Annotated in this window: 48 protein-coding genes, 1 tRNA gene and 1 rRNA gene (1 of these 50 running past the window's edge); 32 read left to right on the top strand and 18 right to left on the bottom strand. The window is 32.5% G+C overall.

Features of this window, described 5'->3' with window-relative positions; all coding sequences use genetic code 11:
* The 7 genes from J3S90_RS06505 to hpt all read right to left on the bottom strand — a co-directional run.
* A protein-coding gene (locus tag J3S90_RS06505; protein WP_210645554.1) for a UDP-N-acetylmuramate--L-alanine ligase crosses the window boundary here: on the bottom strand, nt 1-798 show its 5' portion. 561 nt of this gene lie to the left of the window's left edge; the window shows 798 of its 1,359 coding nt (coding positions 1-798); the start codon lies at nt 796-798; its stop codon lies beyond the left edge, outside the window.
* 44 nt (nt 799-842) lie between these two features.
* Nucleotides 843-1,535 (bottom strand): tetratricopeptide repeat protein, encoded by a 693-nt coding sequence (locus J3S90_RS06500; protein ID WP_210645553.1) that lies wholly within the window; start codon nt 1,533-1,535, stop codon nt 843-845.
* 122 nt (nt 1,536-1,657) lie between these two features.
* Nucleotides 1,658-3,802 (bottom strand): S46 family peptidase, encoded by a 2,145-nt coding sequence (locus J3S90_RS06495; RefSeq protein ID WP_210645552.1) that lies wholly within the window; start codon nt 3,800-3,802, stop codon nt 1,658-1,660.
* Between the two features lie 173 nt (nt 3,803-3,975).
* The gene (obgE, locus tag J3S90_RS06490; protein WP_188049945.1) at nt 3,976-4,977 is read right to left on the bottom strand and encodes a GTPase ObgE; all 1,002 of its coding nucleotides are present in this window, start codon (nt 4,975-4,977) and stop codon (nt 3,976-3,978) included.
* 72 nt (nt 4,978-5,049) lie between these two features.
* Nucleotides 5,050-6,324 carry a hemolysin family protein gene (locus tag J3S90_RS06485; protein WP_188049944.1) on the bottom strand — a complete coding sequence of 425 codons (1,275 nt, stop codon included), beginning with the start codon at nt 6,322-6,324 and terminating at the stop codon, nt 5,050-5,052.
* 220 nt (nt 6,325-6,544) lie between these two features.
* A complete protein-coding gene (locus tag J3S90_RS06480; protein ID WP_188049943.1) occupies nt 6,545-7,117 on the bottom strand; it encodes an adenylate kinase in 573 nt (190 codons plus the stop codon).
* 15 nt (nt 7,118-7,132) lie between these two features.
* A complete protein-coding gene (gene hpt / locus J3S90_RS06475; RefSeq protein ID WP_188049942.1) occupies nt 7,133-7,663 on the bottom strand; it encodes a hypoxanthine phosphoribosyltransferase in 531 nt (176 codons plus the stop codon).
* A gap of 110 nt (nt 7,664-7,773) precedes the next feature.
* Between hpt and J3S90_RS06470 the strand changes: the two genes are divergently transcribed.
* Genes J3S90_RS06470 through purE form a run of 3 tightly spaced genes read left to right on the top strand, consistent with a single transcriptional unit; the run spans nt 7,774 to nt 10,059 of the window.
* Complete coding sequence (locus tag J3S90_RS06470) at nt 7,774-8,304, top strand: hypothetical protein (protein ID WP_210645551.1); 531 nt, start codon at nt 7,774-7,776, stop codon at nt 8,302-8,304.
* A 54-nt stretch (nt 8,305-8,358) separates the two neighbouring features.
* Nucleotides 8,359-9,516, top strand: a complete 1,158-nt coding sequence (locus tag J3S90_RS06465) for a 5-(carboxyamino)imidazole ribonucleotide synthase (RefSeq protein WP_210645550.1) — start codon at nt 8,359-8,361, stop codon at nt 9,514-9,516.
* A 60-nt stretch (nt 9,517-9,576) separates the two neighbouring features.
* On the top strand, nt 9,577-10,059 hold the full coding sequence (gene purE, locus J3S90_RS06460) for a 5-(carboxyamino)imidazole ribonucleotide mutase (RefSeq protein ID WP_210645549.1): 483 nt from the start codon (nt 9,577-9,579) through the stop codon (nt 10,057-10,059).
* Between the two features lie 109 nt (nt 10,060-10,168).
* On the opposite strand, the gene J3S90_RS06455 is transcribed toward purE, so the two are convergent.
* A complete protein-coding gene (locus J3S90_RS06455; protein ID WP_210645548.1) occupies nt 10,169-10,840 on the bottom strand; it encodes a hypothetical protein in 672 nt (223 codons plus the stop codon).
* A gap of 226 nt (nt 10,841-11,066) precedes the next feature.
* On the opposite strand from J3S90_RS06455, the gene J3S90_RS06450 reads away from it, so the two are divergent.
* From J3S90_RS06450 to J3S90_RS06420, 7 genes are all read left to right on the top strand, one after another.
* Entirely contained in the window at nt 11,067-13,094 is a 2,028-nt protein-coding gene (locus J3S90_RS06450; RefSeq protein ID WP_210645547.1) for a M3 family metallopeptidase, read from the top strand.
* 104 nt (nt 13,095-13,198) lie between these two features.
* The gene (locus J3S90_RS06445) at nt 13,199-13,702 is read left to right on the top strand and encodes a GbsR/MarR family transcriptional regulator (protein ID WP_188049933.1); all 504 of its coding nucleotides are present in this window, start codon (nt 13,199-13,201) and stop codon (nt 13,700-13,702) included.
* A gap of 58 nt (nt 13,703-13,760) precedes the next feature.
* A complete protein-coding gene (locus tag J3S90_RS06440) occupies nt 13,761-14,108 on the top strand; it encodes a hypothetical protein (RefSeq protein WP_210645546.1) in 348 nt (115 codons plus the stop codon).
* Nucleotides 14,105-14,848, top strand: a complete 744-nt coding sequence (locus J3S90_RS06435) for a YqjF family protein (RefSeq protein ID WP_210645545.1) — start codon at nt 14,105-14,107, stop codon at nt 14,846-14,848. Before J3S90_RS06440 ends, J3S90_RS06435 begins: the two co-directional genes overlap by 4 nt.
* Nucleotides 14,814-15,635, top strand: a complete 822-nt coding sequence (locus tag J3S90_RS06430; RefSeq protein WP_210645544.1) for a thiol-disulfide oxidoreductase DCC family protein — start codon at nt 14,814-14,816, stop codon at nt 15,633-15,635. Before J3S90_RS06435 ends, J3S90_RS06430 begins: the two co-directional genes overlap by 35 nt.
* Nucleotides 15,636-15,640: 5 nt before the next feature.
* Nucleotides 15,641-16,546 carry a TIGR01777 family oxidoreductase gene (locus tag J3S90_RS06425; protein ID WP_210645543.1) on the top strand — a complete coding sequence of 302 codons (906 nt, stop codon included), beginning with the start codon at nt 15,641-15,643 and terminating at the stop codon, nt 16,544-16,546.
* Nucleotides 16,547-16,999 (top strand): SRPBCC family protein, encoded by a 453-nt coding sequence (locus J3S90_RS06420; protein ID WP_210645542.1) that lies wholly within the window; start codon nt 16,547-16,549, stop codon nt 16,997-16,999. It abuts the gene before it with no gap.
* 59 nt (nt 17,000-17,058) lie between these two features.
* Here J3S90_RS06420 and J3S90_RS06415 read toward each other — a convergent pair whose 3' ends face one another.
* Nucleotides 17,059-17,871 carry a UbiA prenyltransferase family protein gene (locus J3S90_RS06415; RefSeq protein ID WP_210645541.1) on the bottom strand — a complete coding sequence of 271 codons (813 nt, stop codon included), beginning with the start codon at nt 17,869-17,871 and terminating at the stop codon, nt 17,059-17,061.
* A gap of 147 nt (nt 17,872-18,018) precedes the next feature.
* Between J3S90_RS06415 and gcvP the strand changes: the two genes are divergently transcribed.
* From gcvP to J3S90_RS06385, 6 genes are all read left to right on the top strand, one after another.
* Complete coding sequence (gene gcvP / locus J3S90_RS06410) at nt 18,019-20,868, top strand: aminomethyl-transferring glycine dehydrogenase (protein ID WP_210645540.1); 2,850 nt, start codon at nt 18,019-18,021, stop codon at nt 20,866-20,868.
* A gap of 319 nt (nt 20,869-21,187) precedes the next feature.
* Nucleotides 21,188-22,246 (top strand): 3-oxoacyl-ACP synthase III family protein, encoded by a 1,059-nt coding sequence (locus J3S90_RS06405; RefSeq protein WP_210645539.1) that lies wholly within the window; start codon nt 21,188-21,190, stop codon nt 22,244-22,246.
* A 303-nt stretch (nt 22,247-22,549) separates the two neighbouring features.
* The gene (locus tag J3S90_RS06400) at nt 22,550-23,083 is read left to right on the top strand and encodes a methyltransferase domain-containing protein (protein ID WP_210645538.1); all 534 of its coding nucleotides are present in this window, start codon (nt 22,550-22,552) and stop codon (nt 23,081-23,083) included.
* A 74-nt stretch (nt 23,084-23,157) separates the two neighbouring features.
* Nucleotides 23,158-24,006 carry a glycosyltransferase gene (locus tag J3S90_RS06395; RefSeq protein ID WP_210645537.1) on the top strand — a complete coding sequence of 283 codons (849 nt, stop codon included), beginning with the start codon at nt 23,158-23,160 and terminating at the stop codon, nt 24,004-24,006.
* Between the two features lie 68 nt (nt 24,007-24,074).
* On the top strand, nt 24,075-24,824 hold the full coding sequence (locus J3S90_RS06390; protein ID WP_188049922.1) for an MlaE family ABC transporter permease: 750 nt from the start codon (nt 24,075-24,077) through the stop codon (nt 24,822-24,824).
* Nucleotides 24,821-25,582 carry an ABC transporter ATP-binding protein gene (locus tag J3S90_RS06385; RefSeq protein ID WP_188049921.1) on the top strand — a complete coding sequence of 254 codons (762 nt, stop codon included), beginning with the start codon at nt 24,821-24,823 and terminating at the stop codon, nt 25,580-25,582. The genes J3S90_RS06390 and J3S90_RS06385 overlap by 4 nt, the downstream gene beginning before the upstream one ends.
* Before the next feature lie 16 nt (nt 25,583-25,598).
* Here the strand turns inward: J3S90_RS06385 and J3S90_RS06380 are convergent, their stop codons facing one another.
* From J3S90_RS06380 to J3S90_RS06370, 3 genes are all read right to left on the bottom strand, one after another.
* Nucleotides 25,599-26,051, bottom strand: a complete 453-nt coding sequence (locus J3S90_RS06380; protein WP_210645536.1) for a hypothetical protein — start codon at nt 26,049-26,051, stop codon at nt 25,599-25,601.
* A 101-nt stretch (nt 26,052-26,152) separates the two neighbouring features.
* Entirely contained in the window at nt 26,153-26,755 is a 603-nt protein-coding gene (locus J3S90_RS06375) for a SprT-like domain-containing protein (protein WP_210645535.1), read from the bottom strand.
* A gap of 13 nt (nt 26,756-26,768) precedes the next feature.
* Nucleotides 26,769-27,446 (bottom strand): SDR family NAD(P)-dependent oxidoreductase, encoded by a 678-nt coding sequence (locus J3S90_RS06370; RefSeq protein WP_210645534.1) that lies wholly within the window; start codon nt 27,444-27,446, stop codon nt 26,769-26,771.
* A 129-nt stretch (nt 27,447-27,575) separates the two neighbouring features.
* On the opposite strand from J3S90_RS06370, the gene J3S90_RS06365 reads away from it, so the two are divergent.
* Nucleotides 27,576-28,142 carry a GNAT family acetyltransferase gene (locus J3S90_RS06365; protein WP_210645533.1) on the top strand — a complete coding sequence of 189 codons (567 nt, stop codon included), beginning with the start codon at nt 27,576-27,578 and terminating at the stop codon, nt 28,140-28,142.
* 308 nt (nt 28,143-28,450) lie between these two features.
* On the opposite strand, the gene J3S90_RS06360 is transcribed toward J3S90_RS06365, so the two are convergent.
* The gene (locus J3S90_RS06360) at nt 28,451-29,590 is read right to left on the bottom strand and encodes an acyl-CoA dehydrogenase family protein (protein WP_188049916.1); all 1,140 of its coding nucleotides are present in this window, start codon (nt 29,588-29,590) and stop codon (nt 28,451-28,453) included.
* Between the two features lie 595 nt (nt 29,591-30,185).
* Here J3S90_RS06360 and J3S90_RS06355 point away from each other — a divergent pair.
* The 7 genes from J3S90_RS06355 (at nt 30,186) to J3S90_RS06325 (ending at nt 35,662) form a co-directional block, all read left to right on the top strand.
* Nucleotides 30,186-30,770 carry a chalcone isomerase family protein gene (locus J3S90_RS06355; RefSeq protein WP_188049915.1) on the top strand — a complete coding sequence of 195 codons (585 nt, stop codon included), beginning with the start codon at nt 30,186-30,188 and terminating at the stop codon, nt 30,768-30,770.
* 86 nt (nt 30,771-30,856) lie between these two features.
* The gene (locus tag J3S90_RS06350) at nt 30,857-32,083 is read left to right on the top strand and encodes a Glu/Leu/Phe/Val dehydrogenase (RefSeq protein ID WP_188049914.1); all 1,227 of its coding nucleotides are present in this window, start codon (nt 30,857-30,859) and stop codon (nt 32,081-32,083) included.
* Between the two features lie 206 nt (nt 32,084-32,289).
* Nucleotides 32,290-32,994 (top strand): MotA/TolQ/ExbB proton channel family protein, encoded by a 705-nt coding sequence (locus tag J3S90_RS06345; protein ID WP_188049913.1) that lies wholly within the window; start codon nt 32,290-32,292, stop codon nt 32,992-32,994.
* A 2-nt stretch (nt 32,995-32,996) separates the two neighbouring features.
* Nucleotides 32,997-33,389: an ExbD/TolR family protein gene (locus tag J3S90_RS06340; RefSeq protein ID WP_188049912.1), complete on the top strand. Its 393-nt coding sequence runs from the start codon at nt 32,997-32,999 to the stop codon at nt 33,387-33,389.
* Nucleotides 33,390-33,419: 30 nt separating this feature from the next.
* On the top strand, nt 33,420-34,217 hold the full coding sequence (locus J3S90_RS06335; RefSeq protein ID WP_210645532.1) for an energy transducer TonB family protein: 798 nt from the start codon (nt 33,420-33,422) through the stop codon (nt 34,215-34,217).
* A 59-nt stretch (nt 34,218-34,276) separates the two neighbouring features.
* Nucleotides 34,277-35,497, top strand: coding sequence for a bifunctional folylpolyglutamate synthase/dihydrofolate synthase (locus J3S90_RS06330; RefSeq protein WP_210645531.1), 1,221 nt, complete (start codon nt 34,277-34,279; stop codon nt 35,495-35,497).
* 90 nt (nt 35,498-35,587) lie between these two features.
* Nucleotides 35,588-35,662, top strand: a tRNA-Val gene (locus J3S90_RS06325).
* A 30-nt stretch (nt 35,663-35,692) separates the two neighbouring features.
* Here J3S90_RS06325 and J3S90_RS06320 read toward each other — a convergent pair.
* The 3 genes from J3S90_RS06320 to gldJ all read right to left on the bottom strand — a co-directional run bounded on the left by J3S90_RS06320 (nt 35,693) and on the right by gldJ (nt 40,352).
* On the bottom strand, nt 35,693-37,150 hold the full coding sequence (locus tag J3S90_RS06320) for an FAD-dependent oxidoreductase (RefSeq protein WP_210645530.1): 1,458 nt from the start codon (nt 37,148-37,150) through the stop codon (nt 35,693-35,695).
* A 167-nt stretch (nt 37,151-37,317) separates the two neighbouring features.
* The gene (locus J3S90_RS06315; protein WP_210645529.1) at nt 37,318-38,604 is read right to left on the bottom strand and encodes a UDP-N-acetylmuramoyl-tripeptide--D-alanyl-D-alanine ligase; all 1,287 of its coding nucleotides are present in this window, start codon (nt 38,602-38,604) and stop codon (nt 37,318-37,320) included.
* Nucleotides 38,605-38,666: 62 nt separating this feature from the next.
* On the bottom strand, nt 38,667-40,352 hold the full coding sequence (gene gldJ, locus J3S90_RS06310) for a gliding motility lipoprotein GldJ (protein WP_210645528.1): 1,686 nt from the start codon (nt 40,350-40,352) through the stop codon (nt 38,667-38,669).
* A 199-nt stretch (nt 40,353-40,551) separates the two neighbouring features.
* On the opposite strand from gldJ, the gene porU reads away from it, so the two are divergent.
* The 6 genes from porU to J3S90_RS06280 all read left to right on the top strand — a co-directional run bounded on the left by porU (nt 40,552) and on the right by J3S90_RS06280 (nt 50,869).
* Nucleotides 40,552-44,382: a type IX secretion system sortase PorU gene (porU, locus tag J3S90_RS06305; protein WP_210645527.1), complete on the top strand. Its 3,831-nt coding sequence runs from the start codon at nt 40,552-40,554 to the stop codon at nt 44,380-44,382.
* Between the two features lie 33 nt (nt 44,383-44,415).
* Nucleotides 44,416-45,597 (top strand): type IX secretion system outer membrane channel protein PorV, encoded by a 1,182-nt coding sequence (gene porV / locus J3S90_RS06300; protein WP_188049905.1) that lies wholly within the window; start codon nt 44,416-44,418, stop codon nt 45,595-45,597.
* Nucleotides 45,598-45,669: 72 nt separating this feature from the next.
* The gene (gene cdd / locus J3S90_RS06295; RefSeq protein ID WP_188049904.1) at nt 45,670-46,152 is read left to right on the top strand and encodes a cytidine deaminase; all 483 of its coding nucleotides are present in this window, start codon (nt 45,670-45,672) and stop codon (nt 46,150-46,152) included.
* Nucleotides 46,153-46,288: 136 nt separating this feature from the next.
* Nucleotides 46,289-47,287, top strand: a complete 999-nt coding sequence (gene pdhA / locus J3S90_RS06290) for a pyruvate dehydrogenase (acetyl-transferring) E1 component subunit alpha (RefSeq protein WP_188049903.1) — start codon at nt 46,289-46,291, stop codon at nt 47,285-47,287.
* A 5-nt stretch (nt 47,288-47,292) separates the two neighbouring features.
* Nucleotides 47,293-48,933, top strand: coding sequence for a pyruvate dehydrogenase complex dihydrolipoamide acetyltransferase (locus tag J3S90_RS06285; RefSeq protein ID WP_210645526.1), 1,641 nt, complete (start codon nt 47,293-47,295; stop codon nt 48,931-48,933).
* Between the two features lie 88 nt (nt 48,934-49,021).
* Nucleotides 49,022-50,869 carry a hydrolase/aminopeptidase gene (locus J3S90_RS06280; protein ID WP_210645525.1) on the top strand — a complete coding sequence of 616 codons (1,848 nt, stop codon included), beginning with the start codon at nt 49,022-49,024 and terminating at the stop codon, nt 50,867-50,869.
* 63 nt (nt 50,870-50,932) lie between these two features.
* On the opposite strand, the gene J3S90_RS06275 is transcribed toward J3S90_RS06280, so the two are convergent.
* A complete protein-coding gene (locus tag J3S90_RS06275) occupies nt 50,933-52,183 on the bottom strand; it encodes a glycosyltransferase (protein ID WP_210645524.1) in 1,251 nt (416 codons plus the stop codon).
* Nucleotides 52,184-52,662: 479 nt separating this feature from the next.
* Here J3S90_RS06275 and miaE point away from each other — a divergent pair, with 479 nt between their 5' ends.
* Both miaE and J3S90_RS06265 read left to right on the top strand, forming a co-directional pair.
* Complete coding sequence (gene miaE, locus J3S90_RS06270) at nt 52,663-53,244, top strand: tRNA-(ms[2]io[6]A)-hydroxylase (protein WP_188049899.1); 582 nt, start codon at nt 52,663-52,665, stop codon at nt 53,242-53,244.
* A gap of 58 nt (nt 53,245-53,302) precedes the next feature.
* Entirely contained in the window at nt 53,303-56,056 is a 2,754-nt protein-coding gene (locus J3S90_RS06265) for an AsmA family protein (protein WP_210645523.1), read from the top strand.
* 1,500 nt (nt 56,057-57,556) lie between these two features.
* On the opposite strand, the gene rrf is transcribed toward J3S90_RS06265, so the two are convergent.
* A 5S ribosomal RNA gene (gene rrf / locus J3S90_RS06260) occupies nt 57,557-57,666 on the bottom strand.
* Between the last annotated feature and the right edge of the window lie 5 nt (nt 57,667-57,671).

The raw sequence follows: 57,671 nt of genomic DNA, 5'->3' as shown, positions 1-57,671 counted from the left end.
TATTGGCATATCGCCTTCAGGTGTTTCTAATAAAGTGACACCTTCTTCAACTGAATAATTTGGAGTATGATACGCCATTTTCCTAATTGGATTTATTGCCGCTTCTGCCACACGCTTTACCTCAGGATCTTCTTCGTTGTATACTAAAATTCCACCATTAGTAATTTTGCTAATAAAAATTTCAAACTGCTCTACATAATTCTCATAGGTCGGGAAAACATTGATGTGATCCCAGGCAATTCCAGAAATCAAAGCTATGTTAGGTTGGTATAAATGAAATTTTGGTCTTCTATCAATTGGTGAAGACAAATATTCATCTCCTTCTAAAACTATAAAATCATTTTCTTCTGTAAGATGCACCATCGTATCAAAACCTTCTAATTGTGCACCTACCATATAATCAACAGCAATATCATGATAATGCATTACGTGTAAAATCATTGATGTAATTGTAGTTTTTCCATGAGAACCACCAATTACGACGCGTGTTTTATTTTTAGATTGTTCGTATAAGAACTCGGGATAGGAATAAATTTTTAATCCAAGTTCCTGAGCTTTTAGTAATTCAGGATTATCTGCTTTTGCATGCATTCCTAGAATTACAGCTTCTATATTGGCCGTTATTTTTTCAGGAAACCAACCTAATTCAGCTGGTAAAATTCCTTTTTTATCTAATCTGGATTTTGAAGGTTCAAAAATAGCATCGTCACTACCCGTAACTTGATATCCTTTATTATGAAGAGCTAATGCTAAATTGTGCATGGCACTTCCGCCAATAGCTATAAAATGTGTACGCATTCTAATTTTTTTGATTTAAATTTTATTATTAAGAGAAGTGATAACTATCTCGAATTTTTTTTATTATAGACTTCTAAAACAGATTTTGCCTTATCTGGTTGTTTCATTTTATTTTTATAGAGATTAGCTAATTTATAATAACTTACTTTAGAACCTGTAAGTTCAATCGCTTTTTTGTATTGTTTTTCTGCTAATTCATATCTTTTAAAAAATTCATCTATGTGTCCTCTTGACAAATAACCATCTACGGTTGACAGTTGCATTAATTCGTTTGAATATTTGATTGCTTTTGATTCACTTCCGCCAACAATTCCGGGTAACTGAATATACAATTCGATCAAAGCCCATCTTGACTCAATATGTTTGGGATTTAAACTGATTGCTTTCTCAAAAGACTCTTTGACTTCATCAATCATTCCTAAGGCTTTAAACTTATTAGAATCTTTAGCTTTCATTCCTAAAGCACCTCCATATTTATAATAATAATTGGCTTCTAATGGTTTTAACTCTTTTAATCTTTTATAGTATGCTATTGCTTTATCCCATGATTTGTTTTGACCTGCAATATCTCCTAAATATTCTATTGTTTTTAAATCTGCCGAATTAGATTTCAGGTACAACTCAAAAAGTGCTTGTGCTTGCTCAAATTTTTCCTCCTGAAAAAATTTTTCTGCTTTTTCAAAGTTAGATTGTGACCACATCAGAAAGGGTATCAATAAAAAAAATATATGTTTCATTGTTCAAAAATAACGAAATTAATAATTGAAATGTATTTTACACACAAAAGGTTTTATATTAAAAAAGCCTCTTAACTTGATTTAAACACAAGGTAAGAGGCTTTTATTATTTTAGACTAAATTTATTTTACTATTGTCATTTCATCGATAATATGCTTTGCTCCAGCATATTTATCTATTATCCAAAGTACATAACGAATATCAACACTAATAGTTCTTTGTAATTTTGCATCAAAGATTACATCACCAGCCATAGCTTCGATATTTCCATCAAAAGCAATACCTACTAATTCCCCTTTACCGTTTAATACCGGTGAACCTGAATTTCCTCCCGTAATATCATTATCAGTCAAAAAGTTTACTGGCATATATCCAGCTTTATCAGCATATTGTCCAAAATCTTTAGCCGCATTCAACTCTAATAATCGAGCTGGCAAATCAAATTCTTGGTCTCCTGCTTTATACTTTTTAACCATTCCAGTCATTGTAGTATAATTGTTCACAGTAGCATCATTGCGTTTGTCTGCAGGCAAAGCACGCACTTTTCCGTAAGTTAATCTCAAAGTAGAGTTAGCGTCCGGATATTTTATTGAATTCATTTTAGATTCACGTAAGCCTTCAACTAAATTACGGAATGCAATTGCGAAATCATCATCTGCTTTTAATTGCTCAGGAGTTTTAGCTCTCATTTTTAATGATAACTCATTTGAAACAACATATAATGGATCATTTGTGATATTTTCTGGTCTTGGATCTTTCATAAAAGCCAAAACACTTTCTTTAGTAGCAAAAATACTTTTGGCCACAGCGTTATTCACATAAGTAGTAAAATCACCTTTATTGTCTTGACTTAATTTGGCAATACCCTCAGGAAGTCCGTAAGCAGCACCTTTTGATGTATATAAATTCAATTGTGCTGCAAATACATCTTTTTCTAAAGGAGCATAAAAATTACCATAAACGTTTTCAATAAACTGATTTAATTTTGGAAGCATTTCAGTCTTCTTTGCGTCGTTTTCCTTATAATAAGAAATCAAAGCATTACCTAAATTAGCAGGAGCAGCTCCGTATGCAGCTGTTCTCATTAATTGACTTAAGTAATTATCATGGCTTGATTTTAAATTTGTTTGAGCGTAATAATTATTAATGGTAGCGATCACAGTACCATATTTCTCTTTATTTGCTTTTTTATTAGCCCAAGCATTAAATTTAGCTTCTTCTTTAGATTTGGTAACAGCTGTACCCGCTTTAGTCAAAGCATCAATCATTCCTTGACGATTTTTCCAGTAATTGGCTGTCGAAGCATATTTAGATGCATATTCTAATTTAACAGTTTCATCCTTATCCATGTAAACCTTCATTCTGTCCATTCCGGTTTTGGCGCCTTCAACCCATGCTGGATAAGCAAATTTTACGTTTTGCTCAATTCCTCCTGCAGGCATCCAACGGTTGGTACGTCCTGGATAACCTAAAATCATAGCAAAATCATTTTCTTGCACCCCTTTGATACTTACTGGTAAATAATGTTTAGGTTGTAATGGCACATTATTTTTAGAATATTCTGCTGGATTTCCATTAGCATCAGCGTACACTCTAAACATAGAGAAATCAGCTGTGTGTCTTGGCCACTCCCAGTTATCAGTGTCTCCACCAAATTTACCTAAACTTTCTGGTGGTGTTCCAACTAGACGAACATCTTTGTAATCTTGATAAACAAAATAGTAATATTCATTTCCTTGAAAGAAAGGACGAACAGAAACGGTATATTTTCCTCCATCACTATTTTCTTTTTCGATTAAAGCCATTTCTTGCTGAATCGCTTTATTTCTTTCTGCTTCTGTCATTTTATCATTTACTTTAGATAAAATTCTTTTGGAAACATCATCCATACGAACAAAGAAACGTACGAATAAAGACTTTGGTTTCATTTCAGCACTTTTATCTTTTGCCCAAAAACCATTTTTTAGATAATTTTGCTCTTCAGAAGATAGTTCAGCAATTGCATCATATCCACAGTGGTGATTCGTTAAAACTAATCCTTCTTTTGAAACCATTTCGGCAGTACAACCACCATTAAATTGTACTACAGCATCTTTCAAACTATGATTATTGATACTGTAAATTTCTTCAGCAGTAAGCTGTAAACCCAATTTTTCCATATCTCTATGGTTCAATCTTTCGATAAACATCAAAAACCACATTCCTTCATCTGCTTTTGCTGGAAAAGCCACGAGACACATGGTAAAGAATAAAATTATTTTTTTCATAATGTAACTATTTTTTTGTTGTGCGAATATAAATCATTTTCGCAATCTCGACCTCTCTTTGCCAAACAAACATTAGTATCAGATGTTATTTTAATATAATTTTATGAATTTAATAATTTTACATAAAAAAAGGCACTCTATTTCTAGAGCACCTTATTATGAAAATTTAGCAATTATTCATTCAACATTTTCCATAATTTGTCTTTTAATTCGGTCAAACCTTGTTGGGCTATAGACGAAATAAACATATAGGGAACACCTTTGAAAGAAACATCTAATTCTGCTTTTAATTCTGCTTTCAACTCTTCATCGAGCATGTCACATTTAGAAATTACAACCATACGTTCCTTATCTAACATCTCTGGATTGTATTTTGTTAACTCATTCACAAGAATATCATATTCTCCTTTGATGTCTGGAGTATCCACAGGAACAAGAAAAAGCAAAGTTGAATTTCTTTCGATATGTCTTAAGAAGTAATGACCTAATCCTTTACCCTCAGCGGCTCCTTCAATAATTCCAGGAATATCCGCAATTACAAAAGATTGAAAATCCCGATAAGCTACAATTCCTAAATTAGGTTTTAAAGTAGTAAAAGGATAATCTGCAATTTTTGGTTTAGCAGAAGTTAAAACAGATAATAAAGTTGATTTTCCAGCATTAGGAAAACCTACTAAACCTACATCTGCTAATACTTTAAGCTCTAAAATAACATCCATTTCTATTCCAGGCAAACCGGGCTGAGAATATCTTGGCGTTTGATTGGTTGAACTTCTAAAGTGCCAGTTCCCTAAACCACCTTTACCTCCGCGAGAAAGAACTTGTTTCTCACCATCATCTGTTATTTCAAATAGGATTTCTCCTGTTTCTTTATCTTTTACAACAGTACCTAATGGTACCTCGATATACTTGTCATCTCCATCAGCACCCGTACTTCTATCACCACTACCATCTCCGCCATTACCTGCTTTAATATGTCTTGCAAATTTTAGGTGAAATAAGGTCCAAAGTCCTTTATTACCAACTAAATAAACGTGACCACCACGACCACCATCACCACCATCCGGCCCACCTTTTTCAATAAATTTTTCTCTATGCAAATGCGTTGATCCTTTACCCCCTTTTCCGGAAGAAACAAATATTTTTACGTAATCTACAAAATTCCCCTCTGTCATTTTTTCTACTATTCAATTTTCAACTATACCTATAAAACTCATTCTGAGCTTTTAATCGCTATAAAACTATTATTACATTTGTAATGCTTTGACCATTACTTTGTCAATCTTTACACCATCCATATCAATTACTTCCAACTCAAACTTTTGCCAAACCAGCTTTTCGCCTTGTTTAGGAATACGAGACAATTCAGTCATTATTAATCCGCTTACCGTCGTGACTTCATAATCATTAATTAATTCATCCAATTCAAAATAAGTCAAGAAATCATGTAATGAATAATGCCCATCTACTAACCAAGTTCCATCTTCTCTTTCTATTAACTGAAAATCATCTTTATAAAACTCAGCAGCATCACCTACCAATGCTTCTAGAATATCATTTAGGGTAATTATGCCCTGAAAAACACCATATTCATCTGATACAAATGCGTAATGAATCCCTGATTTTTTAAAATTTTCTAAAGCAACATAAGCGGTTGTTTGCTCCATCATAAAAGGAGCCTCTGTCATTATATCTGCTAAGTTGAAATTTTCATTTTCAAAATGAGCAAAAATATTTTTTAAATTCACTACCCCTACTATATCATCATAATTGCCATTATAAACGGGATAAATGGAGTGCAATTCTTTTAGCATATACTCTTTAACTTCCTCTTTATTTGAATTTAAAGGCAAAAACATAACCGATTTTCTATGGGTCATCAAAGAGTTTATTTTTCGGTCGCCAATATGAAAAACGCGCTCTACAATATCTTGTTCAATTTCTTGTACTTCACCACCTTCGGTACCTTCTTTGATAATTGCTTTGATTTCTTCCTCTGTGACTTTTCCGTCAGCAGTAGGTTTTATTTGCAATATATCTAACAAAAAATCTGTAGAATGTGTTAATAACCAAATAAAAGGAGCCGTTACGATAGAAACTATTTTCATTGGCAGCGCCACCGCTTTTGCAATTGCTTCTGGATGATTTAAACCTATTCTCTTAGGCAACAATTCCCCTAAAACTAGAGAGAAAAAAGTCAGTATTACTACAACAAGACCAACAGCAACTGGATGCGCATACGGTTTTAAGACTTCAAATCCTTGTATAAAAATCTCAACGTCTTTTGTTATTTTGTCACCACTATAAATACCGGTAAGAATTCCGATTAGGGTAATTCCAATCTGTACAGTCGACAAAAATTTGTTTGGCGAATTTGCCAAGTCTAAAGCTATTTTTGCGCTTTTGTTTCCTTTTTTTGCTGCAGTTTCTAATCTATTTTTTCGTGCTGAAATCAAGGCGATTTCGGACATGGAGAAAACCCCATTTAGCAGTATCAGAAAAAATATTATTACTATTTCCAAGTTATTATTTTGATTCGTTTAGTTATTCTCATTCGATTTTTCGTTTTTAAAAATCGAGTTTTTAATTATTCCTTATTTTAGCCCAGATAGCAGTGCAAAGCCCGGAATTTATAAAAAGTAATTTTCTTGACATATAAGAGCGACCACAGGAAGCTCCTTTTATGGCTTAGAAAACACGTTTTATAAGTGAGGACTTGCAACGTAAAGCTGGACAAAGCTTCTATAAATTATCGATTACCTTACTTACTCTATCTGTAATTTCAGCAATAGAACCTATTCCATTTACAGCGTGAAACTTTCCTTGAGCTTGATAATAACTCATTAAAGGAGCTGTCTTTTCATTATATTCTTGGTAGCGATTTCTGATTTTTTCTTCATCTTGATCATCAATTCTACCACTTGTTTTTCCTCTTTCTAACAAACGCTGCACTAAAACCTCATCATCAGCTTCGAGTGCAACTGTTGCAGCAACTTTTGAACCTAATGAAGTTAAAAATACATCTAAAGCTTCTGCTTGAGCAATAGTTCTTGGGTAACCGTCAAATAAAATTCCGTTTGTATCCAAATGTTTATTGACCTCATCAATCAGCATTTTTGTAGTTAGTTCATCCGGAACTAAATCTCCGGCATCCATGTACACTCTTGCTTGTTTGCCTAATTCTGTATCGTTTTTTAAATTAAAACGGAATACATCGCCAGTTGATATGTGCGTTAATTTATATTTTTCTTTCAAAAACTCAGCTTGAGTTCCTTTACCAGCTCCTGGTTTTCCAAATAAAACAATATTAGTCATGTTGTGGTTGTATGGTTATTCTTTTAGTTTATATACTTCTGGTAAGTTTCTTCCTAAGCCATCGTAATCTAAGCCATATCCGACGATAAATTTATTAGGAATTCTAATCCCAACATAATCTATTTTTATGTCCTTGGTATACGCTTCTGGCTTAAAGAAAAGTGTTGCTATTTTAAAATGTTTTACATTTTGTTTTTTAAACAATTCTTTCAGCTCCACTAATGTGTTTCCCGTATCTACGATGTCTTCAATAACAATAACGCTGCGTCCTGTTAAATCTTGGTTCAAACCAATCAGCTGTTTTACATCGTTTGTAGTAGCGGTTCCTTCATAAGATGCCATTTTTATAAATGAGACTTCACATGGTTTTTTGTACAGTTTCATAAAATCAGAAACCACCATAAAAGAACCATTTAATACCCCTACAAAAACTGGCGTTTCATCTATAAAATCATCTTCTATTTGAGCAACCATTTTAACCAAGGCAAACTCAATTTCTTGCGCAGAAATAAACGGAACAAATTGTTTATCGTGAAGTTGTATCATTTTTTAATGTTTAAAATAATGGGCAAATATAGCAATTTCTGAATTGAGAATTCAGATTTAAAACCATAAGAATACCGTACATTTGAAAATAACTTGCTTTTTAGTCATTTATGAATAGTGAACTTTATACAAAAATAGCCAATAGCACCGCACATAGAGCCAGCAGAGACGAAAATGCAGAACATATTTTAGCAAATATCTATTTACTTCCTGACTTGTTTGAAATAGCTTTGCATGTTGGTGACAAAAATCACCACAAAGCTTGCTGGATTTTAGAGCTGGTACTAGAAAAAGACCTTTTTTTACTAGAAAAACACCTTGATGTATTTTGCAATAGCATGTCTAAATACACTAATCAAAGTGCTATGCGTTCAATCTCAAAAATAAGTATGTTTTTGTCTCAAAACGGCATACTAACTCCTTTTCAAGAACAAAAAATTACTGAAAATTGTCTGGACTGGATTATTAACGACACTACAAAAACAGCAACAAAAGCGTATGCTATAAGGAGTTTATATGCTCTTAGCACGAAAAACCATTCTATTCTTGTTGATTTAAAGCGGATCCTTATTGATGACTATCCTAAAAACTCATCGGCATACAGGGCAGTTGCTAGAGAAATTTTGAAGAAAATTAAATAGCATTTTTGGATTCAATCATTATAAAGTATCTTTGCTCAAACATACAACTACACAATGAATTATTTTTCTTCTGATTTCAAATTAGGAATTCTTGGGGGCGGACAACTGGGTAAAATGCTTTTGTTTGACACTCGAAAATTTGACATACAAACTTACATTCTTGATCCAAGCGACGAAGCGCCCTGCAAAATTGCTTGTGACACTTTTATTCAAGGTGATTTAATGGATTTTCAAACAGTTTACAATTTTGGTAAACTAGTCGATGTTTTGACTTTCGAAATTGAATTAGTTAATCTTGAAGCTTTAATAAAACTAGAAGAAGAGGGATTAAAAGTATATCCTTCTCCAAAAACATTACAATTAATTCAGAACAAAGGAGTTCAAAAGGATTTTTATACTCAACACCAAATACCGACAGCAAGTTATAAGCGATTTAAAGACATAAAAAGCTTAATCTTAGCCATCTTAGAATCTCAAATAACATTACCCTTTGTATGGAAATGCACTGAATTTGGCTACGACGGAAACGGTGTAAAAGTTATTCGGGATATAGCTGACTTAGACAATTTAGCCAATGTAGAATGCATTGCCGAAGAAATGATTCCTTTTAAAAATGAATTAGCAGTTATTGTTTGTCGTTCCCCGTCAGGTGAAATAAAAACATATCCGGTAGTTGAAATGGAGTTTCATCCAGAAGCCAATCAAGTAGAATACGTAATTTGTCCGGCTCGAATTGATACAAAAGTAGCTGATAAAGCAAGAGCCATTGCGCTACATGTTTCGGAAAAATTCAATCATGTTGGATTACTAGCTGTGGAAATGTTTCAAACAGAAGAGGACGAAATTATCGTGAATGAAGTTGCTCCTCGCCCACACAATTCTGGACATTATTCTATCGAAGCCAGTTTTACGTCTCAATTTGAAAACCATTTACGGGCTATTTTAGATTTACCTTTGGGAAATACAGACAGTAAAGTGGCAGGAATTATGGTGAATCTAGTTGGTGCAGAGGGACATTCTGGAAATGTAGTTTATGAAAACATCGAAAAAATAATGAGTTGGAACGGAGTTACACCTCATATATACGGAAAAAAACAAACGCGTCCTTTTAGAAAAATGGGTCACGTTACTATTGTAAATGCTGATATTGTAGAAGCCCGAAGAATTGCAGAAGATGTAAAGAATACAATAAAAGTGATTAGTCAAAAATAAACAGTCAAAAATTTTACAGATTTGATTTCTGAAATTTTTGTACAAAAAATAAAAAATAAAATGAAAGTAGCCGTAATAATGGGCAGTATCTCAGACATGCCCGTAATGCAAGAAGCAATCGATATATTAAAATCATTTGAAATCGAAGTAGAAGTTGATATTGTATCGGCACACAGAACACCAGAAAAATTATTTGATTTTAGTCAAAATGCGCACAAACGTGGCATTTCAGTAATTGTAGCTGGAGCTGGAGGCGCTGCGCATTTGCCAGGAATGGTTGCTTCAATGTCGCCACTTCCTGTAATTGGTGTTCCTGTAAAATCTAGTAATTCTATTGACGGTTGGGATTCTGTTTTGTCAATCCTACAAATGCCAGGTGGTGTTCCCGTAGCGACTGTAGCGCTGAATGGTGCTAAAAATGCCGGAATATTAGCCGCTCAAATTATTGGAAGCAACAATGCTAAAGTTTTAGACCGAATTATTGCATACAAATTAGAGTTAAAAGAAGCCGTTATCAAAGCTTCCGAAAGTTTGATTAAATAAAACCATAACTATCTTCCTCATTTTATTTGTGAAATGTAGGACAATCATTTTATATACAGAAAAGGCTTCCAATAACAGGAAGCCTTTTTTATTTTATAATTTCAAGGAGCTAAACTTCTTCTATAACTTCCTCTAATACACTTTCGAATTCTGAACTAATCAGATCTTCATTGTTTATCCAATTTTCAGATGTTACTAAAGTATAATTTAAATTGTCAGTCGTGTTCAATTCCCAAATAATCCCTTCTGCTTCTGGAAAAGGTATGTTCTGAGTCATTTGATCGTCAAACAATCGCTTGATTAAATTTCGATTAGACAAACCATTATTGAGTAATTTAAGTACATTTTCTTTGGTTAAGACTTTTGTTACCTCATTTTGTTCGGGTTGCATCGAGAAATGAACTACTGAAGCTTTAGCATTTGGAAACTTACCGTTGTATGCCTTAAACAACAATTGATTCGTATGGAATAATCTTCCTTGCATGTGGATTTCAGGATATTCCTCACACACTTTATCAATTAGCATATTATGTGCAATTTGCTGTATTTGCCCTTCGTTTAATTCCTCAGAGAATTTATATGCCAATACTATTTCAGCCGCTTCATTAGGTTCGTAATCAGAAATAGCCATTTCTAACAATTCAGGCAAGTTTTTTTTCTCTGCAGTTGCACCATCAGGATAATTAAATTTATCTAACAATTGAATCAAATCTTGATCTGACCAATATCCTTCCACTTCATTTACCGTATCAATACGCTTTATTATAACTTGATAATTCATACTTATATTTTAAAATTATTTTGATTAAGTAAACTCGTTAATTAATCTTTTCCCAATTTACACCTTTTAAAGTTGCCTAGAAAATAAATAACATAACTATAACATCAACTGAGAACTGCAATATCAATATAATCCACTCTTTTTAAGATTAGTTTTTTTTTATAAATCGCTATCTTTGTAAAACATAAAAATCAATTCCAATTAATAGAATTAATTACATATAAAAATGAACATATTAACGAAATACTTTTCAACTAAACACAATACTGCTCCTTTTTCCCAAATAAAAAATGAAGATTATTTACCCGCTATTCAAGAAGGAGTCTCTTTAGCGAAAGCTGAAATTGAGGCTATCGTAAATAATCCTGAAGCACCGACTTTCGAAAACACGATTGAAGCAATGGATTATGCAGGTGATATTCTAGACAGAGCTTCTAGTATATTCTTTAACTTAAATTCAGCAGAAACGAATGACGAAATGCAAAAAATCGCCCAAGAAGTTTCGCCATTGTTATCTGAGTTTGGAAATGACATTACTTTAAATCCAGCCTTATTTGCCAAAGTAAAATCAGTTTATGATTCAAAAGACGCCTTAAAATTGACGCCTGAACAAAGTACTCTTTTAGATAAAAAATACAAAAGCTTTTCTAGAAATGGCGCTAATTTGCCAGAGGATAAGAAAAGTACTTTGCGCGAAATCGACAAGGAATTATCGAAACTGAGTTTGCATTTTGGCGAAAATATTTTGGCTGAAACCAATGCTTTCGAAATGCACTTGACTGATGAAAAAGATTTAGCAGGTTTACCCGAAGGCACTATAGAAGCGGCTCGCTCTTTGGCGAAAGCACAAGATAAAGAAGGTTGGATTTTTACTCTTGACCATCCAAGTTATGTTCCGTTTATGACTTATGCGGATAATCGCGAATTGCGCAAAAAACTAGCAATTGCTTTTGGCGCACGAGGATTTCAGAATAACGAATTTGACAATCAAGCAATCGTTTTGAAAATCGCCAAATTACGTTTTGAAAGAGCACAATTATTAGGATATGCTACCCATGCACATTTTGTTTTAGAAGAAAGAATGGCACAAAGTCCTGAAAAAGTACTTTCCTTTTCGAATGATTTATTATCAAAAGCAAAACCGGCAGCTTTAAAAGAATTTGAACAATTATCGGCTTTTGCCAAAAAATTAGACGGAATTGAGCAACTAGAAAAATGGGATGGCGGTTATTATGCTGAAAAATTAAAACAGCAACTTTTTAACTTAGACGATGAAAAATTAAAACCTTATTTTCAGTTAGAAAAAGTATTAAACGGAGCTTTTACAATTGCTAAAAAATTATACGGATTGACTTTTACGGAAGTATTTGACATTGACAAATACCATCCCGAAGTAATGACTTATGAAGTCACAGACGAAAAAAAGGATTTAGTAGCTATTTTTTACGCTGATTTTTTTCCTAGAAAAGGGAAACGTAACGGTGCTTGGATGACTTCATTCAAATCACAATATGTAAAAAATGGGCAAAATGAAAGACCGCACATTTCAAATGTTTGTAATTTCACTAAACCGACGGAAACTAAACCATCACTTTTAACCTTTAATGAAGTAACGACTTTATTTCATGAATTCGGACATGGATTACATGGCATGTTAGCCAACACGATTTATCCAAGTTTATCAGGAACTTCAGTTTATTGGGACTTTGTAGAATTGCCAAGCCAAGTAATGGAAAACTGGTGTTACGAGCCTGAAGCTTTGGCTTTGTTTGCAACACATTATGAAACTGGCGAAGTGATTCCACAAGAATATGTAAACAAGATTAAAGAAAGTGCCAGTTTCCAAGAAGGATTAGCTACGATGCGTCAGTTGAGTTTTGGATTATTAGATATGGGTTGGCATGGTCAAGATCCTTCTTCTATTACCGATGTAAAAGCTTTTGAAACGGAACAATTTGCAGCAACACAATTGTATCCTGAAGTAGCAGAGAATGCTATGAGTACTGCTTTTTCGCACATTTTTCAAGGCGGTTATTCTTCTGGCTATTATAGCTACAAATGGGCTGAAGTATTAGATGCTGACGCTTTTGAATATTTTCAAGAAAAAGGAATTTTCAATAAAGAAGTAGCCACTAAATTTAAAGAAAATGTACTTTCTAAAGGCGGAACAGAACCACCAATGGAATTATACAAACGATTTAGAGGACAAGAACCAAAACCGGATGCTTTATTGAAACGCGCAGGATTACTCTAGATTTCAAATCATATAAAACCGAGGTAGCACTAATTCGGTTTTATTTTTAATATAAACTTTCATTTATTTTTGAAAGTTTAAAAACTTTTATATACATTTGTACTATGGAATTTAAAGAAGCAAAAAATAAATTTGTACAAACCTGGGGAGCATTAGGTTCGCAATGGGGAATTAACAAAACCATGGCTCAGATTCATGCACTATTAATGGTGTCAAGCGAAGCGGTTTCTATGGAAGATGTAATGGAAGAATTGCAAATTTCTAGAGGAAATGCCAGTATGAATTTGAGAGCTCTAATGGATTGGGGAATTGTGTATAAAGAATACAAAGCAGGAGAAAGAAGAGAGTTTTTTACTGCCGAAAAAGATTTAGACGAATTAGCCGTTAAAATTGCAAGAGAAAGAAGCAAGAGAGAAATTAAGCCTGCGCTTAAAATCTTAAAGGAAGTTTCCTCTATTAAAGCTTCTGATTCTATAGAAGAAAAACACTTTATAGATCAAACAACAAAACTATATGACTTTGTATTAAAAGCAGATAATGTGCTTGACAAAATCACAGAATACAAAGACAATTGGCTGACCAAATTAGTTGTCAAATTTATGAAATAGAAAAAAAATTTAATAAAATGTTTCAATATTTTCTGAAACTTTAAAAATAAATATAATCATGAAAAACTTAAACTATCTCAATTACTTTTTTGTAGGAACGCCAATACTACTAATCCTAACAGGAACTTTATTCGCAAAAAGTTTAGGAGCATTCATCGGATTTGGTATATTATTTTTAATCCTTACCGGTGTATTCCAAATTATTACTGGAATTTCATTGCTACTTGATCAACCAAAGGATAAATTGCTACAAGTATATATTTCCTTAGTAGTACTGTTTTTTTTGACATTTACTTTTAACTTAAATATTCTAAAAAGCGATATCCTCTACTTTATTTTAATTCCTGTGCCACCAATCCTTGCTATTTATTTTTCAGTACTAATTTATACAAAACAACAATCATGAGTTTCTTAAGTGCAAAATGGGAAAATTTAGCTTTAATCAATTATGAAATTGATGCTGAAATACTAGAAAAATATATTCCGTTAGGAACAGAATTAGATTTTCATAACGGAAAATGTTACGCTAGTTTGGTTGCTTTTATGTTTAAAGAAACCAAAGTATTAGGGATTAAATTTCCTTTACACATTAATTTTGAAGAAGTCAATCTTCGGTTTTATGTAAAACGTTTTGAAAATGGAAACTGGAAACGTGGCGTGGTTTTTATAAAAGAAATTGTTCCAAAAAAAGCAATCACAATCATAGCAAATACTTTGTATCATGAACATTATGAAACTCAGCAAATGAGACATTGCAATACTGAAAATGAATTTAGTAAAACCTTTAGCTATGAATGGTTAGTAGATAAAAAATGGAATACAATTCAATTACAAACTGACAAAGAATACAAAGCAATTGAAATCGACTCAGAAGCTGAATTTATAACGGAACATTATTTTGGTTATACGAAATACAACAACCAAAAAACTTTTGAATATGAAGTTAGACATCCCAGATGGGAACAATTAGAAGTTAAAAATTTAGAGCTTGATGTTGACTTTACCAGGAATTACGGAACTGACTTTTCCGTTTTACAAAATGCAAAACCATCTTCTGTATTTTTAGCAAAAGGATCAGCTGTGACTGTCGAAAACAAAAAAACCATAACTCATGAAAACGCTAGAAAACCAAACCTTACTCTATGATATTGATTGCCCTTTGTGTCAAGTGTACACGAGTGCTTTCATCAAAGTAGAGATGCTAGACCAAAACGGTCGCAAATCTTATAATCAAATGAGCGAGGAAGAGCAAGTTTTTGTAGATGTAAAACGGGCGTCAAATGAAATAGCATTAATTGACAATAAAAATAAAACTGTAGTTTACGGAATCGATAGTTTGCTAAAAGTGATTGGATTTTCTTTTCCTTGGATCGAAAAAATTGGAAACATAAAACCCTTTAAATACCTTTTAAAAAAACTTTATTCTTTTATATCCTATAATCGCAAGGTCATTATTCCCAGTAAAAAAAAAGAAAAACAACCATTACAATGCGTACCAGACTTCAATTATAAATACCGATTTTTATTTATTGGTTTCGCAACGCTAGTTACAACAATTGTTTTATATAATTATTCTGCTCTCTTTACGAGTTTACCAAAAGCAAATACATTTAGAGAATTGCTGATTGCTTTAGGACAACTATTTTTTCAAAGTATATTTATCTTGAAGTTAAAAAAAGAAACAATTGTAAATTATGCCGGAAATTTAATGACTATTTCCTTAATGGGTTCCCTATTGCTGTTGCCTACATTATTAGTGCAAAGTATTTATACTATGCCACAAACAGTGCTTTTAATCTGGTTTTCACTCACAGCTTTGATCATGTTCATCGAGCATTTTAGAAGAATTAAAATACTGCAACTTCCAACTTATCTTTGTGTAACATGGGTTATTTATAGAATTATCATTTTATTACTAATTTTGAATTTTTAAAAATCATGAATAAACTTATCATCGCAGCAGGAACTGGTTTTTTAGGCCAAAGCTTAATCAATCACTTTAAAAATAAATTTGAAGAGATCGTTATTTTAACTAGAGGAAAATCCAGAAATAGTGACGGATTAAAATATGTTAATTGGGATGCAAAAACATTTTCAGGTTGGGAAACCGAATTAGAAAACACAACTGTTTTAATTAATCTTGCCGGAAAATCTGTTGATTGTCGCTATACAAAAGAAAATCAGAGAGAAATTCTGTTATCCCGAATCGAAAGCACTAAAATTTTGAATCAAGCTGTTTTAGATTGTAAAAATCCACCTAAACATTGGCTGAATTCATCAACCTCAACCATATATCGTTTTTCTTTAGATAAACAAATGGATGAAGTAGATGGCGAAATAGGAAATGATTTCTCTATGAACGTAGCGCAATCGTGGGAAAAAGCATTTTTTAAATCGGAAACGCCAAAAACTCTTAAAACTGCTTTACGAACTTCTATCGTTTTAGGAAAAAATGGAGGTGCTTTACTGCCTATAAAAATGTTAGCAAAAATTGGTTTTGGAGGAAAACAAGGAAAAGGAAATCAGTTTATCAGTTGGATACACGAAATAGATTTTGCGAGAGCGATTGATTTTATAGTTGAAAAAGAAATGATTGGCGTTGTTAATATTGTTTCACCAAAACCCATCGCCAATAAAGATTTTATGTCAGTACTACGCAAAGTTATTGGTGCTCCTTTTGGGATTCCAATAAGTGAATCATTATTAAAACTTGGCGCAGTATTTATCAGAACCGAATCAGAATTAGTGTTAAAGAGTAGAAATGTGATTCCAAAACGATTGCAAGAAAATGGATTCCAATTTGACTTTGACACCTTAGAAAAAGCATTAAAAGACTTAGTTTAGATGACCAAAATATTTTTAAAAACCGAAATAAACGGATTAAAGTCAATTGTTTTTGATCTGTCAAGAAACATTGATGTTCATAAAAAATCTGTAAGGCTTACAAATGAAACTGCCATTGATGGTGTACAATCAGGTTTGATAAATTATAAAGAAACAGTAACTTGGAGAGGCAAACATTTCGGATTTTATTTAACTCATAAAAGCAGAATAACTCAAATGAAACTTTACGACTATTTTGTGGATGAAATGGAAGAAGGAAAATTCAATTCCTTTAAACACGAACACCTATTTAAAGAAAAAAACGGAGTAACGTTAATGGAAGATATAATTACTTATGAAGTTCCTTTTGGTTTTTTTGGTAGACTATTTGATTTTTTTATTTTGAAGAAGCATTTAATAAACCTTATTGAGGAAAGAAATAAGTTTTTGAAAGAAATAACAGAGCATCTGTAAATAGAAATATTGTTGAGTTTTAATCAATGATTAATTTTGAATTGCTTATCCTTAACTGTCTAAATAAAAACAACCATTAACCACCAAAAAATTGGAACTGCTTCGACCCAAAAAGAAGTGTAATATTTAGACTTTTTATGACTCGCAAATAGCAAAAAAAGAGAAAGCAAAACCACTAAAACAAAATTTACAACTAATTGCTTTTGATCAAAGTTACTTTTAAATAATTCTAAAAAATAAAACACAACCATTAAAACCCATCCTAAAATTTTAGTTTTTTTGACCCCAATTTGTTGCGGAACCGTTTGTAAATGTGGATCATCTTTGGCAAGATCAAGAATTTCAAAAACCAAAATTAAAACAAAAATCAAGATAAATCTTTGTAGGCATTTAAGAAAAAAATCAGCTGTAATATCTATTTCCGCATTTACTATTGGCAATGCAAGTGTTACTCCTACCCAACACAGTGACACAATATAAATTTTGACCCCAGCCCAATTTCGAGCATTTTTACGATTTGGAAAAAAAGGAAGCGTGTACAATAAAGTGACACTTAAAAAAGTAATGGCTATAATTTGAGTAATTCTTTGCAGTTGAAAAAAATAATACGCAACAAACACAAGCGAAATAATACTGAGTAAAATAATCATTTTAAGTTCTTTGCGTATATTATTTTTCTTGCTCCGAGCCAATGCATCATATTTTACAAAATTATAACCTACCACAGTCCCAAAAAAAGCAAAGTTTGCAACTGGCTCTTCGTAAGGTATGTGGAACATGTGTTGGGTCATTTTTACTAGTGCATAACACGATAAAGCCACGTGAATACTACTATTAATATAAAAATCTAATACAAGTTTAAAAATCTTCATTAGACAAAATTAATCAAAGTGTTAATAAGAACGTGTTTTAGTTGAAAAATTCACAGAAAATCAACTCAAAAAAGACAAATTATCGCATATTAATATTTAATTTTACCGCTTGTAAAAACAAGAAACACACAACCCATTTTATATATAATGAAAACAGACGCTTTTGCATTAAGACACATCGGTCCAAGAGACAATGATTTAGAACACATGCTTAAAACAATTGGAGCAGAATCGCTAGATCAATTGATCCAGGAAACTATTCCAAGTGATATCCGTTTAAAATCTGATCTAGACCTTGAACCTGCTATGACCGAATATGAGTTTGCAAATCATATCACTCAATTAGGGAATAAAAATAAAATGTTCCAATCGTATATCGGTTTAGGATACAACGCCGCTATTATCCCTGCTGTTATTCAAAGAAATGTTTTTGAAAATCCAGGATGGTACACGGCTTACACACCATATCAAGCAGAAATTGCGCAAGGTCGTTTAGAAGCAATTCTAAATTTCCAAACAATGGTTATCGAATTAACAGGAATGGAAATTGCTAATGCTTCTCTTCTTGATGAAGCAACTGCAGCAGCTGAAGCAATGGCATTATTATTTGATGTACGAACTCGCGATCAAAAGAAAGCCAACGTATGTAAGTTCTTCGTTTCTGATGCTATTCTACCACAAACATTATCGGTTTTGCAAACCCGTTCTACTCCTATTGGTGTAGAATTAGTTGTTGGAGATCACCAAAAATTTGATTTTTCTTCAGAATTTTTTGGAGCAATTCTACAATATCCAGGAAAATTTGGCCAAGTATACGACTATGCAGATTTCATCGCTAAAGCGGCCGAAAACGAAATTAAAGTAGCCGTTGCAGCTGATATTTTAAGTTTAGCTAAATTAACTCCTCCAGGCGAAATGGGAGCAGCAGTTGTTTTAGGAACTACACAACGTTTCGGAATTCCGTTAGGATACGGAGGACCGCACGCAGCTTACTTTGCTACTAAAGATGAATACAAACGAAGCATGCCCGGAAGAATCATTGGTGTAACTATTGATACCAACGGAAATCGTGCGCTTCGTATGGCATTACAAACACGTGAACAACACATCAAACGTGATAAAGCGACTTCAAATATTTGTACGGCCCAGGTTTTATTATCTGTAATGGCAGGAATGTATGCCGTTTATCATGGACCAAAAGGATTAAAATATATTGCTAGCAAAGTACATGCTTCTGCAGTGACATTGGCAAACACATTAGAAAAAATAGGTTTTGAGCAAACAAACACAGCCTTCTTTGATACAATTGTAGTAAAAGCTGATGCTCAAAAAGTAAAAGAAATTGCAGTTCAAAACGAAGTAAACTTTTATTATATTGATGAAAATACGATTTCAATCTCATTGAATGAAACCACAAGTATTGCTGATTTGAATAAAATTGTTACTATTTTCGCTTCCGCAAAAGGGACTCAGGCAATAAAAATTGAAAGTTTATCTCAAACCAATCATTTTCCAGAAAGCATCGAAAGAACTTCAACGTTCTTAGAGCATGATGTTTTTACAAAACACCATTCTGAAACCGCTTTAATGCGTTACATCAAAATGTTAGAGCGTAAAGATTTAGCGTTGAATCATTCTATGATTTCTTTGGGATCTTGTACTATGAAATTGAATGCTGCATCAGAAATGTTACCTTTAAGTAATGCACAATGGAACAACATTCACCCATTTGCACCTTTAGATCAAGCTCAAGGATACCAAGAAATGCTTGCTAAATTAGAGCAACAATTAAATGTAATTACAGGTTTTGCTGGAACTACATTACAACCTAATTCTGGTGCTCAAGGAGAATATGCAGGACTTATGGTTATCCGTGCGTATCACCAATCAAGAGGAGATCATCACAGAAATATTGCTTTGATTCCATCATCAGCTCACGGAACTAATCCAGCTTCTGCAGCGATGGCAGGAATGAAAGTAGTGGTTACAAAAACATTAGAAAACGGGAATATCGACGTAGAAGATTTACGTGCAAAAGCAATTTTACACAAAGACAATCTTTCTTGTTTGATGGTTACTTACCCATCTACCCATGGAGTTTTTGAAAGTGCTATTAAAGAAATCACCCAATTAATTCACGATAATGGTGGTCAAGTATACATGGATGGTGCAAATATGAATGCACAAGTTGGATTAACAAATCCAGCAACTATTGGCGCAGACGTTTGCCACTTAAACCTACACAAAACATTCGCTATTCCTCACGGTGGTGGAGGTCCAGGTGTTGGTCCAATATGTGTTGCTCAACAATTAGTGCCGTTTTTACCTACAAATCCAGTAATACCAACTGGTGGCGAAAATGCAATTACAGCTATTTCGGCTGCACCTTGGGGTTCAGCATTAGTTTGTTTGATTTCTTACGGATATATCTGTATGTTGGGCGCTGAAGGTTTGAAACAATCAACAGAATATGCAATATTAAACGCTAACTATATTAAGGAGAAATTAAACGGTCATTATGACACTTTATACTCTGGTGAAATGGGTCGTGCCGCACATGAGATGATTTTAGAATGTCGTCCGTTTAAAGAAAAAGGAATTGAAGTAACTGATATCGCAAAACGATTGATGGATTACGGTTTCCACGCTCCAACTGTTTCGTTCCCTGTTGCAGGAACTTTAATGATCGAACCTACAGAAAGTGAAAACTTAGAAGAATTAGATCGTTTTTGTGACGCAATGATCGCTATCAGAAAAGAAATTGAAGAAGCTACACTAGACAATTCCAATAATGTGTTGAAAAATTCTCCACATACTTTAGCAATGGTAACGACTGATAATTGGAATTTCCCATACAGTCGTGAAGAAGCAGCATTTCCACTAGATTATATTTCTGAAAATAAATTCTGGCCTACTGTTCGTCGAGTTGATGAAGCTTATGGCGATAGAAATTTAAACTGTTCATGCGCTCCAATTGAAGCCTACATGGAAAGCTAAAATAAATCATAAAATGTCTCGAGAAATCGGGACATTTTTTTTACAATTAATTCAAATTCTAATTTAAAAAAAACAGTTATTTGAAGAAATTTGAATCTTTCAATATTTAAAAAAATAGCAAAAATTAAACTCAAATTGTTTTTTTGGACTTAAAACAATTACCCTAATAAAATCACACTATTATTAGTAATTTATAACAAAATATTTAATATTTTAGCTTAAAACTTACAATTTAACAATTATATGCACGCATAGTAAATATTGTGATAGTAATAATTTTTTTATGTTTAAATTAGCATAAATTTTGGAAATAAAAGCAATGAAAATAAAAATAACCGGAATAGGAAGTTACATCCCTGAGAAAAAAATTAGTAATGCAGATTTTAGTAATCATTTGTTTTTAAACGAAGACGGAACTGCATTTGGCTATCCTAATGACGTTGTAATTAATAAATTCAAAGGAATTACCGGAATAGAGAAAAGACGTTACGCGGAGGACCATTACAGTTCTTCTGATTTAGCCTTTTTCGCTTCTCAAAAAGCAATTGAAAATGCAAAAATAGATCCAGAAACGATTGATTATATCATATTTGCACACAATTTTGGTGATGTAAAAAAAGGAGCTATTCAATCTGATATGATCCCTAGTTTAGCAACACGAGTTAAACATAAACTACAAATAAAAAATCCAAAATGTGTGGCTTACGATATTCTTTTTGGATGTCCAGGATGGATTGAAGGTGTACTTCAAGCTAATGCATTTATAAAATCTGGTATGGCTAAACGTTGTTTAGTAATAGGTTCTGAAACATTATCAAGAGTTGTTGATGATCATGATAGAGATTCTATGATTTATTCGGATGGTGCGGGAGCATCAATAATAGAAGCTTCAGATGATGAATCCGGACTACTTTCTTACGAAAGCGGAACTTACGCAATGGATGAAGCAAATTTTTTATATTTTGGAAAATCCTACAATCCAGAATTAGATCCCGACACGAGATACATAAAAATGCACGGTCGTAAAATTTACGAGTTTGCCTTAAATACTGTTCCAGCGGCAATGAAAAATTGTTTAGAAAAAAGTGGATTAGGTATTGATGACGTCAAAAAAATTCTGATTCACCAAGCTAATGAAAAGATGGACGAAGCAATCATTCATCGTTTTTATAAGTTACATGGCAAACCAGTTCCTAAGGACATAATGCCAATGAGTATTCATGAATTAGGAAACAGCAGCGTTGCTACAGTACCTACACTTTTCGATTTATTAATTAGAAACGAAATAAAAGATCAAACTATAAGCAAAGGAGATATTCTTTTATTTGCATCGGTTGGAGCAGGAATGAATGTAAACGCTTTTATATATAGATATTAATAAAAAATATAGTTGCATATTATATTAAATAAGCACCAAAAAATAGTTAAATAATATGCTAGTTACCGATTTTCAAAAATAGCTATTATTACAATTCCTCAATAAAACTTGTTTTTCTAGAGTGCAAGAAAGCATCTTTTTATCGCTTTCTTGCATTCACAAACAAGCCCTCTTAAAATTTGATGGTTTTATCCCGAAGTATTGGGAGTAACTGAGTTAAAAAAACAAGAGTCAAAAACACTTTTATTAGTATATTTGCACCCTGGTTCTCGAATCTTCGGGAAGGCGCAAAATAAAAAGAACATGTACGAAAAAACGTTTCCTAATAAAAGATTCAAACACACTTTAGAATTTCTAAATAAACATATCAATAATTCAGCTACCATTTTAGATTTAGGTGTTGAAAATCCTTTTTCAAAAATAATGAAAGAAGATGGTTTTACCGTAAAAAACACAAGCGGTGAAGATCTAGATAATAATCAAAATGTTTTTCATTTAGAAAAAACAGATGTAGTAACTGCATTTGAAATTTTCGAACATTTATTAAATCCCTACACCATCTTAAACCAGATAAAATCAGACAAACTTTTTATTTCTATTCCGCTTCGTTTATGGTTTTCTCCTGCTTACAGAAGCAAAACTGATATGTGGGACAGACATTATCATGAATTTGAGGATTGGCAGCTGGATTGGCTCCTAGAAAAAACTGGATGGAAAATAATAGACAGTGAAAAGTGGACTAACCCAGTCAAAAAATTTGGAATTCGTCCACTATTAAGAAAATTTACTCCTAGATATTATATCGTTTATGCTGAGAGAATTAAGACCGCAGAATAATGATTTTTTATTTGAGTTTTTAGATCAGTTTTGAAAGAACTTAAAAACTACAATTAAAATCTAAAATTTATCAAATGAACTATTACATCGTTATACCTGCTCATAATGAAGAGGAATTTATTGCACTAACATTAGAGTCTTTAATTACTCAAACACTTTTGCCCAAAAAAATAGTAATCGTCAATGACAACTCTACTGATAAAACAGCCGAAATTGTTATGGCTTTTGCCAAAGAAAATCCATTTATTTCATTGCTAGAAAAGAAATCAAGTGCTATTCATTTACCAGGAAGCAAAGTCATTCAGGCTTTTCAAGCAGGCTTTGAAACTTTAGACGATAATTATGATGTAATTGTAAAAGTAGATGCTGACTTAATTTTTCCAAATAATTATTTTGAAACGATTGACAAACATTTCAAATCAGATCCTACCATTGGAATGGTTGGTGGTTTTTGTTATATTGAGAAAAATGGCGATTGGATTTTAGAAAATCTCACAGATAAAGATCACATTCGCGGAGCTTTAAAAGCCTATAGAAAAGAAGTTTTTAAACAAATTGGCGGCCTAAAACCACAAATGGGCTGGGATACTGTTGATGAATTGTTGTGCAAATTTTACAATTGGAAAGTAGTTACCGATTCTTCCTTACATGTGAAGCACTTAAAACCAACAGGTGCTAATTACAATAAAACAGCCCGCTATAAACAAGGAGAAGCATTTTACACTTTAGGTTACGGTTTTATAATTACAGGAATCGCAGCTGCAAAACTGGCGATGATGAAGAAAAAACCATTGTTATTTTTAGATTATATCAAAGGATTTTGGAAAGCAAAATTAGCCAAAACACCCTTAATGGTTACCGAAGAACAAGCAAAATTCATTCGTAATTACCGATTAAAAAAAATGAAAGAGAAGCTTTTCTAGTGAAAACTAACCGCTCTTAACCAATTACTCATAACTATTTTTGTAATTTAGCCCATATTCACAAAACTATGATGCTCATTCGATATATATCACAAATAGGAAGGTACTTCCTGATGCTTAAAGAAATTTTTAACAAACAAACCAAATGGTCCGTTATGAAGAGTTTAATCTTCAAAGAAATTGACGACTTGATAATTGGATCTCTTGGTATTGTAGCTTTCATTTCCTTCTTTGTAGGAGGAGTAGTTGCCATCCAAACAGCACTAAATTTAACTAATCCGTTAATTCCCAAATATCTTATTGGTTTTGCCACAAGGCAATCCGTAATATTAGAGTTTGCACCCACCTTTATTTCTGTAATTATGGCAGGAAAAATGGGTTCTTTTATCACTTCTAGTATAGGAACTATGCGTGTTACAGAACAAATTGATGCGTTAGAGGTTATGGGAGTTAATGCTTTAAATTACCTTGTTTTCCCTAAAATAATTGCATTATTACTCTATCCATTTCTAATTGGTATAGCAATGTTTCTGGGTATTCTTGGTGGATGGATGGCTGGTGTATATGGAGGTTTTATCTCAAGCCAGGAATTCATTAATGGAACACAAATGGATTTCATTCCTTTTCATGTGATCTATGCCTTTATAAAAACATTAATTTTCGCGATGTTATTAGCAACAATTCCTTCTTTTCATGGTTATTACATGAAAGGTGGCGCACTTGAAGTAGGTAAAGCGAGTACGGTTTCTTTTGTTTGGACATCAGTTTCAATCATACTTTTCAATTATATATTAACACAACTGTTGCTAGGATCATGATAGAAGTAAAAAACATAGAAAAATCATTTGGTGAAAATAAAATCCTTAAAGGTATTTCTACAGTTTTTGAAACTGGGAAAACCAATTTAATTATAGGACAAAGTGGGTCAGGGAAAACTGTATTGCTAAAAAGTCTTTTAGGAATTCACACTCCTGAGTCAGGAACAATTGAATTTGATGGTAGAATCTATTCTGAATTAGGTGCCGATGAAAAGAGAGATCTTAGAACTGAAATAGGAATGGTTTTTCAGGGAAGTGCCTTGTTTGACTCAATGACTGTTGCCGAAAATGTGGGCTTCCCGTTAAGAATGTTTACCAAAGACAATAAAGCTAAAATAAAAGAGCGTGTTGACTTTGTATTAGAAAGAGTCGCATTAAAAGATGCTCATCATAAACTACCCTCTGAAATATCAGGTGGAATGCAAAAAAGAGTTGCAATCGCTCGTGCTATTGTGAACCGTCCAAAATACCTGTTTTGTGATGAACCCAACTCCGGTCTTGACCCAAATACATCAACATTAATTGACAATTTAATCAAAGAAATTACCGAAGAATACGACATAACAACCGTGATTAATACTCATGATATGAATTCTGTTATGGAGATTGGAGATAATATTTTATTCCTGAAAGACGGCCTTAAAGCTTGGCAAGGAACAAAAGAAGAAATTTTCAAGACAGATAACGAAGCTGTAGTTGCCTTTGTATATTCATCTAATCTATTTAGAAAAGTAAGGGAAGCGTATTTAAAAGGATAAAAAAATAAAAATTAATTTAGTTTTCAATTTTATAATTCCAGTTTTTACTGCTGTGTTTTTTTCCTATTAAAGGCACAATGATGAATACAGAACCATAAATAAGAGGAACAGTTCCTACAGAGGCGAGATAACTACCCGAATTCAATAAAATAGTACCAACTATAGCTAAAACACTACCGTTTGCTACAGAAATAGGTGTTAATATAGTAGAGAAGTTTGAAGCTCTTCTAATTTTTATGATAGAATCAAGATTTATTTCAACTTCTTTTATAATTATTGTATCTTGGTTTAAGATCGTAAAATGTCCAGCAATTTTTTTACCATTGTTGAGTGTTATTTTTATTCTTCTATTCTCGGGTAGATAGGTTTGTCTATTTCCTTTTTTTGACATTAAATAAATCCCACGTTTTTGCGAATAACTAAAGCAAAACGTTACTAGTAAAAAAAGAATCATTAAATATTTTTTCATCTTGAGAGGCTGCAAATTAATGTAAGCCAAATATAATGAATTTAAATACTTAGAAATTTTTCTTACAAATAAAACTCTGTAATCATTTACTTTTAAAGAGCCTAATTGGTTTTCAGTAATTCTACTTCTGCGTTAGGATTAAATAAATACATTTTACCAGAACTAATTTCTAAACATTCAAAACGTTTAGTTCGAACTGCTATTTTCTTAAAAACTTTCCCATTCTGTATTCTAAAAACACTGCCATAAGGGAGCTCAAAAACGTAGTTCATATCATTTTGCTGATCAAACTGTTTTAATGCTAATGCCAAAGTTGCATCAGTATCACTACTTGCAGTTGGATTTTTAAAATGTCTTGCCAATAAAGGCAATAAATGATTTGGAAAAATCTCTGGCCTAATATAAGGAATCATTAATCGTTGGAAAGAATATTTCCATTCTACACCATGTGGTTTTATGTTTCGTCCAAATTTTTCAAAAGCCACTAGATGTGAAATTTCATGAATCAGTGTAATTAAAAATTTATATTTATTTAAATTAGAATTGACTGTTATTTCATGCTTGCCATTCAATCCTTTTCGGTAATCACCATGACGTGTCTGTCGCTCATTGACGATCTTAAGATGTACTTGATTGGCGACAATTAAATCAAAAACTGGTTTTACAGCATGCTCGGGAAGATATCTTGCTAGTGTTTCACTCAAAACAGATTACTTTTTATGGGTTGGTCGACGAAACTTGCAACACTTTTCCATTGAAATATTTATTTCCTGTAAGAGTGAAATTATAAATATAATCGGCCATTTCATTAGCAGAAATGGGTGCTTGATAACCGGGAAAAGCTTCTTCTAACATTTCTGTTTGAACAGATCCTAAAGCAAGAACATTAAAAGAAATACCACGCTCTTTGTATTCTTCGGCTAATAATTCCATAAGTGTAATTACGGCTCCTTTACTAGAACTATAAGCAGCAAGTCCCGCAAATTTAAGGCTTCCTTGAATCCCTCCCATAGAACTAATAGCTACAACATGACTGTTTTTTTGTAAATAAGGTAAACCAATACGAGTTAAATTAGCCACAGCAAAAACATTTACTTTGTAGATGTTCTCAAAATCCTCTTGAGTTGTTTCTAAAAATGGTTTTAAAATCAAACTACCTGCATTGTGAATGATGGCATCTATTTGTTTCCAGGTTTTAGAAACAAAATCACTAACTTTAGCTAGTTCCAATTCATTAGATAAATCAACGGATAGACAAGTGATATTTTTGTTCCCCAGTAAAGTCTGTGGAACTTTTCTAGAAATAGCTAAAACTTGATGTCCAGCATTTGCAAATTGCAGGGCTAATTCATGACCTATTCCTCTACTCGTTCCTGTAATTATAATATTTTTCATAAAGCAAAAATAAGTAAAATTGACAAAACAGCAGTACTTAAAACTCAGGATTGTTTTTTGATTTTAGAGTGAGTAATATTATAATTTTGGTTAATTTTGATACAACGCGCTTACAAAAATAAAAATTAAATGAAGGATAACATAAATTTTGAAATAGCTACACTAAAAGACATCGATGGCGTACTAGCACTACAAGAATTATATTTAGTTTCTAATTTATCAGAAGAAGACAAAAAAGGTGGATTTGTTACTACCCCATTTACTATCGCTCAATTAACAGAAGTTATTGAAGCCCAAAATCTATTTGTTACAAAAGACAATGGTATAATTATCGCTTATATTTTTACGGGAAGTTGGACATTTTTTGCTCAATGGCCGATTTTTGAACACATGATAACATTACTTACTGACCTTAATTTTTTAGACTTTAGTTTTACAACAACAAATAGTTTTCAATACGGACCAGTATGCATTCATAAGGATTACAGAGGAAAAGGCTTGATCCTTCCTTTCTTTGAATTCATGAGAATAAACATGATGAACAAATATCCATTGAGTCTAACATTTATCAATAAAACGAATATTCCATCTCGTAAAGCGCATACTGAAAAACTAAAATGGAACATTATTGCTGATTTTAATTTCAATAACAATGAATATTACATTTTAGCTTATGATATGAATCAAAAGGTTTAGTACGAGTTGAATTTACAATTATTTATTTCCGTTTAAAGTACATAGAAATATTTAATAGGCACGACGCCACTAAGTGATCTAAATTAGTTGTATTTTTTTACCATCTAGAGTATTAAGTTTCACAAGACTTAAACAACTTAATTCCTTTAATGGTTTTATAAAGTTTCATGGTTGACTCTTTTATAAATATAAATCGTTTTACAACTTCGATTTGCGTATTTGTTCTTTGAAAAGAAACAAAAAAAAGAACTAAAAAAACCCTTTCTAACCAAATTAGAAAGGGTTTTCGTTATATAAAAAAGAAGGTTTTAAGAAACCAAACCTCTAGAAATTACAATTCTTTGAATCTCTGAAGTACCTTCATAAATTTGTGTAATTTTAGAATCACGCATCATTCTCTCCACATGATATTCAGCAACATATCCGTTACCACCATGAATTTGAACAGCTTCATTAGCAACTTCAAGCGCAATCTCTGACGCATATAATTTTGCCATTGCTCCAGAATGTGCAATATCTTTACCTTCATCTTTTTCGCAAGCAGCTTTCATTACTAATAATTTTGCTGCAGTAACTTTAACGTACATATCCGCTAATTTAAAAGCAATTGCTTGGTGCTGAAAAATTTCTTTACCAAAAGCTTTTCGTTCTTGAGCATATTTTAAAGCAATTTCATAAGCTCCGGTTGCAATTCCTAAAGCTTGCGACGCAATTCCTATTCTTCCGCCATTCAATACATTCATAGCAAATGCAAAACCAAAACCATCTTCGCCAATTCTATTTTCTTTTGGAACTTTCACATCATTAAACAACAAAGAGTGAGTGTCACTTCCGCGAATTCCCATTTTTCTTTCTTTTGGTCCAATATCAAAACCAGCCCAACCTTTTTCAACTATAAATGCATTTATTCCTTTATGCTTTTTTTCTACATCAGTTTGTGCTATCACTAAATACGTAGATGCAGTTGATCCATTTGTAATCCAGTTTTTTGTACCGTTCAACAAATAATGGTCTCCCATATCAATTGCTGTAGTCTTTTGCGAAGTGGCATCACTACCAGCTTCTGGCTCAGAAAGACAAAAAGCGCCAATTACTTCCCCTTTTGCAAGTGGCACTAAATATTTCATTTTTTGTTCTTCGTTACAGTATTTTTCCATACCTGCACAAACAAGCGAATTATTTACCGACATGATCACTGCAGCTGAAGCGTCTACTTTAGCAATTTCAGTCATGGCCAACACATACGAAACACTATCTAAACCCGAACCACCATATTTAGGATCTACCATCATTCCCATAAAACCAAGTTCAGCCATCATTTTGACTTGCTCGGTAGGGAATTTAGAATGTTCATCCCTTTCTATAACTCCTGGTAATAATTCTGCAACAGCAAAATCTTTAGCAGCTTGTTGAATCATTATTTGTTCTTCGGTTAGATTAAAATCCATATTATTATTGTAAATTAAATGTTCTTAAATTTGATCCTCAAAAGTAATTATTTAATATCAAATTTCAAACGATTTCGTGAATTTAGCTATTGTTTAAACAAAACTTTGTGATCGAAGAAGCCTTGCATTGCAACTCATTAAGCAAGACAATTTGATCTAAAAGCGAAACTGATAAAACAATCATAAAATAAGCCCTCCATTTCTTAAACAAAACATTCAAACAAAATAGTGTTTCTCATTTCTTTTAAATGAAACAATTCGTTTGTTTGGCGATAATTTTCAATAATATTGTTCCATAATCCCATACAAAGAAGTTGTTTAAAATGGTAAAAACTACACTAATTCACATTAGAGCTCTTCAAAAGAAATATTAAAACTACAAATCCCGGTGATTAAAAAAGTATTATGAGTCTATAAATTTTACAGTCTAGTAATGTTTATGGGATATAAGTTAGTATTTTTTATTTTTTAAGCTAAAATTAAACATATTCATTAATTGTAACTTTTTTTAAAGAAAATAATTACTTTTATTGTAAGTTTATAGTAAATTTGCAGGTCAATTTTAAAATTGAATAAAAAACTTAAATCCCTTAATATGAAAAAAATAGTAGCATTATTAACGATTATTATCACATTACAATTTACTAACGCAACTGCTCAAAACAAATTCGTTGTTAATGGTGTTGAAATTCCAAGAACATTAGAGTTTAAAGGAAAAAAATTATCCTTAAATGGAATTGGACAACGTTCAAAATTTTTTACTGAACTTTATATTCAAGCATTGTACTTAACCGTTTTATCTCAAGATGCTAAACAAATTTTAGATAGTGAACTTGAAATGGCAATTGCATTACATGTATCATCGGGATTGATTACTTCAAAAAAACTGTCTAAGGCTTTAGAAAAAGGGATGGAAAAATCAGTTGGAGAAAAAGGGATCCTGAAATTTGCTAAAGAACTTAAAGAATTGGAAGATTTATTGAGTACTGAGGAAACTAAAAAAGGAGATGTATTTGAACTAGCCTTTAATCCGGACGACCAATCGTTATGGATTACTAAGAACAAGAACTACAAAGGAAAAATCACTGGATTAGAATTTAAAAAAGCATTTTACGGAATATGGTTATCTGAAAACCCTGTAGACAAAACATTAAAAGAAGATTTGTTAGGAAAATTCTAAAAAGATTCTTTTTTGTTTTTTTTGAATATTAAGCAATTCGAACGATTCCTTTTTTATATTTGCGTAAATTAAACATATCGCAAAAAATGAAAGATTTATTGAATAAATTCGAAAATAAAGAGCCTGAAATAGTTTTCCATTGGAAAGATGCTGAAACAGAAGCAGAAGGATGGACAGTAATTAACTCATTACGTGGTGGTGCTGCCGGTGGTGGAACACGTATGAGAAAAGGCTTGGATATGAATGAGGTTTTGTCCTTGGCAAAAACTATGGAAGTGAAATTTTCTGTTTCTGGTCCTGCAATTGGAGGAGCTAAATCTGGAATAAATTTTGACCCTAGTGATTCCAGAAAAAAAGGAGTTTTACAACGTTGGTTTAAAGCTGTTTCGCCTTTATTAAAAAGTTATTATGGAACTGGAGGAGATTTAAATGTAGATGAAATCCACGAAGTAATTCCAATGACTGAAGAATGCGGTATATGGCACCCACAAGAAGGTGTTTTTAACGGACACTTTAAACCGACAGAAGCCGATAAAATCAATAGAATTGGACAATTACGTCAAGGAGTTGTAAAAGTCATTGAAAATCCTAAATATTCTCCAGATATTCTTCGTAAATATACCGTTGCTGATATGATTACTGGTTTTGGTGTTGCCGAAGCTGTACGTAATTATTATGATATTTATGGCGGTGATGTAAAAGGAAAAAAAGCTATTATACAAGGTTTTGGAAATGTAGGTTCAGCTGCAGCTTATTATTTGGCCGGAATGGGCGCTAAAATAATTGGGATTATCGACCGAGATGGTGGAATAATAAATGAGAATGGATATACATTTGAAGAAATAAAAGATTTTTATCTTGCTAAGGATGGAAATAAATTAGTTGCCGCAAACATGATTCCTTTTGAAGAAATCAATCAAAAAATCTGGACTATAGGTGCAGAGATATTTACTCCTTGCGCTGCTTCTAGATTGGTTACTCAATCTCAAATTGACAGCTTAATCGCTAATGGTCTTGAAGTAATTTCTTGTGGTGCAAATGTACCGTTTGCAGACACAGCTATCTTTTTTGGGCCAATAATGGAAGATATAGACAGAAAAGTAAGTCTGATTCCTGATTTTATTTCTAATTGTGGAATGGCTCGTGTTTTTGCTTACTTCATGGAGAAAAGAGTAGAAATGACTGATGATGCAATTTTTCAGGATACCTCAGAAACGATCAAAAATGCTATGAAAAAGACGTATGCTCTAAATAGCTCAAAAACAAATATTAGTGCTACTGCTTTCGAAATTGCTTTAAAACAGTTAGTATAATCCTATTGATTATCTTCGATTTAATCGTTGATAAACTATAATTAAACGAGCCAGTTTGATACACATTGTTTGAGACAATAGTATTAAACTGGCTTTTTTTTATAAAATAAATCAAAAACTGTAAAAATATTTCGAACGTTAATTTTAATATTAATTAATAGCAATTTTTATAATATATTAGCGTTTTCATAATAAATAAAATTTCTATGAGTCTATTGTTACAAGCGGACAGCTTATCTGTTGCAAAAGAAGGTTTAGTTGATGCAGTCCCTGTTGAAAAAACTTTATCTATAATCGAATTACTAACTAGCGGAGGATTAGCAGGTCAAATAATTATGACCTCGTTATTCTTAATGTTCTTCGTTGCTTTATACCTCTATTTTGAAAGATTAATGGCTATAAATGCTGCTTCCAAAATTGATCCTGGATTTATGTCTCAAATTAAAGACAACATTAAAAACGGACGTATTGACAACGCTAAAATAGCATGCGCTCACTATAAATCTCCTGTTGCCAGATTAATCGAGAAAGGTATTTCCCGCATTGGCAAACCTTTAGACGACATTAATACGGCTATTGAAAATGCAGGAAAACTTGAAATTTACAAACTTGAAAAAAATGTAAGCATGCTTGCTACTATTTCTGGAGCAGGACCAATGACTGGTTTTTTAGGAACTGTTGTCGGAATGATTCAAGCTTTTCATAAAATGGCCAGTTCTGGAGGACAAATAGAAGTAGGTGCACTTTCTGAAGGGATTTATACCGCCATGACAACTACTGTAGTAGGATTAGTAGTGGGAATTATTGCTTATGTTGGGTACAATCACTTAGTAGTAAAAACAGATAAAATTGTTCACCAGATGGAAGCCACTGCAGTTGACTTTCTAGACTTATTAAACGACCCTGCATAATTATGAATCTAAGAGGAAGAAATAAAGTTAGCGCCGAATTCAATATGTCATCCATGACCGATATTGTGTTTTTATTACTGATATTTTTTATGCTAACATCAACAATGGTAACGACTAATGCTTTAGATTTAGTTCTCCCAAAAGCAAAAGGTAAAACAGATAGCAATAAAAATATTTCTGTAAGTATAAATAAGGATTTGGAGTTTTTTATTGATAAAGAACCCGTATCCGAAACCGAATTAGAATCAAAATTATTATCCTTACTTTCTGCAGATAAAGAAAAAGCAATTATTTTAAGAGCTGAAGAAGGTGTACCTATCGAAAAAGCGGTTAATGTTTTAGATATAGCAAACAGAAATCAAATTAAAGTTGTTTTAGCAGTGAGGCCTAAATAGATTTAGCAGTCTTAAAAAAGATTTTTCTACATGAAATACATAGAAACAGAAGAAGAAAAAAAATCATTTGCAATCACATCAACCATTTTTGTGATTCTATTTATTTTGTTCTTTTATTTAGGATTAACTTCTTTAGATCCACCCCCCGAGAATGGAATCGCAATTAACTTTGGGACAACCGAATTTGGTTCAGGAAACATTCAGCCAACAGAAGCAATACAGTCTGAACCTAAAGCAGTTGCTGCAAAAGAGGCTGCGGCTAGTAATGAGGAAATCTTGTCACAGGATGTTGAAGAAGCTGTTGTTATAAAAGAAGCAAAAAAGAACAAACCAACTAAAGAAGCCGCCAAAGAAGAAGTTAAACCAAAACCAAAAGAAATTCCGAAACCTTCAAAAAGCACTTCGGATGCATTATCAAGTTTAATAAATGGCCCTAAATCAGATGGGAAAGCGCAAGGTGGTGAAGGAAATGACGATGTTGCAGGTGATAAAGGAAGCATAAACGGTAATCCATACGCCAACAGTTATTATGGATCAGGAAGTGGTAGCGGCAACGGAAGTGGTTGGGGATTAAATGGTAGAAGCATTAGTACTAGAGGAAAAGAAATTCAAAAATGCAATGAATTCGGAACCGTTGTTGTTCAAATCACTGTAAATAGAAATGGTAATGTTATTGCTGCTAAGTATACTAAAGGAACAACAAATACTAATCCTTGTTTAGTAGAACCTGCTTTAGCAACAGCACGAAAATATAAATGGCAACCCGATCCAAAAGCACCTGAAACCCAAATTGGTTTCATAACGGTTAATTTTAAAATAGGGGAATAATCATAACTATAAATAATAAAAACTCAAGTATCTTTGAGTTTTTATTATTTATAACCCTCATGAATTACCAAGAAACCACTCATTGGATGTTTGCACAACTACCAATGTACCAAACTCAAGGCGCATCTGCTTATAAAGAAGACTTAACTAATATCTTATTATTATCTGATCACTTAGGTAATCCTGAAAAGAAATTAAAATGCATACATGTAGCTGGAACTAATGGTAAGGGCTCTACGTCCCATATGTTATCTTCTATACTACAAGAAGCTGGTTATAATGTTGGCTTATATACCTCACCGCACTTAAAAGATTTTAGAGAAAGAATTAAGGTAAATGGTAAAGAAATTTCAGAAGATTTTGTTTGCTCCTTTATTGAACAACACAAATTTTACCTTGAAAAAGAAGCTTTTAGTTTTTTTGAAATGTCTGTTGGATTAGCTTTCGATTATTTTTCAAAAGAAAAGGTAGACATAGCAATTATTGAAGTGGGAATGGGCGGCAGATTGGATGCTACCAATATTATTGCTCCGCTTATCTCCGTTATCACTAATATAGGTTTAGATCACACTCAATTCCTCGGAAACACACTCGCCTCAATAGCTTTTGAAAAAGCCGGAATTATAAAACCATCAATTCCGGTAATTATTGGAGAATATACCGATGAAACAAAACCTGTGTTTTTGGCTAAAGCCAAAGAATGCCAATCCCAAATCTACTTTGCCTCTGATTTAATTTCTAATACCTATCCTTCTGATCTACTTGGCGATTACCAAGTAAATAACAAGAGAACGGTTTTGCAAACTATTAACGTTTTAAATCAAGAAAAAAAATACAGTATAAGTATAGATAACATTCAATCTGGATTCTTAAATGTGGTAAGAAATACAGGACTGCAAGGAAGGTGGCAACAATTAAGAGTATTTCCAAAAGTAATTTGCGACACAGCACATAATAAAGACGGGCTGAAAATTGCATTAAATCAAATCCAAAAAGAAACTTTTGACAACTTGCATATTGTTTTAGGAGTGGTAAATGATAAAGATTTAGAGGAAATACTCCCTTTATTTCCTAAAAAAGCAATTTATTATTTCTGTAAACCTAATCTTCCTCGTGGATTAGAAGCTTCTATTTTAAAACAGAAAGCTGACACTTATGAACTAAAAGGAGAAGTATACAATTCTGTTTCAGAAGCTTACAAAAAAGCCACACAAAGCGCTTTAGAATCTGACTTCATCTACATTGGAGGAAGCACTTTTGTAGTAGCAGAAATATTGTAATTTTTTTATTTTTTTTCTTGCACAATTAAAAAAGTGGCGTATATTTGCACACGCAATAACGGCAACGAAATTTGTCAAACTGCAAAAATAGGGCGATTAGCTCAGCTGGTTCAGAGCACCTCGTTTACACCGAGGGGGTCGGGGGTTCGAACCCCTCATCGCCCACAAAACTCCTTAAGAAATTAAGGAGTTTTTTTATGCCCTATTTTTTCGAATTAATCTACCTCTAGGAGCATCACCTGCATCAAGCACAATTTCAGAATGTAAAAATTCTGCAGCAAGTGCTGAACCTTTTACTTTAATAGCAGTGCGCTCTAACATCTCTTCTTCAAATGCATTCAATATACCTTTCCTAATGTCCGTTTTACGCCATTCTTTTGATGGATTACAAGCCTTTGCAATTTCTCTAGCTAACAAAAGTGAATCAATCAAGGCTTGATTGGCTCCTTGCCCCTTAAAAGGACTCATAGGATGTGCTGCATCACCTATCAGAGTAATTGATCCAACTTTTTCTAAAAGGTCAGACGGTAATAATTCGCGATCGTATACCGGATATCCTGAAATTTGAGATTCTAAAGTAACAGATACAATCTGAGGAATAGGATCATGCCAATGTGTTCTCAAACTAGCTTCTTCTTTTAACGCGTGTGGACCTTGAGCGCTTAAAAGTTTAGCTGCACTCTCTGATATTGGAAAACTTAGTTGCCACATCACCGAATCAGAAGAGTATGGCATGACATAGATTCGATCAGTGCCATTTGCAGTCTGAAATACAGTAGCTGAATCTAATAACGGACTATCAAGTTCTTTAAGAGCGCTTAATGAACAAATACCTAATATTACCATACAATCCAAATAACGCAATGGGAATCGCTCCTCTCCAATTAGCAACTTACGAACCCTACTCCGAATACCATCGGCACCAACAATTAGATCAGCCTTAATCTTTTTCAATTCCCCTTCAACTTCAAAGTTTATTTCATAACTTTCATCATCACACTTTTTAAAATCAATCAATTGATATCCCCATTTGACAAAATTTTCCTCTCCAAGTTGGCCTAATAACTTTAATCTCAAAGCTTGTCTCGATACATGCATATTAGATCGTTTGGGATTTGCTTTTACATTGTAAGGCGTCCATTTCCTTACGCCCCATTCACCGATTATCTTACCATCTGTAGTATGAACTATGTGCTTTGTTGAAATTACCTTTTCATCTAATGAGAAAATACCTAATCCTTCTATTGCTTTTCCCGCTTGCTGCAAAGTAAGCCCATAACCTTGTGATCTGGTATCAAAACTCAAATCTCGTTCATAAAGAGTAAAAGGAATACCCCGATGCAAACACGCAACAGCTAAAGCTACTCCGCCAATACCACCTCCAATAATTGCTACATGAGGAAATTTTTCTTTATCGGCTATTGGGAAATCAAGAGAAGGAATCAAGCCTGATCCTCCACAATTCAGACAAGAATACAAATGACCTTTTGGTTGAGAAGGAGCTACACCCTGTCTGTCTGACTTTTCAAATTTCTCTAATGCAATTAAGTAATCGTACTTTACTTTCTTACTAAGCCCACGACTTTTCTTACCACGCCCATGACATTCACTACAAGTGGACCAACATTGCTCTTTAATCTCTACTTTCTCCACTTAATAACAATTATTTATTGAAACTTTATTCTAAATAAATTAAACTCAGTGTTTAATCTTAATAAATATTTTAAATCTATTAATCTTATATCTTGCCAATACAAATTTAAAAGAAAATGCCATCAACAAAATTGTGATGGCATTTATTAAAACTAAATTTATATAATTTATGATATAAAATCTAACGTACGTTCTAGCGCCATTCCTCTAGATCCTTTAATCAAAATAGAATTATTTGCAAATGTATGCTCAGAAATACTATTTGAAAAATCTTCAAAAGATTCAAAATAAAAAAAATGATGCTCTTCTATTTTATTTTCATAAAAAGCAGAACCAACAAAATAACATTTTACTTCGTCTTCATTTAATAATATATTTATAATAGCACGATGTTCCTTAGAGCTTTCTTGACCTAACTCAAACATATCTCCTAATATCATAACCTTATTTGAATTCTCTAACTGAATAAAGTTTTCAATGGCTACTACCATGCTACTAGGATTAGCATTATAAGCATCTAAAATGATTTTGTTTGTACCCTTAGTTAACAATTGAGATCTATTGTTTTCAGGAATATAACTCTCAATAGCTTCCTTAATTTCTTTATCTGAAATTCCAAAATACTTACCTATAGTTAATGCAGCGTTAATATTATTTGCATTATACAATCCGATCAAGTGGGATTTAATAACCAAATCAGAAAAGAAAATCTCAACAAATGGATTTGCTTTAACTGAAGTAATATTCACATCTGCATTCCTTTTTTCCACCCCAAAAGTAAATACTCTTAATCCGTCAGATTTTTCAACTTGAATTGAATCTTCCAAATTTATAAAAACAAGTTTATCCCATTCAGAAAGATACTTATACATTTCGCTTTTACCTTGAATAACTCCTGCAACACCCCCGAATCCTTCTAAATGTGCTTTGCCAAAATTAGTAATATAACCAAAATCAGGTTTTGCAATTTCACACAAGAATTCAATTTCTTTTTGATGATTTGCCCCCATTTCTACAATACCGATTTCGGTTTCAGAGGTAAACGAAAGTAAAGTTAAGGGAACTCCAATATGATTATTCAGATTACCAACTGTTGCTTTGGTATTCATTTTTTTTGACAGGACTACATTTATCAATTCTTTTGTAGTCGTTTTTCCGTTACTACCTGTAAGACCAATTATAGGTATTTTTAAATAATCACGATGAAACTTAGCTAACTCTTGTAACGCTTTCAAGCTATCTTTAACCAAAATTGTTCGATGATCAATAAAATAAGATTGGTCATCGATTATTACGTAAGAAGCCCCTTTTTCTAAAGCTTGTTGAGCAAATACATTAGCATCAAAGCGATCTCCTTTTATAGCAACAAATAATGAATTGGCTTGAATGTTACGCGTATCTATAGAAACACTGCTACATTTTAAAAACAAACTATGAATGTATTTAATATCCATTTGAAAAGTTTTAAAAAAATAAAAGCCCTAATGAAAGGGCTTTTATTTTTTTATTATATAATTTAATTTCTTACTGATCTCTTTTTATCTGCTTTAGGTCCTACTCTTGACATAGCGCATCTAAAACCTATATAATCTGTAGCCATATCTTGTGGAAAGTATCTTCTTTGAGCTGGATCTAACCAATACGCTCTATCTCTCCAAGAACCACCTTTATAAACTCTTGATTCATCATTAATCAATGTAGTTCTTTTGTTAGAATTGTCATATTTTCTAACCATTCTACCTAAACTGTCAGTTGTAACATTATGTTTAGGAGAATTATACATGATTTTATCAGCATTAGCTTTATCATCAGAAGACTCTGATTCACCAAAATCATAATATCTAGTAGATTGTTTATCACCATCTCTGTAGTTGATATTATTACTCTTATCAAAGTTTGTTCTTAAATAAGTTTCATTTTCATCAACTGGAACTTGAGCAATTTGACCTGGAAAACTTGTAGCAACTTTTTTACCATTACTTAAAGTTTTAAACTGCATATTATCTTTAGTAACAATTTCTATTTTACCATCTGCACCGATTTTATTCTTGGTATATAGATTTCCTCTAAAATAGTTAAAGTCATTAGCTTCATTATCAATTATAGGTCTGTAAACATCCTGAACCCATTCAGCAACGTTACCGGCCATATCATACAAACCAAAATCATTTGCTGGATATTTCTTAACTTCATTTGTGATATCAGCTCCATCATCAGACCAACCTGCAATTCCACCGTAATCTCCATTACCTTGTTTGAAGTTAGCCAATTGATCTCCTTTATTCGCTCTTTTACTTGAACGAGTATAAGCACCAGACCAAGGATATTTCTTTTGACCTTTATATATGTTGTATTCTCTTTGCCCAACAGCAGCTGCAGCAGCATATTCCCATTCTGCTTCAGTTGGCAATCTATATTCTGGAAGTAATATTCCGGAAGAACGTTGTGCATAAACATTTTTTGCTTCTACAACAGTTCCGTCTTTCTTAGCTTTTGGCGCTTTTTTACCACCTTTACCTCCTTTTAAAACAATTTCTTCATTTCCTCCATAAGAAGAAGTTGGTGAATTTAAATACGTTTCAGTGTCAAAGTTGCTATCCGCAGTTACATCTTGAGTTTTAGCATCTTTTTTAAGATACCCGTTTTTTTCAAGTAATGCTTCATTTACACGCTGTGTTCTCCAGTTGCTAAATTCAACTGCTTGAATCCAATTTACTCCTACTACTGGATATTCAGCATATGAAGGATGTCTTAAATAATTATTAGTCATCGTTTCGTTGTAACCTAAACGATTTCTCCATACTAAAGTATCTGGTGATGCACCTTCGTATATGTATTTATAATTTTCTTCTGTTGGTGGATAAACATTTTTCAACCACTCTAAGTAATCTAAATACATTGAGTTAGTTACTTCCGTCTCATCCATGTAAAAAGACTGAACGTGTTGTTGAGTTGGTGTATTGTTCCAATCATGCATTACATCATCTTGTACTTTACCCATTGTAAAAGTACCGCCTTCTACAAAAACCAAACCTGGTCCTGCTTGTTGCTTTTTATTACTTGAGCCTTTTTTACCATCCATATTCCAACCCGTTGCTCTTGACGTGTTCTTTGAACTGGATTTTTTACTGCAACTTGAAAAACCAACAACCAAAATGATTGACAGTAACAACTGCATGCCCATAATTCTCTTTGCTTTCATACTCTTTAGTAGGTAATAATTTTAGTGACGCAATATAACAATTATCAATTAATAGCATCAAAATTTTTTAATAATTCTAACTTTAACATTATAATATCTAATACGGTGCAAATTTATAATAATTATTATTTAAAATTACACTAAAAAATTTATTTTTACGAATTAATAATAACAGACTACTAATCGCGTTAAAAAAGCAATGAAAAATTTATTTTCTGGATTAATAGCACTGCTTCCATTTCTTGGTTTTACTCAAATAAAAGGGGACATTTCGATCGATTGGTTAGAAAAAAAAGAGATGTTTTATGGGGACTTTAAAGTCACAATCCCTCAGTTTACAGGTGATGGCTTCCATTATGAGGCTTCAAACAAAACATTACTTTTTACTTTTAAATTAAAAGATACATTCTCTTTTGACAAAGCAAAAATAACGATCTCAAATATAACCTACGAATCAATTACAAAGGAGCAACTCGGTGATTTAACCTCTGAAAACATACCAAATAGCACCAATGAAGTTTTAAACATCTCTAAATCAAGAGGGATCAACCAAGCTTTTCTGTCTATTTCTCCTATTATTAAAGATGATTTTGGATTAAAAAGAGTAAAATCCTTCTCCTATATAATAGAAAACAACAGTTTTACCGCTGGTCGAGTTAACACTATTTCTAATCCAATTTCAAATTCGGTTTTGTCTAGTGGAAACTGGTTTAGATTTTATATAGAAAAATCAGGGGTTTATAAAATATCTAAAAATTTCCTGCAACAATTAGGCATTGACGTTGCAAACCTAAATCCAAGAAAAATTAAAATTTATGGTAATGGAGGAAGAATGCTTCCCTTATCTAATAACACATATTACCCAAACGATATAGTTGAAAATGCAATTCAAGTTGTTGGAGAAAACGACGGCACTTTTAACAACGAAGATTATATTCTTTTTTACGCAGAAGGAGTTGATACGTGGAACCAAGAAAGCAAAACAAACATCAACTTGTATGATAATAAGTCCTATTATTATATTAATACCCAAGGAGAAAACGGAAAGAGAATAAATCCATACATTCCGCCATCAGGAAATAGCGATGTAAATGTAACTAGTTTTGATGATTATCAATTTCATGAGCTAGACCTTATTAATATAGCTCGTTTAGGGCGACAATGGTTTGGTGAATCATTTGAAGTAAAAAACGAACAAGAGTTTCAGTTCTATTTTCCAAATATCGACACTACAATTCCAGTAAAAATAATGTTAACTGCAGCATCAGCAGCCTATACACCCACATCATTTGAGATACTAGCCAATGGAACCAATTTAGGCTCAATTTCGTTTCCTCCAATTAACAACAATTCTAGTATTGAATTCATTTCCTCCTCTTTACCTAACAATACGTCATTTATAGGTGAAGAAAACATAAAAATAAAATTAAAATACAACAATAATGGTGTTCCGGGCTCTAAAGGTTTTTTAGACAATATCAGACTTACAGCTAAAAGAAAGCTTCAAGGTTATGGAAAGCAATTTCATTTTCAATACGAACAATCTGGTTCTGTGAATGGAATTGTAAATTATGTGCTATCAAATGCAACAACAATACATCAAGTTTGGGAAATAAGCGATCCTTACAACATAACAAAAATTGAAAATCCAAATCAGAGTACTTTTGATTTTAAATCAAATCTAGCTGATGGCAAAAAATATATTGCATTAGACGAAAATGATTTTTACACGCCATTGAAAGAAGCTAAATCAAAAATTGCAAATCAAAATTTAAAAGGAACGCTATTTAAAAACAGTGAAGGACAGTTTCAAGACATTGATTATGTAATTATTTCACCCACTTTTTTAGTTTCAAAAGCTGAAAAATTAGCCAACTTTCATCGCAATCACTCTAATTTGAATGTCAAAGTAATTCCTTTAGAATTAATATACCAGGAATTTGCATCTGGAAAACAAGATATAGCTGCAATTCGTAATTGTATCAAATATGTATATGAAAATGCTTCATCTAATGATAAAAGACTTAAATACATTAATCTTTTTGGAGATGCCTCTTATGATTTTAAAAATAGAATCCCCAATAACACCAATGTTGTTCCTATATACCATGCTTTAAACAGTAATTCGACTGGAGAATCTTCGTTTGCATCGGATGATTTCTACGGGCTAATGGATGCTAATGAAGGTAATATTACTTCTTATTTTGGAGGAATCGATATTGCAGTAGGCAGAATGCTTGTAAATGATTTAAAACAAGCAGATGAAATGGTAAATAAGATTATTGAATACCACGACATAAGATCTTACGGAAGCTGGCGAAACAATATCTACTTGCTTGCCGACGATTCTGATATAGCTTCGGATGCTACTTTACAAGCTAGACAAGATAATTTAGCAACCAAGATTTCTATTGAAAAACCTTTTCTAAATGTAAATAAAATTTTTTTAGACTCCTACTCTCAAGAATCCTCTGCAGGCGGAAACCGTTATCCAAAAGTAAGAACTGATTTTTATAATGCATTTGAAAAAGGCGCACTTATCTTTAATTATTTAGGTCATGGTGGTGAGGACGGTTTAGCATCCGAAAGAGTTTGGGAAAAAATAGACGGACAAAATTTGAAAAACCAATTCAAATATCCATTATTCATTACCCTCACTTGTGAATTTTCTCGTTTTGATAATCCATTTAGGCCAACTGCTGGCGAGTATACTTATTGGAATCCCAAAGGAGGAGCTATCGCCATGATTACAACCATTCGTTCTATAGGTCAGACTAGCGCAGAAAACTTTAATGATCTTTTGTCTAAAAACTTATTATCATATCAGTCTAACCAATATACTTCTATTGCAGAGGCATTGAGAATTTCAAAAAACAGCAACCCAAACTCATCTAGTAATATTGTTTTTTACATTGGCGATCCTGCATTAATGTTGGCATTGCCTAAACCAAACATTAGATTAACGAAAGTAAATGACATACCGATATCTCAATCAATAGATAATTTAAAATCATTATCTAAAATCAAATTATCCGGTGAAGTTACAGACGAAAACAACAATCTATTGACTAATTACAGCGGCGAAATAGCAACAACTATCTTTGATAAAAACATAAAAAGAACAACTTACAATAACGATGGATACAGTCCAGCAATAAATTTTGATGTTTTAGGAGAAACAATATTTAGAGGCAACGCATCTGTTAAAAATGGTCAATTTGAATTTAGTTTTGTAGTACCTAGAGATATTCGAATTCCGTTGGCAAATGGAAGAATAAGTTTTTATGCTAAAAAAAATAATGAATTAGAGAATGCAACAGGTTATGACTCCACTATAAAAATAGGAGGAATTAATGAAAATGCAGTTGCAGACAATATTAGTCCAAGAGTTAAGTTATATATGAATGACGAAACTTTTGTTTCTGGAGGCACAACTAATGAATCGCCTTTTTTGGTTGCGCATCTTGAGGATGAAAACGGAATCAACACAGCCAGCGGAATAGGTCATGATATCGTTGCTATACTTGATGGAGATAGTAGCAATCCTTTTGTATTAAACGATTACTTTCAAACAAAGTTAGATGATTTTACTAAGGGTACATTGCGTTTCCCTTTGCGAAAATTAACTCCAGGATTACATACAATAACGTTCAAAGCCTGGGATGTATACAACAATCCCGTAACTGCAGACATACAATTTGTAGTTGCAGGAGATGATAAAATAACATTAACGCACGTTTTGAATTATCCCAACCCATTTGTAAACTATACTGAGTTTTGGTTCACTCACAACAAGCCTTACGAACCTTTAGAAGTTCAAATTCAAGTCATGACAATAACCGGTAAAATAGCTTGGACTAGAAATCAAATTATAAACACGGAAGGCTTCTTATCTAAAGAGATAACTTGGAATGGCAGAGATGATTTTGGAGACAAAATAGGAAAAGGTGTTTACATTTACAAACTAACTGTAAAATCTACCTTGACCAATATGAAAAGCGAAAAATTTGAAAAACTTGTTATACTTTAACACTATATTTGCACTATTAACATTACTTTAAAAATGAAAAAAAAAATATTTATTCTCATTTATTTTATCATCATTTATTCTGCTAAAGCTCAGGACCGAACAATATCTACTGGAGTTCCTTTTTTACTAGTAGCGGCTGATGCAAGAGCAGCAGGTATGGGTGACATGGGAGTTGCAACCTCTGCAGATGCTTTTTCTCAGCAATGGAATCCAGCAAAATATGCTTTTTCAACAGATGCTCAAGGTTTTTCAGTAAGCTATACTCCTTACTTAACTGACTTAGTAAATGACATATCGCTTGCGCAACTTACCTATTACAATAAGCTAAACGAAAGAAGTGCTTTTGCTGCCAGCATTAGATATTTTGGTCTAGGAGATATTGAGCTTCGTCAAAATGGAGACGTCAATGAAGATTTTGCTACAGTATCACCAAACGAATTTGCTATCGATGGTTCTTATTCTTTAAAATTAAGCGAGAAGTTCTCAATGGCTATTGGGGGACGTTTTATAAATTCTAATTTAAAATTCATTAACGAAAATAATGATACATCATCCGCAAGTTCTTTTGCTGTGGATGTAGCCGGTTTTTATCAGTCCGAAGAAATCGCCTACAGCGAATTTAACGGAAGATGGAGAGCAGGATTTAATATTCAGAATTTAGGTCCAAAGATAAATTATGACAAAGACGAATTGAATAAGAATTTCTTACCTGCAAATTTAAAAATTGGAACTGGATTTGATTTTATTTTAGATGACTACAATAAAGTATCTTTAAATGTTGAATTTAATAAACTATTAGTTCCCACTCCACAAAATAGCGATCTTAACGGAGATGGAGTAATATCAGGTTCAGAAGAAATAGCATTATTGGCAAAAAATAACGAAGAATATCGTTCCATAGGTTGGACTTCAGGGATTTTCAAATCATTTGGAGATGCTCCTGACGGAATTAAAGAAGAAATGAAAGAGTTCACTTATGCTCTTGGTGCCGAATATTTATACCAAGATTCCTTTGCCATGCGTTTAGGATATTTTCATGAAAGTCCATTAAAAGGAGCCAGACAGTTCTTTTCATTGGGAGCTGGTTTCAAATACAATGTAGTAAAAGTAGATGTATCTTATTTATTCTCTTCTTCAAAAGTAAAAAACCCATTAGAAAATACTTTACGATTCTCACTTACTTTTAATTTTGGAGACAAATACGACCAATATTAAAATAGATTTTATTCATAAATAACAATCCAAATTTCAACACTATGAAATTTGGATTTTTTTTCCTCAATAAACATGAAACAAATATCAATTACAACGCAGTTTACATCATTTGAAAACGTTCAAGAACTTCCAAATGAAATACAAGATCTAATGGCGCAAGCAATTGAAGTCAGAAAAAATGCCTATGCTCCCTATTCAAATTTCAGAGTGGGTGTTGCTATTCTTCTAGATAACGGAAAAACAGTATTGGGTTCTAACCAAGAAAATGCAGCTTATCCTTCTGGACTTTGTGCGGAACGAGTAGCTATTTTTTATGCAGGAGCAGTATACCCAGATGCCAAAATATTAAAAATGGCAATTACAGCAGCTTCAGATACGAACCAAACTAAAGCCCCTATACCGCCCTGCGGTTCTTGCAGACAATCGATTGCAGAATACGAAATTCGCCAAGAAACACCTATAGAAATTTATTTCATGGGAGAAATCGGATCGATATATAAATCGGAATCTTTAAAAAACTTACTCCCATTTATGTTTGATAAAAAATTCTTGTAAAAAATCTAAAAATAACCTATTAAATTTTAGTTCTAAGTTGGAATGTGTTATTTTTGCATTTCGCAAATTTGTGGAAGGAAACTATTTTGCGTTATTAAACACAAGTTGTTAACACTTTAGCAAAAGAAAAAATCAGATGAAAGAAGTTACAAAAGAAGTATATTTAAAGTGGTATGAAGATATGTTACTTTGGAGAAAGTTTGAAGACAAACTTGCCGCGTTATACATCCAACAAAAAGTTAGAGGATTTTTACATTTATATAATGGTCAAGAGGCCGTTTTAGCAGGTGCATTGCATGCAATGGATTTGACAAAAGACAAGATGATTACTGCCTATAGAAATCACGTACAGCCAATAGGTATGGGAGTAGATCCTAGACGAGTAATGGCTGAACTTTTAGGAAAAGTTACTGGAACATCAAAAGGAATGGGTGGTTCCATGCATATTTTTTCTAAAGAACACCGTTTTTATGGTGGACACGGAATTGTAGGAGGTCAAATTCCTGTAGGTGCGGGATTAGCTTTTGCTGATAAATATTTTGAAACTGGCGGTGTAACAATGACCTATTTTGGTGATGGTGCAGCACGTCAAGGATCATTACATGAAGCTTTCAACATGGCTATGTTATGGAAACTTCCAGTTGTTTTTATTGTAGAAAACAATGGATATGCAATGGGAACTTCTGTAGAAAGAACAGCAAATCATACTGACATCTGGAAATTAGGATTAGGATATGAAATGCCTTGTGGACCCGTTGACGGAATGAATCCTGTAAAAGTTGCTGAGGCAATGACCGAAGCAATCGACAGAGCACGTCGCGGAGATGGACCAACTTTCTTAGAAATGAAAACATACCGTTATAGAGGTCACTCTATGTCAGATGCGCAATTATACCGTTCTAAAGAAGAAGTAGAAGAATACAAAAAAATAGATCCAATTACACAAGTTTTAGATGTAATTAAAGATCAAAAATACGCTACCGAAGAAGAAATTGAAGCAATTGATCAAAGAGTAAAAGATTTAGTAGAAGAATGTGCAACATTCGCTGAAGAATCAGACTACCCTCCAATTCAACAACTATACGACGTAGTATACGAACAAGAAAACTATCCTTTTATACCTCATAAACTATAATCAATATGGCAATCAAAATAACAATGCCTCGTTTGAGCGATACTATGACGGAAGGAACAGTAGCAACTTGGCTAAAAAAAGTAGGTGATAAAATTGCAGAAGGAGATATTCTTGCTGAAATTGAAACCGACAAAGCAACAATGGAATTTGAGTCTTTCAATGAAGGGACATTATTATACATAGGAATTCCTGCTGGTGAAACTGCTCCAGTAGATTCACTATTAGCTATCATCGGAAAAGAAGGTGAAGATATTTCCTCCTTAATTTCTGGAGATGCTGCACCAACACCAACAGCCGTTACACCTACAGCAACTGAACCAAAAAAAGAAGAAGTTTTAGCTCCTGCAGCTCCAACAAGCGAAGCACTTCCTAAAGGAGTCATCGTAGTTACTATGCCTCGTTTAAGTGATACAATGACTGAAGGTACTGTTGCTACTTGGTTAAAAAAAGTAGGTGATAAAATTTCCGAAGGAGATATTCTTGCTGAAATCGAAACGGATAAAGCAACAATGGAATTTGAATCATTCAACCAAGGTACTTTATTATACATTGGAATTGAAGAAGGAAGTACTGCAGCAGTTGATAGCCTTTTAGCGATCATCGGACCAGCTGGAACTGATGTAAGCGCAATTGCCGCTAATCATAAAACTGGTGGAGCACCACAAACAGCTCCAGCAAAAACGGAAGAAAAAGAAGTAGTTTCTACTGAAAAAACTGCCGAACCTGTTGTACAGGAACCTTCTACTGAGGGACAAAGAATCTTAGCTTCTCCATTGGCTAAAAAAATTGCTAGCGACAAAGGAATCCAATTAAATCAAGTAAAAGGTTCAGGAGAAAACGGACGTATCGTAAAAAGCGATATCGAAAACTTTACTCCAGCAACTGCCGTTCCACAAGCTGCCACTCCTGCTAAAACAGAAACTATTACTGCACCTGCTGCAAAAGCATTTGTTCCTGCTGGAGAAGTATTTATTGAGGAAATAAAAAATTCGCAAATGCGTAAAATCATTGCGAAACGTTTAGCTGAATCTTTATTTACCGCACCTCACTACAACTTAGTGATCGAAGTAACTATGGACGATGCAATGAAATCAAGAGCAATTATCAATAGCGTTCCTGATACAAAAGTATCTTTTAATGATATGGTAATCAAAGCTTGTGCTTTAGCATTAAAAAAACACCCAAAAATAAACTCACAATGGAGAGAAGATGCAATTATCATCAATCATCATGTAAACATTGGAGTTGCCGTAGCTGTTGAGGATGGATTAGTAGTTCCTGTATTAAAATTTACAGATGCAATGAGTTTATCACAAATTGGCGGAAACGTAAGAGACCTTGCAGGAAGAGCAAAAAACAAAAAATTACTACCAACAGAAATGGAAGGAAGTACATTTACTGTTTCGAACCTTGGAATGTTTGGAATCACTGAATTCAATTCTATTATCAACCAACCCAACTCTGCAATCCTTTCTGTAGGAGCGATTGTTGAGAAACCAGTTGTTAAAAATGGAGAAATTGTTGTAGGAAACACAATGATGTTATCTCTTGCATGTGACCACCGTACTATCGATGGAGCAACTGGAGCACAGTTCTTACAAACATTAAAACAATACATCGAAAATCCAGTAACTATGTTGGCATAATCAATATATTTCATATTAAAATCCCGTTTTGTCGTTTCAAAACGGGATTTTTTATTTAATTAAGAATCGCTAACTAACCTTCATCACTATGAAAAAATTATTTATTCTATCTTTATTTATGTTGACTCTTGCTTGCCAGCAAAAAAACAATATTCAAAAGAATGTAATTGTTACTGACAAACATACTTTTTCTAAACCAAATCTGGCAGTTGTAAAACATTTAGATCTTGATATTAATGTAAATTTTGAAACCCAATCAATTTCAGGAAAAGCATCTTGGCAAATTGACAATGTAAGCAAAGGAAAAGAAATTATCTTTGATGAAAATACACTTACTATTACAAAAATAACTTTGGGTGACGAAGAAAAAGAGACCCAATTTAAACTTGGAAAAGAAGTTGAATTACACGGAAGACCGCTTCATATAACCATAGAACCAAACACTACAAAAGTTAACATCTATTACCATACAAATAAAGGTGCTGTTGCATTACAGTGGCTAACTCCACAGCAAACGGCAGATAAAAACAAACCATTTCTATTTTCTCAAGGAGAAAGCATCTGGTCACGCACTTGGATTCCTTGTCAAGATTCACCAGGAATTCGTTTTACTTATAATGCAAAAGTTACGGTTCCTAAAGATTTAATGGCGGTAATGAGCGCCGTTAATCCACAACAAAAAAATGATACCGGAATTTATATTTTCAAACAAGACAAAGCAATTCCATCTTATTTAATGGCAATTGCCGTTGGTGATATTGAATTTAAATCTATCGACAATCGAACAGGCGTTTATGCTGAACCATCCGTATTAAAAAAAGCGGCTTGGGAATTTGCCGAATTAGGAAAAATGGTCGCCGCAGCAGAGAAACTATACGGCCCGTATCGTTGGGGACGTTATGATGTTTTAGTTTTACCTCCAAGTTTCCCTTATGGCGGAATGGAAAATCCAAATTTGACATTCCTAACTCCTGGTGTTATTGCAGGCGATCGTTCGTTGACGAGTTTATTAGCGCATGAATTAGGTCACAGTTGGAGTGGTAATTTAGTAACAAATGCTACTTGGGATGACATTTGGCTGAATGAAGGTTTTACAACTTATGTAGAACATCGCATTGGCGAAGCCATTTTTGGAAAAAAAGAAGCCGAAATGCAAGATGTATTAACTCGGAAAGTGCTTGATGATAGTATGCTTGAATTTGGCATTACAAATCCTGATACTCGTCTTAAAGTAGATTTGGCTGGAAGAAATCCAGATGATGGAATCAGTGAAATTCCTTATGAAAAAGGGTATAATTTTTTAAAGGTAATCGAGCAGGCAGTTGGTCGTGAAAAGTTCGATATTTTCATCAGAAATTATTTTGATGCGCATGCTTTTAAGTCAATCACCACAGAAGATTTTATTGCCTATTTCAATGAAAATCTTATCAAAAATGACAAAGTACTTGCTGATAAAATAAAAGCAGAAGACTGGATATATAAACCCGGAATACCAACAAATATAGTTCCATCAGTTTCTGAAGATTTTAATGCAATAGATGTTATTCAAAAAAGTTGGAGAAAAACGGGTGTTAAAGGATTAAGTCAAAAAATAAAATCAACTACAGAGAAGCAACATTTTATAGATTATCTTCCTGAAGATATTACGCCTAAAGAAATGGCCGACATTGATGCCGAATTTAACTTTACTAAAGATGGGAATTTCGTAATTAAACGTCAATGGTTTGTGCCTGCAATGCGCAGTCAATATACAATTGCTTATCCTACAATTGAACAGTTTATGATTGCTACTAGTAGAACTGGATCATTAATGACGCTTTACAAACAAATGGTAAAAACTTCAGAAGGAAAAATTTGGGCAAAAAAGATTTTTGAAAAAGCAAAATCAGGATATCACGCCACAACTATTCAAAGCGTTGAAAGCTTACTTAAATAGTTAGCAAAGTTTTACACGTAACATATTTCTCAATATGAGTTAATAAAAATTCCAATTAAGCAATTAATTGGAATTTTTGTTTTTTGTTTCTATCCACTTTGACATATACATAGTACTTTTCAACGTATGATGTTGCAATAACTCTCCCATAAAATTATTTAAACGATGTTGTTGTAAATTATTTAATGTGAATTCTACTCGTTCTTCAAAATCAACTTCAAATGATGATCTTAAATATCGTTTTTCTATAATTGCAATTCCATTTATTTGGGCTGCCAGCCAAAGTTTTTTGTCTTGATATAATTCTACTGCTTTTTTGGCGAAAATTTCTAGATTGTCTTCAACAAAGCCATTCCAAGATAAATCTGCTTGCATTGACTCCGCTCCAATAGAAGTGGTGATGCTTGGTGTCCCGCATTGCATGGCTTCTAATAATTTTCCTTTTATTCCAGCACCAAAGCGCAAAGGAGCCAAAACTATTCGTGCTTTTAGAACTACTTCATTAGCATTTTCTGCACGCCCTTTTATCAAGAATCCTTCTTTCACATTATTTAATTGTAAAATTTTTTGTGACGGATAAGCGCCATAAATATTTAAAACCGCTTCGGGTAATTCTTTTTTTATCAATGGCCAAATCGCTTCCTTGAGGTACTGAACGGCATTCCAATTGGGTTCATGAAGAAAATTACCAATAAAAACAAAATCTTTACGGTTTTCAAAAGAAGGGAATTTTTCTAAATCAGGTATTTGATGTGATTCTAATAAAAGCGGCAAATAATACAATAAGCTGCTATCAATTTTAAAAGTAGTCTTTAGCAATTCGATTTCAAATTCGGAAATCATCAGAGAAAAATCAGAACGTAGAATACTGGCAATTTCACGTTTGGCCACTTCTTCAACTAACAAATCCTTTGTTTGAAATTCTCGTTTTTCTTTGAAGGCTTTTTGTCTGGCTAATCGCAAACAGTGTAAATCTTCGGTATCTAATATTCGTAACGCATTTGGACAATTCTCGGCAACGCGCCATCCAAATTGTTCTTCGATCATAAATCGATCGAATAAAACAATTGTTGGATTCAATTCTTTTACGAAAGTGTCAAAACTGGAACTATTCAACGCAATTGATTTTTTTTCGACCTTGTACTGGCTTAAATCAACCATAAAGTCGCTGTCTTGAGCTGGACTTGCAAAAGTGACCTGAAATCCCTGTTCCTGAAATAGCAAAATCAATTGCATCATTCTCCCTCCTGCCGCCGAAGAATTGGGTTCTGGCCAGACAAAGCCTATTATTAAAAGCGATTGTGTTTGATTCATAATTTTAAAAAATTCTTACTGCAAAATAATGCTATTTTATTGGTAATTATAAGTGAGAAGTGATTTAACTACTAAAGAAATTAACAACACTATTGCGAATTAGAATTTATACAAAAAAATGTTACTAATTTTTTAAAAAAATTTAATTCTTAAGTAAAAATTACAATATGAATTCTAGATTTAATTACAGATTATTGTAATTGTATTTGAAATTAATGCAATTCAATATCAATAGTTTGCGTGAGGGATAGCAGTGTAAAGCCCGGAATCTCGATGAAGCTTTTTGCGTAATCGAGATGAGGACTTGAAACGGATAGCCCGACAGCAATAAAAACGGCTATGAGGTTATATGAATTCAGCCGTTTTTTATTGGTGGCACGTCCTAATTATATAAAGACAAAATCATTAAGCATTTGAGTATTAATCCTTAGAAATCAGCCGGAAAAGACTAATTTTGCAGTTAAATTAATTGCAATATCATGTTAGGATTAAAATTAGCCACAGACCCAAGATGGGTAAATATAGTAGAATCGAATATTCACGAAATTTTGACAGACCACGCTTGGTGTGAACAAAAAGCTGCTTCGAATGCGATAAGTTTGATCACACAAAATCCTGAAAAAGAAGAGTTAGTTACAGAACTATTAATTATTGCGCGAGAAGAATTAGAGCATTTACAGATGGTTCATGATATCATTAAGAAAAAAGGTCTTCAGCTAGGTCGCGAAAATAAAGACCATTATGTGAACGAACTTTTTAAATTTATGAAAAAAGATGGTAGTCGAAATGATGCTTTGATTGATCGATTGTTATTTTCAGCGATGATTGAAGCCAGAAGTTGTGAGCGATTTAAAGTACTCTCTGAAAACATAGAAGATCAGGAATTGGCTAAATTTTATCGTGATTTAATGATTTCTGAAGCGGGTCATTACACTACTTTTTTAAATTTTGCCAGAAAATATACTGAAAAAGTAGATGTAGATAAACGCTGGGCAGAATGGATTGAATTTGAAACATCCATCATTGTTAACTACGGCAAAAACGAAACTGTACACGGATAAAATTTAAATTTTTCAAAAAAAAACCTTCCAATTTCTTAAGCATATCTAATTATATCAAATGTCTTCTTTAAAATCTATTTCTTTAAAAGTATTAAAATACCTAGGGATTACCCTTGTCAGCTTATTAGCTTTTATGTTTATTGCTCCTTATATTTTTGCAGATAAAATTAATGCAGAGATTAAGAAAATTGCCAATGAAAAGCTAAATGCAAAACTTGATTATTCTGAATCAAATATTTCTTTTTTCAATCACTTTCCTTCATTAACCGTCGGTTTACAGCAATTTAAACTCAGCGGATCTGTTCCTTATGAAAACGAGAAACTGATTACAGCGAAAGAAATTGCTTTTGGTATCAATGTTTCTAGTTTGCTATTTGGAAAATCGATAAATATTGACAAAATTTTTGTTTCAGAAGCTGATATAAATGTAAAAGTAAATAAGGAAGGGCTTGCAAATTATAACGTTTATAAAGCTAACACCACCCAAAAAGAGCAGAAAAGTGAGGACAGCTCCTTAAAATTAGAGAAAATAGAAATCAAAAATAGTAAAATTGTTTATGATGATTTATCGACTAAACTTCACTTTGATATATTTGGTTTCGAGTATTTAGGAAAAGGCGATTTGAGCAAGGCAGTTTTTGATTTGTATTCTAAGGCAAAAATTGAAAAACTAAATATTCTGTATGAAAATGAACCGTACTTAATGAACAAAAAGGTAAATGCCGATTTGATTACTAAAGTAAATGTAAATTCACTTTCGTTTATTTTTGAACAAAATGATTTGAAAATTAACAACCTTCTTGTTGATTTTAAAGGAAAATTTGATTTCCTGAAAGAAGGCTACAACATGGATTTTATTCTGAAAACGACTAATAGCAATCTAAAAGATTTCTTTACTGCTTTTCCTCCAAAATTTATTACTTGGTTGAATAAAACAGAATTAAAAGGCACCACAGATTTTCTTCTAACTTTGAAAGGAAATTATATTGCCTCCGATAACGTTGCACCAGCACTTAATCTTGACTTCAAAATAAGAGATGGTTTTGTGAATTACAACAAAAGCACAAATCCAATAACCCATTTAAATCTAAATATTGCTACCAAAGTTCCTTCACTAGATCCTAATCTTGTAATTGTAGATTTAAAAAATTTGTCTTTAAAAATGGCTAACGATTATTTAAAAACAAAAATTTATAGCACCGGGACAACTATTGCTCAAGTTGATGCAAATCTAGATGCAAAGATTGATTTAGGGAAGTTAAATCAAGCACTTGGAATTCCAGAAATTGAATTAAAAGGTATTCTTATTGCTGATGCAAAAGCAAAAGGGCTATTCGACCAAAAGAAAGGTGTTTTTCCTGTTACCAATGCAAAAATTGAATTGAAAGAAGGATATTTAAAAACGAAATTTTATCCAAATCCTATTACTAACATTCAACTTATAGCTAATGTTTCCAATACCAAAGGTACTTTTGATGATTTAAAAGTAATTACAAAACCAGCACAATTTACTTTTGAAGGAAATCCTATTTTTATAGATGCTGATCTCAGCAATTTTAAAAATCTAACTTATGATATCAAAGCCAAAGGGATTTTAGACATTGCCAAAATATATAAAGTTTTTGCGCAAGAGGGTTTAAACGTGCAAGGATTTATAAAAGCCGATTTACATTTAAAAGGAAATCAAAGCGATGCTGAAAAAGTTAGGTATTCTAAATTACATAACAGTGGAACTTTAGAAATTCGTAATATTAATGTAATAACTCAATATCTGCCAAAGAACTTTCTGATCAAGCAAGGAATATTTAAGTTCAACCAAGATAAAATGAACTTCAAAACTTTCCTAGCTTCTTATGGACAATCTGATTTTAAGATGAATGGTTATTTTCAGAATGTTTTTAATTTTATGGCGTCAAAAAATGGAGTTTTAAGGGGTGCGTTTTCTTTCAATTCAAACTTTATTAATGCTGATGAATTCATGTCAACAACAAATAATTTAGTTCCAACGACAGTTACAGAAAAAACTTCCAGCTCGAAAGTAAATGTTGCGAGTAAAGGTGTAATTCTGATTCCACCCAACCTTGATTTATACTTACAAGGAAATGCACAAAAGATTGACTTTAACGGACTAACTCTCAAAGAAGCTAAAGGAGCTTTAAAACTAAAAAATGGTTTATTAACTATACAAAATACAGGTTTTGACTTGATTGGTTGTAAGATTACGATGGATGCAACTTACCAAAATATAACATTAAAAAAAGCCTTATTTGATTATCACATAAAAGCAAGCGAATTTGATATAAAAAGAGCTTATAATGAAGTGAAACTTTTTAGAGAAATGGCAAGTGCAGCTGAAAAAGCACAAGGAATTATATCATTAGATTACAATTTGAAAGGCCGACTAAACGAAAATATGGAGCCTGTATTTCCTTCTTTAGTTGGTAATGGTATTATTTCAGTAAAAAATATAAAATTTTATGGTCTAAAAATGTTCAATGCTGTTGCAAGCAAAACAAATCATGAAGGTTTAAAAGATCCTGAGGTAAACAAAATTGACATAAAGAGTTCAATAAAAAATAACATCATTACTTTAGAAAGATTTAAGTTTAAATTTGCTGGATTCAGACCAAGAATAGAAGGAACAACAAGTTTAGATGGAAAGTTAAATATAAAAATGAGATTAGGATTACCACCTTTAGGAATTATTGGTGTACCACTAATAATAACAGGTAATAAAGACAATCCAAAGGTTAAAATAGGTAGAACTTCAGAAGACTTAGAAGAGACACAAGATACTAATGATTATTTATAACAATGCAATAAAAAAGCTCGGATGTACAATACGCATTCGGGCTTTTTTATTAAAATTAATATTTTAAGAAATGATAGTTGATCATTTTGATTTAATACCAACAATTAAAGGAGAATAAAAGATCATCTTTTCAATTCTATAAAATTGTTTTAACTACAAGGAGTTATACTATTTTGATAACTGATGGTTTTCATAATGAAATTGATATTCTGAATTTCTCTTACCAAGATAGTTCCGTTTTGTTGCATATTAAACGTCAACGATGGAAAGAATAGTAAATTGGTTCTAGGACATTTGAATTTAGTTTGAAATGGGAATCTTTAAAAGAGAGTATTCGTTTAAAAAAATAATCGATACTAAATATATAAATTGCAATACTATCAAAGGTTTTTTTGCTATTGAAGGAAAGGAACTTCATTTTCAATATAAAAAATCATTGATTGATTTTGAAACTTTTTTTTAAAAATCTTATCCTGTAGATTAATTCATTTACTCTAAAACATTAAAAAAAGACTTTTAACTAACTAAACAATTTTTTATAAATGAGAGTTACATACCATTATTACCTACAAGTTTAAGAAAAGCAAAAAATGAAGCAACGTCGTTGTATTCTCAGCAACTAATATTAATCAAAAAATAGAAATAGTCCTTAGTATTAGATTAGCAGAAACACTAAAAGTAATCACTTTGAATATTTTCAACTTAGTAAAAAAATATTAACACAAAATATTTTTTTGAGATAGTACAAATAACTTATATATTTAATCTGCAAAAAAGTCATGAAGCCTTATAATATACTATAATACAATCAAGATGTAAACTTTAGACTTAGAAAATTAAGCAATCAAATAAACTAGAGAGAAAGGTTTAAAAGGATAAATATTTTGAATTTGATAAAGGTGATACTAAAAAACAAATTTTAATTCGAATAAGGTTTTTGTTAGGTTTAAGTTATAATAAATGTCTACTAAGACAACATAGCAATAATATTATTTACATAGTCAATATAATAGCTTACCATATCATTCAAATTTTTCCCATACATTTAAAACTACTAACTATGATAGCGTTTGTTTAAACAAAACTTATACATGACTATATTTTTTTTTAATGTCAAAATTTGAAAACTTTAAATAAAGTGTCTTTAATACTATAAAATTGCAATATCAGTCAATCTAAAACTATTTTGACAATAAAAGTGATCAATGCTTCACTACAATCTTTCAATGCTAAAATAAAAGCTTTTAAATTTCAATTTAGAAGTGTGAGGAATATAGCGTTTTCCTTTTAGGCTAAACAATATCTATGCATAATTTACCAATTGCAATGTATCTAAATTTATACTTGTTTTTTTATTCAACTATTGATAAGGACCTAATTCTTTTTTAATAATAATTAAAACATTCTATAATACTTTTAATTACAAATAAAATAGAAGATTAAAATGGGGATTTGATATAAAACAAAAAACCCTTCATCGATAGATGAAGGGTTTTTAAAGAAAGGCGACGACATACTCTCCCACATAACTGCAGTACCATCTGCGCAGGCGGGCTTAACTACTCTGTTCGGGATGGGAAGAGGTGAGCCCCGCCGCAATAACCACCTTAAGGTC

The organism is Flavobacterium flabelliforme (assembly GCF_017948675.1).
Classification (GTDB): domain Bacteria; phylum Bacteroidota; class Bacteroidia; order Flavobacteriales; family Flavobacteriaceae; genus Flavobacterium; species Flavobacterium pygoscelis.
Note: the sequence above shows the minus strand (reverse complement) of the source record. Positions and strands in the feature narration are given on the sequence as shown.

What these genes read in the sequence shown, in the direction of transcription:
- J3S90_RS06500 (WP_210645553.1), bottom strand. Translation starts at nt 1,535, where the DNA reads ATGAAACATATATTTTTTTTATTGATACCCTTTCTGATGTGGTCACAA.
- J3S90_RS06495 (WP_210645552.1), bottom strand. Translation starts at nt 3,802, where the DNA reads ATGAAAAAAATAATTTTATTCTTTACCATGTGTCTCGTGGCTTTTCCA.
- obgE (WP_188049945.1), bottom strand. Translation starts at nt 4,977, where the DNA reads ATGACAGAGGGGAATTTTGTAGATTACGTAAAAATATTTGTTTCTTCC.
- J3S90_RS06480 (WP_188049943.1), bottom strand. Translation starts at nt 7,117, where the DNA reads ATGACTAATATTGTTTTATTTGGAAAACCAGGAGCTGGTAAAGGAACT.
- hpt (WP_188049942.1), bottom strand. Translation starts at nt 7,663, where the DNA reads ATGATACAACTTCACGATAAACAATTTGTTCCGTTTATTTCTGCGCAA.
- J3S90_RS06470 (WP_210645551.1), top strand. Translation starts at nt 7,774, where the DNA reads ATGAATAGTGAACTTTATACAAAAATAGCCAATAGCACCGCACATAGA.
- J3S90_RS06465 (WP_210645550.1), top strand. Translation starts at nt 8,359, where the DNA reads ATGAATTATTTTTCTTCTGATTTCAAATTAGGAATTCTTGGGGGCGGA.
- purE (WP_210645549.1), top strand. Translation starts at nt 9,577, where the DNA reads ATGAAAGTAGCCGTAATAATGGGCAGTATCTCAGACATGCCCGTAATG.
- J3S90_RS06455 (WP_210645548.1), bottom strand. Translation starts at nt 10,840, where the DNA reads ATGAATTATCAAGTTATAATAAAGCGTATTGATACGGTAAATGAAGTG.
- J3S90_RS06450 (WP_210645547.1), top strand. Translation starts at nt 11,067, where the DNA reads ATGAACATATTAACGAAATACTTTTCAACTAAACACAATACTGCTCCT.
- J3S90_RS06445 (WP_188049933.1), top strand. Translation starts at nt 13,199, where the DNA reads ATGGAATTTAAAGAAGCAAAAAATAAATTTGTACAAACCTGGGGAGCA.
- J3S90_RS06440 (WP_210645546.1), top strand. Translation starts at nt 13,761, where the DNA reads ATGAAAAACTTAAACTATCTCAATTACTTTTTTGTAGGAACGCCAATA.
- J3S90_RS06435 (WP_210645545.1), top strand. Translation starts at nt 14,105, where the DNA reads ATGAGTTTCTTAAGTGCAAAATGGGAAAATTTAGCTTTAATCAATTAT.
- J3S90_RS06430 (WP_210645544.1), top strand. Translation starts at nt 14,814, where the DNA reads ATGAAAACGCTAGAAAACCAAACCTTACTCTATGATATTGATTGCCCT.
- J3S90_RS06425 (WP_210645543.1), top strand. Translation starts at nt 15,641, where the DNA reads ATGAATAAACTTATCATCGCAGCAGGAACTGGTTTTTTAGGCCAAAGC.
- J3S90_RS06420 (WP_210645542.1), top strand. Translation starts at nt 16,547, where the DNA reads ATGACCAAAATATTTTTAAAAACCGAAATAAACGGATTAAAGTCAATT.
- J3S90_RS06415 (WP_210645541.1), bottom strand. Translation starts at nt 17,871, where the DNA reads ATGAAGATTTTTAAACTTGTATTAGATTTTTATATTAATAGTAGTATT.
- gcvP (WP_210645540.1), top strand. Translation starts at nt 18,019, where the DNA reads ATGAAAACAGACGCTTTTGCATTAAGACACATCGGTCCAAGAGACAAT.
- J3S90_RS06405 (WP_210645539.1), top strand. Translation starts at nt 21,188, where the DNA reads ATGAAAATAAAAATAACCGGAATAGGAAGTTACATCCCTGAGAAAAAA.
- J3S90_RS06400 (WP_210645538.1), top strand. Translation starts at nt 22,550, where the DNA reads ATGTACGAAAAAACGTTTCCTAATAAAAGATTCAAACACACTTTAGAA.
- J3S90_RS06395 (WP_210645537.1), top strand. Translation starts at nt 23,158, where the DNA reads ATGAACTATTACATCGTTATACCTGCTCATAATGAAGAGGAATTTATT.
- J3S90_RS06390 (WP_188049922.1), top strand. Translation starts at nt 24,075, where the DNA reads ATGATGCTCATTCGATATATATCACAAATAGGAAGGTACTTCCTGATG.
- J3S90_RS06385 (WP_188049921.1), top strand. Translation starts at nt 24,821, where the DNA reads ATGATAGAAGTAAAAAACATAGAAAAATCATTTGGTGAAAATAAAATC.
- J3S90_RS06380 (WP_210645536.1), bottom strand. Translation starts at nt 26,051, where the DNA reads ATGAAAAAATATTTAATGATTCTTTTTTTACTAGTAACGTTTTGCTTT.
- J3S90_RS06370 (WP_210645534.1), bottom strand. Translation starts at nt 27,446, where the DNA reads ATGAAAAATATTATAATTACAGGAACGAGTAGAGGAATAGGTCATGAA.
- J3S90_RS06365 (WP_210645533.1), top strand. Translation starts at nt 27,576, where the DNA reads ATGAAGGATAACATAAATTTTGAAATAGCTACACTAAAAGACATCGAT.
- J3S90_RS06360 (WP_188049916.1), bottom strand. Translation starts at nt 29,590, where the DNA reads ATGGATTTTAATCTAACCGAAGAACAAATAATGATTCAACAAGCTGCT.
- J3S90_RS06355 (WP_188049915.1), top strand. Translation starts at nt 30,186, where the DNA reads ATGAAAAAAATAGTAGCATTATTAACGATTATTATCACATTACAATTT.
- J3S90_RS06350 (WP_188049914.1), top strand. Translation starts at nt 30,857, where the DNA reads ATGAAAGATTTATTGAATAAATTCGAAAATAAAGAGCCTGAAATAGTT.
- J3S90_RS06345 (WP_188049913.1), top strand. Translation starts at nt 32,290, where the DNA reads ATGAGTCTATTGTTACAAGCGGACAGCTTATCTGTTGCAAAAGAAGGT.
- J3S90_RS06340 (WP_188049912.1), top strand. Translation starts at nt 32,997, where the DNA reads ATGAATCTAAGAGGAAGAAATAAAGTTAGCGCCGAATTCAATATGTCA.
- J3S90_RS06335 (WP_210645532.1), top strand. Translation starts at nt 33,420, where the DNA reads ATGAAATACATAGAAACAGAAGAAGAAAAAAAATCATTTGCAATCACA.
- J3S90_RS06330 (WP_210645531.1), top strand. Translation starts at nt 34,277, where the DNA reads ATGAATTACCAAGAAACCACTCATTGGATGTTTGCACAACTACCAATG.
- J3S90_RS06315 (WP_210645529.1), bottom strand. Translation starts at nt 38,604, where the DNA reads ATGGATATTAAATACATTCATAGTTTGTTTTTAAAATGTAGCAGTGTT.
- gldJ (WP_210645528.1), bottom strand. Translation starts at nt 40,352, where the DNA reads ATGAAAGCAAAGAGAATTATGGGCATGCAGTTGTTACTGTCAATCATT.
- porU (WP_210645527.1), top strand. Translation starts at nt 40,552, where the DNA reads ATGAAAAATTTATTTTCTGGATTAATAGCACTGCTTCCATTTCTTGGT.
- porV (WP_188049905.1), top strand. Translation starts at nt 44,416, where the DNA reads ATGAAAAAAAAAATATTTATTCTCATTTATTTTATCATCATTTATTCT.
- cdd (WP_188049904.1), top strand. Translation starts at nt 45,670, where the DNA reads ATGAAACAAATATCAATTACAACGCAGTTTACATCATTTGAAAACGTT.
- pdhA (WP_188049903.1), top strand. Translation starts at nt 46,289, where the DNA reads ATGAAAGAAGTTACAAAAGAAGTATATTTAAAGTGGTATGAAGATATG.
- J3S90_RS06285 (WP_210645526.1), top strand. Translation starts at nt 47,293, where the DNA reads ATGGCAATCAAAATAACAATGCCTCGTTTGAGCGATACTATGACGGAA.
- J3S90_RS06280 (WP_210645525.1), top strand. Translation starts at nt 49,022, where the DNA reads ATGAAAAAATTATTTATTCTATCTTTATTTATGTTGACTCTTGCTTGC.
- J3S90_RS06275 (WP_210645524.1), bottom strand. Translation starts at nt 52,183, where the DNA reads ATGAATCAAACACAATCGCTTTTAATAATAGGCTTTGTCTGGCCAGAA.
- miaE (WP_188049899.1), top strand. Translation starts at nt 52,663, where the DNA reads ATGTTAGGATTAAAATTAGCCACAGACCCAAGATGGGTAAATATAGTA.
- J3S90_RS06265 (WP_210645523.1), top strand. Translation starts at nt 53,303, where the DNA reads ATGTCTTCTTTAAAATCTATTTCTTTAAAAGTATTAAAATACCTAGGG.